Below are 43,231 nucleotides of genomic sequence, written 5' to 3'. Positions count from 1 at the left end.
AAGTATCCAATCTGGAAAAAGAAAAATGCCAGTCAGCTTAACTGACTGGCATTAGCACAGCAGTGCTCCTTTTTTGTATTTATCATCCAGTTGATAGGTGCTGCTGATAACTGTTCTTCACAAAATACTTTGTTTTTATCGATAAGTAATTTTTGTTGGAGATCGCTGCAGGCAGGGGTATGATGGCGGCGTTTGGGGAGTAGTTAGCGCAAGTTTATTTATCGTCATCTCGTTAAGCATCAGCTTATCCGGTAAATAAAGGTGATACTTGATTCATCAAGTCGTCACTTCAACGAGACCAACGCATTCATTGATTAGCAGACACATGGGTAATGTGACTGCTGGTTTGTATTGTTTGCGGAAGGTCAGCCCGAATAATGTCCTTCCGCACGGGAGGAAGCATGTCTCTTATCGAAAATACCACCCAATTATCCCAGTCTGTTCCACTGCAAGAATCACTGACAATGTACGGTGTATTCGGCCTATTTACTTTGGTTCTAGTCGCTCTCGATATCTATCAGACTCGTGGCGGCGTGATTACCATGAAAAAAGCGATTGGTTGGAGCGTATTCTGGTTCTTATTAGCGTTTGTCTTTGCAGGTTCTATCTATTTCTTTTGGGATTATTACGCGCCTCATAGCGTTTATACTCACGAAAAGGCGACCATATCATTCTTAACGGGTTATTTGCTTGAGAAATCGTTAAGTGTCGACAACTTGTTTGTTTTTGCGATTATCTTTGCGCAATACAAGGTGCCAGAACATTTACGTCCTCGTGCTTTACTGTGGGGTGTCATTGGTGCGTTAGTGCTACGTGCAATCATGATTGCTGTTGGTGCGCAGTTGTTGGCTCAATACCACTGGGTGCTTTACCTATTCGCGGCATTCCTAATTTGGACTGGTATCAAGTTAGCGCGAGATAAAGGCGAAGAAGAAGAGGTGAACCCTTATCCTGAGCAATTCATTCGCAAGTTCTTGCCAGTGACAGACGAGTATCAAGGCAACCACTTGATCTTAAAACAAGCAGGTAAGTGGGTTGCAACGCCAATGTTGATCGTTGTTGGTGTGATTGCGGTGATGGACGTTATGTTCGCTCTGGATTCTATCCCTGCGATCTTCGCTGTCACACGCGAACCGTTCCTAGTTTTAGCGGCAAACGTATTTGCTCTACTTGGCTTACGTTCATTGTACTTTGTACTTCAAGCGATGTTGGATAAGTTTGTTTACCTAAAACCAGCGTTGTCAGTCATCATGATCTTTATCGGTATCAAGATGCTGCTAGTTGGAACTCAATATGAAATCCCGACGGTTTGGTCATTAACGTTCTTGGTTACGGTCATGACGGCGGCGGTTATTGCGTCTATTTATAAGAACAAATCTAACGATAATTCTAGCGTTAATATTACTAATCAGAACTCTTGATGATTTTGTAAATTCAAAAACACTGGAAAACGATTTTAGTTAAAAAAATGTTGCATTTAAACTTGGATTTACCTACGTAAATCCAAGTTATTCAACTAAAGATTTCAATTTGTGAATAACTATTCATTTTGGTGGCTTTTGTATTCTGGGTGTTTGTAAATACCTTGTTTTATTAGAAAAACTAATTTGAATGAGCAAATTTTGTCATTTTTTGCTCAATGAAAAAATGACTAATATACAACCAACGAAAAAAATTACTGCTTTTAAAGAGAGGCAATCATGGCACAAGCAATGCAAATGACAAATGTAGCTTTACCAACCTCTATGGATAAGAAAACCTACTCGGTTAACTTCAAAGGATTGATTGCTCACCTACTAGACATTCTTTTTGTAGACAATTCTGCACCTCGCAGCTACTACGCAGAAGATTTGTCAGCACATATTCAGAAAGATATCGGTATGTATCGTTAATCTGAATATAAAGCGAATTCGAAATGCCGGCTTAATTTGCCGGCATTTTTGTATCTGAAATCTACACTTCTAAAACAGTATTGAAAGCTATCTTTAGGTAGCACGGTCATAGTCAGTAGTTACAAGAAGGAACTGTCTATGATTGCTATATCAACTTTGTCTATTCTAGCGAGCCTTTCTGCTTCTCAAATATGGTCTCATGAGGGGCGGCCTGCCCAAGTCATCGAACTGTTTACTTCAGAAGGTTGCTCTAGTTGTCCACCTGCAGACAAATACCTTTCCACGTTCGAATCCAACCCTGATTTGTGGGGAAAGTACATTCCCGTTGCCTACCACGTTGACTATTGGGACTATCTTGGCTGGAAAGACAAATTTGCAAAGCCTGAATTCTCTCAGCTGCAACGTTTGTATCGTGCTTATGGCGCGGTAGGGAGTGTTTATACTCCGGCATTTGTCGTTGATGGTAAAGAATGGCGCGGCTTCTTCAACTGGCGTGAGCGTGTGTTACCAAGCAACCACAACGATAAAGCTCAATCTTTGGTTCTAGAGCGATCTGGCAACCAATTCACCCTGCGATTTGAAGAGGTGGGTATGTATGATGCGACGATTGTGTTTCTCTCAAATAATGAAACCACACCAGTGAAAAGGGGTGAGAATAGAGGTAAAGTCCTTGAGCATAATTTTGTGGTATTAGAGAAACAACAAAGTCGTTCAGAGAATGGACATTGGACGTTTAAGCTCAGTCAACCGTTAGATAATATTGATGCCGTTGCGGCGTGGGTGACTGAGCCTGGTACCTTTAACCGTGTACAGACGGTTGCAGGAGAAATTGATTAGAATGTTTACACTGCGTTTTTCCAATCCACCAACGCTTTGATGTGTTCTGGGCCGATACCGCAGCATCCACCAATGACGGTTGCTCCTTTTGCATACCATTCTTTCGCAAATTCGACGTATTCTTTTGGAGTAAGTTCGCGCATGGATTGAAGTGCGCTATTTGCTTCATGATCAGATTTAATTGCAGTAAAGTTATTTGCATAAACGCCAATATCAATATTGCTCTTGTGTTTGTTTAAGATAGCGTTGGTGTCGCTGACCGCTTTTGCCATTACCTCTGGTACCGAACAGTTGAAGTATATACCACATGTATTAACCGAAGCATTGGCCACCACTTGTTCAATGGCTTGCGTTACGGTTTCCCCGGAACGAAGGAGTGCGGTGCTTGACACGTCGTCGTTGAGAGAAAAGGCATAAACGACCGGTTTATTGCTGCTATTAAAGACATTTTGCAAACAAGTGAGCTCCTCTAGGCTGCAGATCGTTTCCGCAATCCAGATCGCGACATAGTCATCTTGTGCTTTCAGTAACGTTTCGAAGATCTGCTCGCCTTGCTCTTTTTCAAATAGGTCAGGGCGATAGCTACCAAATGCGGGGGGAATACAGCCTGCGACGACAATGTCGTTTGGTGATTGATTTGCGCATTCTTGTGCAATCTGAGCCGCTTGACGAGCAAGCTCACTACCACGTTGTTCGTAGAGTGTTTCACCAAGATGAAACGGTACACAAGCATAACTGTTGGCGATAATGATCTCCGCCCCAGCATTGATAAAGCTTTGATGCGCCTGATAGACGTACTCGGGAGATTCAATCAGAGCTTGAGCGCTCCATTGTGGCTGCGAGAAAGGTGCCCCAATGCGTTTGAGTTCACGGCCCATACCACCATCAAGAATGGTTAACTTCTTCATACAACAATCCATCTTAATTTGTTCATTCTCGAACCATAATCGAAAATGCTTGAGAGCGAAAGCGAGGAATGACAGCGATAAAATAGATAAGTAGAAGAAAGCGGAAGTTAGAAACGAAAACGGGGTCCTAATTGGAACCCCGTTAAACTTCGAAAGTAATATCGAGATTACTTCTTACGGCAGTACTCAGCGATCACGTACATTGACTGACCGCCGTTTGCCTTACCTGAAACAAGTTTAGGATCATCACCAAGGCTGATACCACGAATAACAGTACCTTGTTTGATTACTTGGTTTGTACCTTTGACTGGTAGGTCTTTGATTACGGTTACGTCGTCACCTTTTTTAAGTTCAGTGCCGTTGCAGTCAACCGTTTTGTCGTCAGCAGACATACCTTTCATTGCCCAGTTCATTTGCTCTTCTTCCATGTACATCATGTCAAGAGCATCTTGAGCCCAGCTTTCAGAGTTTAGGCGAGTAAGTTGGCGCCATGCAGTGACTTGTACCGCAGGTACTTGGCTCCACATGCTGTCGTTTAGGCAGCGCCAGTGGTTAATGTCTTTAGGATCTTCGATCTCACCATGACACTTATCACAAACCATGATAGCAGTATCAACAGTCACGTTACCGTGTGGTGGAACAGCAAATGCTGTTAGTTGAGATTCAGAAGAACACAGTTCACATTTTGACTCGCAGCGAGCAAGCAAAGTAGCTTCGATAGACATAAGGACTCACCTTAGTAATGTTTTTTTGGTGGCGGTATTATCCACTTTATCCTGAGAAATAAAAGGGTGTTAGAGAATTAAAGGCGAGATTTTACAATATTCCAACCTGAAAGGAGTGAAGATGTAAAATATTCGCTAACCAAATAATAGTGAGAATATAAATAAGGGTGTTGATTGTTTTGAATGATGAATTAGTTGCATTGATAAAGGCTATTAGTTTCAAGTTGAGTTATTCAGAGTGAATGAGAAGTGCCCTCTGTTTTCCAGAGGGCACGGTGTTTTATCGTTCAATGATCTGTACAACTTGGTCTTTAGAAATGCTCATTTCTTTTCCATCTACGTCCTCATATTCGTACATACCAGTATCTTCATTGAGATCAGGCTTGCCGTAAGAGGTAATGATTTTCCCTTCATTCGTTGACATAAGATATTGGCTGCTACCGCAAGCGGCAAGAAGTAGTGCAGTGGCAATCACGGTCAATACGCGCATAGAGTTTTCCTTTTTAAACAAGTGAGTTAGACAAAGACATCGACTTAACTATAGCAGAGGAAATATGAGTGGGTTTGAATAGCACTGAAACGAAAAAGCCCAGTCGAAACTGGGCTTTGGTATTGCTAAAGATACTTACTTAAGTACAGAGGTATTGGTGATACCAGTTAACATATCATCCATTAGGAAGTCAGCATTTTCCATCTGCATTTCTACATGATGGTCTAAGTCAGCCAGTGTTCCCCCTGGGGATGCAAACGTACTGTGTGTTGCTGTCGCATTAAATTGAACAAAGCTAGCAGAAGGAGATACCGCAGTATTTGCACTGTTCACGGTTGTTAGCCCAAGTTTAGCCGCAAGAGGTTCAGTACCCGCGAATGGTGCGTTTGCAACATTGTTTGGTACGGTATCGTCACCATCTACCTCTGTCATGAAGAATGGTGTTGATAGTGAGCCACTTGAGACAAGATCACTTGCATTGGTAAATGGATCAACTGTATCCAGCGTAGTTTGTGCCGCATAGATAAAGCTAGAGAAACCAGCATTAAGTGCCGCTAGTTGTGCGTCGCTTGCTACTTGTTCAAATGCCTCGTAACACGCTTTGTCAGACAAGTCTGCACATGATGCATCTGCATAGCTCGCGTAATCTGTTGAAGCTGCGTACGCTAGGTTATGCTTGATCTGTGGACCAAAGTTAGACGAACCAAGCAGTAGGTTACCAATTTGGCCACCTGCGTTTTGAATTGATGCGCCGCTGAATGTGTACAACGCGTCTGCCGTTGGGCTACCCAATGTGTTGTTCGCCGCTGCTACTGCAGAAGTACCGACGATACCACCCAATGAGTGACCAAGCATCTTCACTTTTGAACCTGTCATCGGGTTAAAGCCTTGAAGCGGGCTGCTTGCCAGAAGGCCAGCTTGCGCTGAAACAACTAAGCTTGCACGTAAACCCAGCACATCGAGCACGCTTTGGCGAAGGTTATCACGCGCCACTGCTAGGTTAGAAAGGTTCAGGTAAGCCAGTACATCTACGTTGGCAGAGCGTTGGTCATCTAAACTACGAGTACCATGGATTGGTAGATCGATTGCAATAACAGCAACACCTGCTTTAACCATATTAAAAGCAAAAGAGTACGCATTTTCTTTAGCTGATGTAATACCGTGTTGGTAAATCACGACATCTGTAGGTGTGCCAGTTTGCGGTGTAAACAACAAGAACTCTACGTCTTCGAGTGATTTAACCACTGGTACAGGTGAATAACGAGTGATAATACGGTCGCTATCCAATTGTGTTCCGTCCGTTAGATACAGAGTCGAACCAACAAGCTTTAACTGCTCTGTCGGGTCCGTAGCTAACTTAGTGACATCTACAGGATCATCGGCAAATACACCTGTAGAAAGCTGTTGAACCATGTTCGCTTGTTCGCCTTCACCCGCTAGTGCAGCACTGACTTTAGCAAGGCTAGGCATTGCAGAAACCATTGGTTGCATGTTCCAGTCAGCGCCTTTCTCTAGATAATGAGGCAGTTTTGCAACACCTTGTGTCACATTGACCGCCACGTTAGCGCCAGCATATAAACCTTTGATTGCTGTTTTAGCTGCATCCAGGTCACTAACGTACTTGTTAAAGTCTTCATCAGCGTCAAGTGCTGTAATAAAGTCTTGTGTCGTCCCCATTGTCAGCGTGTATGCGGTAGAAAGGTCAATGGCACCTTCATTTGCGTCGTTTTTGTACACAGTATTTAACGTATTAGCACCAGTAGCAAAACCGGTTGCCGTGACGCCTTTCACTGCAGCAAGCGTATCGCCGACAGATTGTGTGCTAAACCATGATGAGTAAACAATATCAGCAGGGTTGACACTTGCGAGTCCGAAAATACCCTCTACTGCTGTCGTTGCTGCCTGTACTGAAGCTAAGTCACCAGTCTCATAAACGATCTCTTTCGTTTTACCTGTCGCATAGCTTCCTGACGTACCAATTGGATTTCCGTTTACGTCTTGAATCGCTTGAGTTACCGCGAAGATGTATTCGCCAGATTCGTCCAAAGAGTTCATAAACTGAATGTACAGAGAATTGCCGCTCGCTTGTACAACGTAGTCAGTACCCAGCGTAAGTACTTTTTCGATTGGGTTTGAAGCGCCATCCCAATCGGTAAGACGTTGGTTTATCTTAATAACGCTGATACCAGAAGTAACAAGGCCGTCAGCAAACCCATCGCCATTGAAGTTAAGAACGATTGGCATAGACGTTGACCAACCATCCATTGTGTTCATGGCAGCTAGGGGATTGGTTAATGCATCGTCCCCGCCTGTTGGAAGGCCAAGCGTTCCGTCTGTGCTATCCATCAATAAGTAAGATGGCGCAGGAACGTCTGCATCTGCACCTTGCAATGTAAAGCTAATCGATGTGTTGCGGTCAAGTAGCGCTTGTACTTCGGGCTCAAACGTCGGCGTATCTGATGTACCAGAGCTCGATGTATTGTCACCACAACCTGCAAGTAGGATTGCAGAACAAAGCAGTGATAGTTTAAACGTATGTTTCATTGGTTTACTCCGTTAATCCTAATTACTTGAACGTGTAGTTCATTTGTACAGCACTGATGTAGGCCGTACCTTCTGAATCAAAAGTGATCTCTTGATCCGCGGCGTTGGTTTCAGTAAACGAGCCAGACTTACTCTTGACGAAAGCAAAACCTGCATCGAAGGTTAGGTTTTCTTTCATTGCATAAGTCACGCCTGCGCTGTACCAAAAACGGTCGCTATCAGGGATACTCAATGTGGCTTCACCGGCTTGCTCGTCATAGGCGATACCCGCGCGAAGTGTCCATTGGTTGTTCAGAGTGTATGTACCACCGAAGGAGTAACGGTTGTTGTCTTCGTATTTTTCAGGTTTGAAGAAGCACACACCACCAGCACAATCTTTACTGGTTGCTTTTAATTCTTTAAATGTGCTCCAGTCCGTTTGTTGCCATCCGTAGTGGATCGCCCACGTTTCGTTTAACTGATGGAATGCAGAAAGTTCGATAATAGACGGAAGAGAAATTTGCAGACGGCCATCTACTTTTGCAGCGTTGGCGACACCAGAGTCATAGCTGCTGAATTCACCTTCATCAAAGTCAAGGTCCACTTTAGAGCGGTAACCAAAGCCAAAGCGGTTGTTTTCATCCAGCTCGTATAAAGCGCCAATGTTCCAACCCCAAGCAAACGTGTCGCCTTCCATACCAATGAGGTTGTCTGATTTCTTGCTGTCAGGACCAAATAGCGGAGCAAGTGCACCTTTGTGGCGAGTTAACTCTGCGTGTGCGTATACCAAGTTAATACCACCACCAACGCTGAATTGCTCGTTAATGCGATAAGCGATATTAGGGTTTAGGTTGACGGAAAGTAGGGAGGTATCACCCGCCATATCACCGGCAGAGATATCATCTGGGTAATCAGTCGCAACACCATAGGTAGTGAACATACCAATACCCCAAGCCCATTGATCATTGATTGGGCTGATGTAGTAACCCGCTGGAACGATTTGTAGCGGAGCCACGTCGTCAGCGTGCTCTTTATGGTAAGTGTCGTAGACGTTAACTTCAGGGTCGACAATAGACAGTGCACCTGAAAATTGAGCTTCTTTAAAAAGTGTCATCGCAGCTGGGTTACGTGCTAATACGCTTGCATTATCCGCAACCGCGCCTTCACCTGAAAATGCTCTACCAAGACCAGATGCCGAGTGCTCAGCAACCTGAAAGCCCGCCGATTGGGCATTACACGCAAACAATATTGAAATTGTAAGCAGAGAGCAGTGCTTCTTGTTCATCCTTGACCCTCCTAGGGTGTCATTATGTTAGACCGAAGTCTTTGTAATTGTTGTGTAGCGATTACACCAGCTGTTGTCGGTTCGAATTACAACTGCGATGTAACGATAATGTTAATTGTATGTTTATTAACTTGTCAAAGATCATACCTATATTACGTTTTAAATTTGATGCATAGCTCAAATGGCATTTAGTAAGGCCATGTATTATGGTGATATTTTTATAACAAATGGTACGACCAGAGTTTTTTTGTAAATCTGATGGTTAAATGATAGTCAAACACTAGTTGTTAACATGCTTTTCGTTCGATTCCTTTACAGGCATAATCCGCACTTTGTGTTTATCGCATTGGGAATAGCGTGGAATTACTACACATTGAATTTCTTGGGAGACCATTGAGATTAGAAGGGTCAATGGCTGGATGGCAGCAGTTGTTTTGGGATAACACTTTGGTATCGCAAATTGATGCCAGTGAGGATGATTCAGGCAAAACCTCACATCAATTTAAGCTTTCTTCAGCGGAAGAGATCTTATCTTGCCAACTCGACTGTGAGCTAAATTGGCAACCGTTTGATTTCAAATATCAAGCGTTTGTCGACGATGTTTTGGTTACCGAAGGGACAAGAAACGAAAAAGACATTGAGCGTCAGATACCGGTTGAAGCGCCGCCAACCGAAAAGCGTTTTAGTTTAATCGGTATGGTGTCACTGGGGATGAAAGCGCTGAAGAGTGCGAAAGTCATCAAGGTTGCGCTTGCGTCGGCAAGTTTAGCAGCGTACTCCTGGTTATTTTCCATTGAGTTTGCTTTGGCATTGTTGGCGTGTCTTGTTTTTCACGAATACGGGCACATTAAGGCGATGAAGTACTTCGGCATGAAGACCAAAGGAATTTATCTCATCCCGTTTCTTGGTGGTTTAGCGCTGAGTGATGAAAAGATAAATACTCGATGGCAAGACGTGGTTATTTCTATAATGGGGCCGTTCTTTGGCTTGGTGCTTAGTATCATTTTCACCGTTCTTTACTGGATGACTGGAGAAATGATCTTCGCAGGGTTGGCAGTGTTTAATGCACTGTTAAACCTTTTCAACCTATTGCCGATTCTACCTTTAGATGGTGGTCACGTCTTAAAAAGTATTACCTTTTCAATGAACACTTGGGTCGGGCTTGTCGGTAGTATTCTTGCAGCATTGTTTGGAATCTATATCAGTTACACGTTTGGTTTAACGTTATTAGGATTTCTATTAATGATGGGCATGCTGGAAGTGGTAATGGAATGGCGAACGCGACATCATAGCCACTTATTGCCGTTAACTCGTTATGGCCAACTGTTCTCGTTTGCATGGTACTTAGTATCCGTCGGTGGTTTTGTGGCGATCATTTGGTACTTTGCTGGGTTAGGGGATAGCTTACTCAGTTTGCCATTGCAAATTCTGGGTACCTAATTTTTGCTCTCGAGCTGACCAATCTCATCTGAAGCAGGGACCATAAAGACAAGAACTAAAAAGAAAGCTCCGGTAGGTTTTAGCCTAACGGAGCTTTCGTGTTTTTGGTGTTAGATTAATTATGTATTTTTACGTAATACAACCTAAAACATTAAATTACCCGCACTTCGGAGCTTTCACGGTAGAAGCTGGCAAGGTTTTAATGGTGGCCTGCAAATCTCTGATACGAGTGTTATGCGATGGGTGAGTTGAGAAGAATTCAGGTGGTTGCGCACCACCGGCTTTGCCCATATTTTGCCAAAGATCGACGCTCTGATTCGGGTCGAATCCCGCCTTTGCCATAAAGCCAAGGCCAACAATATCCGCTTCCGACTCTTGAGTTCTACCATAAGGAAGAATCACACCATACTGAACACCAACACCTAATGCCGCCATGGTCATTTGCTGGTATTGCTTGTATTCAGAGGCGCCGATTGCAACATTAGCAAGGGACAACCCTGCGTTGGTGAGTTGGCTTTGAGAGAGGCGTTCGTTACTGTGATCCGCTAGGACGTGAGCAACCTCGTGGCCAATAACGGTTGCGAGTTGGTCTTGGTTTTTAGCGACTTTCAACAGTCCTGTGTATACGCCAATTTTGCCACCGGGTAACGCAAAGGCGTTCACTTGGTCACTATCAAAGACAACCACTTCCCAATCTTTAAACCCAGCTTGTGGTGGAATGGTATCAGTGATTTGTTTTGCAACACATTGAACGTATGCATTGGTTTTCTTGTCTTTGCTGATCGGGATCTCTTTCTTCATTTGATCAAACGATTTTGCACCAAGTGAAGACATTTCTTGATCAGAAAACATTAAAATCTGATTGCGGCCAGTAGGGGAAGAACTGCACGCTGTTAAGCCAGCTATAGTGAAAAGCACTGATGCTTTAATCCATGTTCTCATAGTGGGGTCCATATAAATATTTTCTGTTTTGTACCAATAGTATAACGCTTAGTAAAGAAACTTTAAGCCATTATGTTGATCACGTTGAGCGATGTGTTTCGTCTTGAAGTGATGTTACGATCGGGACTATCCTAGAGGCACTTCAAATCGAGATTACCAGTGGTTGTAACTGGTTAGAATAAGAGCGAAAACATGAGTATTTGGAAAAAGCCAATGAGCTTGGAGGTTCTTAACGCTACGTCTAAGAACACCATGATGGAACATCTGCAAATCGTCTATACCGACTTCACTGACGACTCGCTTACCGCGACCATGCCTGTGTGCAGCTTTACTCATCAGCCATTAGGGATGCTTCATGGTGGTGCATCGGTTGTGTTAGCAGAAACGTTAGGCTCACTTGCCGCTAATTTCTGTGTGGGCGAAGGCAGTTACTGCGTTGGCTTAGACATTAATGCCAACCATGTGCGTGCGATGAGAAGCGGTTACGTTATTGGGACGGCTACAGCAGTGCATTTAGGCGTATCTACACAAGTTTGGCAGATCAATATTACCGACGAACGAGAACGTTTGGTTTGCACCAGTCGTTTGACCATTGCAGTCAAACATCAAAAAGAAAAGACAGCGTAATTCAACGAAGGTAAGGCATGGTTATCGAATTTTCTCTGGGTAAGATCATCGCAACCCAACGTGAAATTGTCATCAAGTTAGCCGGTTCGGGTATGGTTACGATGCAAGCCCAAACTGATGCAATTCAATTGCTTGGTCGTGGTGCGAATGTGGTGTTAGCACATGGCGCAGAAACAAAATGGTCGATCAAACTCGACGATGAAGATCAATTACGCCAAGTAGCGCAAGAAATTGGTATCGACATTCAATAATTTCACTTCCGAGGTTTGCACTTTTTGCAAAAAATGAGGAAACTTAGTTTATCGCAATGAAAACTAAAATTTCCTCTTTATGAGCAGTCCTCGTTTACGTGTTCAATTCGAAACACTGTTTGAAAAATTTTCTGGTAATGACACGGAAGTTCAACTCGAAGACATTACCGAAGCGCTCTTTTGTACTCGACGTAATGCCCGAATCGTTCTCAATAAATTAGAGGAAGAAGGGTGGATTGAGTGGCATCCTGCCGCTGGTCGAGGAAAACTCTCTAAACTTGTCTTTAAACGCAATCGTAGTGACGTGAGTGAAAACTTGGCTCGTCGTTATCTTGATGAAGGAAAAATTGGGCAAGCTTTAGAAGCGTTAGACAATGATGCCGCCAAACTGACTCAGGTAATCCAAGGCTACCTTGGTTTGCAGCACCGTCAGGGTGAGCAAGTCGTCCGTTTGCCTTACTATCGGCCATTAGCCATGTTGAATCCTCAGAAACCGATGCGTCGGTCTGAGCAACATATTGCCCGACAAGTATTCAGCGGTTTGACTAAGCTAGACGACAACGAACAACTGCAGCCGGATTTGGCGCACTATTGGGAAGCGCTATCCGATACCCATTGGCGTTTTTATTTGCGCCGAGGTGTTCGTTTCCATAATGGAGAGTTGCTCACGACGGACTGTGTTATTGAAAGCATTTCTGCATTGAGTGGCTTGAATCTGTTTTCTCATATAGAAAAAGTGATTTCACCAGAACCGTGGACGGTGGACATCCATCTTGTACGTCCTGATAAGTATTTGCCCCTCGCGTTGAGTGAGTCTCAGGCGAAAGTCCTGCTTCCCAAGACGCTTCGCTCAGAAGAGTTTGATCGAAAACCCGTCGGTACAGGGCCATTTCAAGTCAAAGTAAACGATGACAAACGACTAATATTAACAGCGTTTGACGGTTATTTTGGACTACGTCCGCTACTTGACCAAGTCGAAGTCTGGGTGATTGATGAAGCGTACTCTTCGATGGTTTACCCAAGCTTGTCAAAACCACAAATGGACAAACAAGCCTCCACCGACGAAGTCGAACTGGACCCAGGCTGTACCTTTTTACTACTCAATAAAAACAAAGGGATAGCGAAAGATCCACGTTGGGCAGAGTTCCTAAGTCAGGTATTGAACAGCTATCAAATTTACTCTCTTGTGCCACAAGATAAGGTCATCGAACTCGGAGTGCTTCAAGCGTTTGGATTGAAACCTGGTTGGATAGATCTTAAGCCGACAATGGGAGGTGATGCGCCTCAAAAAGAGAAAACGATTTGTGTTGCTTATCAGAAAAAACACCCAATGTTTCCGGTCATCGGGAAGGCCATTAAAACACTGTTAAAGCCGCATGGTATCGATGTAGATTTCATTCGCTATGATACTCAGCCGCCTTCCCCAGAAGAAGTGGATATTTGGATTAAAGCCATGGGCATTGCCACAAATCGCAATGATGCACTAGCAGGTTGGCTACTAGACTACAGTGATATCGATAAATTTAGCGCAGGGTACGACTTTTCTGGATGGGCAACGCTGGTGGATCAGTGGCGAGCAGGGCAACACAATGATTTTCCTGCACGAGAGCTTGGTCGACAATTAGTGAAAAGTTGCCAAGTCATCCCGATGTTCCACTGCTGGCTTGGCGTAAACAAAGACCACAGTGGCGCATTACAAAACGCCAAATGCAACGCACTAGGCTGGTTCGACTTTAGCAATGTATGGGTAAAACCAGAAATAGAGAAAAATGGCGAAACCGAATAAAAAACAACCGACAAAAACCGTCGAAATATACTGCGCAAAATGCAAAGCTCAGCTGTTTAAATACCGTAAAGGAGGAAAGGGTGCTTTGGTCAAATGTTTTAAAGAACGTATTGTCGAAGACTTCACTAAAGTGCCTTGTGTTTGTCCAGGTTGCGAGCAAGAGTTTGCACGAGATACGTTGGTAAGAGGAACGCCCGCCTTCAAGATGATTGGCGGTAAGGTCACGATGAAATAAGAGTCAGTTATGAGCGAACAACACGATTACTGCATGGTACTGAGTACAGCGGGTACACAACAAAACCGAGATGAAATTATCAAAGGTCTACTAGAGGCTAAACTCGCTGCGTGCATTCAAACTATGCCAATAGAAAGTCATTATGTGTGGAAAGGGGAAATTTGCAGCGATAACGAATGGCTCATGGTGATTAAGACGCGGCGTGATTTGTATGCATTAGTGGAAGACAAAATAAAAGACCTGCACGAATATGAAGTTGCTCAAATCGTACAGGTCCCAATTGTCGAAGGGTTTAATCCGTATTTAGAATGGCTTCGCCAATCGACGTTGAGTTGTCAGTAATAACAAAGAAACTATCGCACCCATGGTGTCGCACAACATGTCTTTCTGGGCATCCCAAATATCGCCCTGTGATCCCAGAAAGGCAATGCCTTCATCTCCACCCGCAATCGCGGCGTACCACCATTCAATGATCTCGTAGCCAGCCGCTAACGACATGATTGCAAACAAAGCAAACCAAGAAGCGAAGCTTGCGCTGATTTTCTTTTTATTAATCAGATATTCAGCGATTGGGTATGCGTATAAGCCAATAGAAAAGTGCGCGACTCGGTCGAAGTTGTTGCGCTCAGATCCAATCAAATTGTTAAACCAGTCAAAGGGGACTTCTGCGAACGTGTATTTTGCGCCAATGGTATGTAAGCAAAGCCAAATGAACATCAATACGTAAGCGGTGTTACTGAATTGGTAACGAATAGACAGTGCCCAAATCGCGATGAGAATACCAATGGCTGGTACGATTTCGGCAAACCACACCGCTCGAGAGCTCGGCTCTAACGCTGAAAACAGAAATACGACGGCATAGAAAATGGTTAAACCCAATAAGGTAGAAGTATTCTTCATAGAGAAATTGATCCTTCAATTAAATACTGACGTTATGATTACACTTAATTGAACGCTGTGCAATTGTTTGTTTTATCAAAATAATGATTACTGTTTTTGTTGATATATTGGCAAACTGCTCAACAATAAAACGTTTGCGCGGAAACATTTCATTAAAGTTTGATTTACAACATGCCCATCCATAGAATTCACGATTCAGTCTAATAAAAAAGAAGTAAAGTCATGAAACTGGAAACTGTCGATTATCTTGCTGACGATGCTGCTCAACAGTTCGTCACCTCACTACGTGAAACTGGGTTCGGTGTATTAAAAAACCACCCAATCCCACAAGAGCTGGTCGAGTCAATTTACAAAAACTGGTACGAGTTTTTCAGCTCAGCGCAAAAAAACGATTTCCAATTTAATGTTGAAACACAAGACGGTTATTTTCCACCTTCTGTTTCTGAAGTTGCGAAAGGCCACAGCGTAAAAGACATCAAAGAGTACTTCCATGTATACCCATGGGGTCAGATCCCTGTGCAGCTAGAAAAAGAAATCTTAGAGTATTACGAACGTGCGAACGCATTTGCTCAAGAATTACTTGGCTGGGTAGAAGAGTACGCACCGAAAGAGGTTCAAGAGAAGTTTTCTATTGCGCTGTCTGAAATGATCAACAATAGCGACAAAACATTGCTACGCGTTTTGCATTACCCACCAATGACGGGTGAAGAAGAACCGGGAGCAATTCGCGCTGCGGCTCATGAAGACATCAACTTACTCACGGTGCTGCCTGCGGCAAATGAGCCGGGCTTGCAAGTTAAGAGCAAAGAAGGTGATTGGTTAGATGTGCCTTGTGACTTTGGTAATATGATCATCAACATTGGTGACATGCTACAAGAAGCGTCAGGGGGTTACTTCCCATCAACGACACACCGAGTCATCAACCCAACGGGTGGTCGTCAAGAGAACTCCCGCATTTCTTTGCCGTTATTCCTCCATCCAAAGCCTGATACAGTGCTTTCGGAACGTTACACAGCACATAGTTACCTGATGGAACGACTACGAGAACTCGGCGTTATTTAAATCAATGAGATCTTCGTTCAAAAGGCCGACCGTTTCTTGCTGTCGGCCTTTTTGTGTTTATGGTACAAATTGACTAGCTTTAGAGAATAAACCGAGAAAACAAAGAGGATACATGGACGAACAACATGACGTTTGCCAACGTGGTCATCATGATATGGAAAATCCATTGTTATGGCCGATCCTCGAAATCCTCAAAAAGAAACCTTCAGGCTGGAAAGTGCATACTCTAGCTCATGAATTGAGTGAGCATGGTTACATTGCCCAATTAGACTCATCTCCAGATAAAGATCTCTTCAAACGTAACTTCTTGTTGATGAATGCGCTCTTTCAATTACAAGAAACGTTATATCCAGAAGGTTGGCTGCAAGTTGAAGCCATGGACATCGTGTTAATGTCCTCATTAGAAGCTACGCGCCATACTATCGATACGACGAATCCGTTACGAGAATACTACCTCGACTGGAGTAATTATGAAGCCAACGAAGGAGAGGTACGCCGATTGCTGAATGACTTTTGGAATCGCTATCAACACTTCATTGGTGGCTCATCCAGTTCTTGTATTGATAGGTCCAAAGCGTTGAGTCTGTTTGAGTTAGGGCGCGACGCGACAAGAGTGGAGATCCGTAAGCAATGGCGAAAATTAGCGTTGCGTTGGCATCCAGATAGAGAAAACGGCAGCGCAGAACGCTTTCGTGTGCTGTGTGATGCGTGGAACGTATTAAGAAACGGATAGTTAACTAGAAAACAGTTGAACATAAAAAGGCAGCGGTGAAACGCTGCCTTATTTAATTCTTCTTTAGGTTCTTGAACGATAGAATCAGTTGGTTGGCTTAAACTGAGATTTACGCATGCGGTTTAACGCTGCCATTACGTCAAGTGTACGTGGCTTAGCTAGATCGCCTTGCTTAGGTAAGTTTGCGTGCCATTCGCCAACTAGCATGTCATCAATCTCTTTCGCAGGGTTGTTACACCAACCTGGAAGTTGCGCTAACTGGAACCACAGCCAGCCAATGGTGTTCACTTCATCCGCGGATTCTAGTTGCTCCAAAGCACTTAAATCAGCGAACTCTTTACCGAAGCGAAGTGAATCTTTGCCTTTTGCATTTACGCGGAATTTGCCATCCATCAAAATGTTCATTAACGCGACACGATTAAGTGCACGCGGACGGAACGTTTGCAGAGGCTCTTCAGATTCGTTATGACGCTGAGTAGGGTGCTGAGCTATCACTTGTTTGGCTTTTTCTGTCACGTTAACCGCTTGGTAATCGTGCATTTGAATGACGGTGTCTGCAACGTCTAAGTAATCACCAGATCCCCCCATAACAATAATGGTTGATATCTGCAGCTCATTACGTAATTGGCCAATGCGATCTACAAGGGGAGTAATTGGCTCATCACCTTTTGCAACCAATGCCTGCATACGCTCATCACGGATCATAAAGTTAGTCGCTGACGTATCTTCATCAATAAGCAGTGAGCTTGCACCGGCTTCAATTGACTCTTGTAACCAAGCGGCTTGAGAGGTTGAGCCAGATGCATCTTGAGTAGAAAAGTCGGCGGTATCTTTGCTCATTGGTAAGTGGTTGATGTAGTTCGACAAGTTCAAGTGATGAACACAACGGCCGTCTTCTGCACGAATCTTCATCGCGTTTGCATCGGTAACAATGTACTCACGGCCATCACCTGGAATGTGGTCGTAAATAGAACGCTCAATTGCATTCAATAACGTTGATTTACCATGGAAGCCACCACCAACGATCAATGTAATTCCTTTTGGAATACCTAGGCCTGTTACGTAGCCTTTGTTAGGGGCGTGGAGTGTAACTTGAAGGTCTTCAGGGGCTTTGAATTCGACCGCTTCTTTCATTGGTAGATCGCAGTTACCTGCGATACGAGGAAGAATGCTTCCATTCGCAACGAAAGCTACGAGATTGTTCACTTCCAATTGTTCACGCAGCGCCGCTTGATCTTCCACCACTTGGCAGTGCTCTAACAAGGCTTCTTTGTCTAGCTCACGTTCCAGCGTTGCACGGCGGATGAATTTTGGTAGATGGAAAGTCAGAATGTTATTGGCTTTTTTACCAAGCACTTGACGTCCTTCCGCAGGAAGGTTCACGCGGAAACGTAATTCAATACCTTCTTCAGTAAAAAGGACTGCCGTGTTGTCTAGCACGGTCTGGCCGCTTAGCGAGATAGTTACCGTATTCTCTTGTTTCGCAAATTGCTCAAAGCTGCGTGCAATGAAATCACGCGCTGCACGTTGGAAAGCTGGAGATTCATCTTTTAGCCATTCAAGGCCAGTGAGTGACCAAGCACGAGTTGCACGCAAGCGAGAAGCAGAAGCGTATGGGTCGCCTTGTACATGATCAATGTACAGATTGAAATCATCGAAGTCGTATTGACCCTTGATTTGCTGGTAAGCGCGGTAGTTCTGCTTTTCGATTTTTTTTAGCGTGGCAGTCAACTGATCCATGAAGATATTGGCCTTTTTATTGGAAGCGGGCGGCGATTATAGAAACCACCGCAAGCAGAGTAAAGCAAATGCTTAGGAAGAATAGGTGTATTGACCACCCAAGAGGTTTTGATTAAACAAACTTTGCTCAAATTCGTTACAAGGCATAGGCTTGCCATAAAGAAAACCTTGCCCAATGTCGCAGCCTTCGCCAATTAAAAATTGTTCTTGCTGGGCGGATTCAATGCCTTCTATGACGACTTGTAACTCCAACTTTTTAGCGATGTGTATGATAGAACAAATAATGGCACGGTCATCATCGGACTTATCCATTTGCTGAACAAAGCTTTTATCGATTTTAATCGCATCAAACGGGTATTTCTTTAGGTAACTGAACGACGCGTATCCTGTTCCAAAATCGTCGAGTGACAGCGTCACGCCTAAGTTGTGGAGTTTATTCAATGTATTACGAGCAACAACCTCATCAGCAATGAGAGCGCTTTCGGTGACTTCAAGTTCTAGAAAGTGAGCGGGCAGATGGAAGGTTTCAAGAAGGTGTTCAATTTGTTCCGCAAAATTGACGTTCTGCAACTGGATGGGTGATACGTTAACGGCAATCTTAAAGTTATCCACTAACTCAGACCATTGCTTAGCTTTGTCGATGGCGGTGCGTAGTACAAACGAACCGACTTCAAATATCAAACCATTTTGTTCTGCCATATGAATGAGAGCCTCATTCGAAACATCGCCTAATACTGGATGACGCCAGCGCAGTAGGGCTTCTGCACCGATCCACTTGTGAGTATGGGGCAGTACTTTGGGTTGAAAATAAAGCATTAAGTCGTCGTTTCTAACTGCTTGGAGTAGGTAGCTTTCTAGTTGGTTATGGTTATTGAGTTCTTGTGTATGGCTTTCGCAGAAGTAACTGTAGGGTTCACCTGACTCTTTACAGAGCAGCATCGCGTAGCAAGCGTTTTGTAGCAGTTGTTTGGAATGGCTGTTTCTGTGCGCTTGAACAACCCCAATGTAAGAGTGTAAATGGACCTCGGTATCTTCGATGTAGAAATTACCAACACTTACATGTGTGATATCTTCTAGCAGTTTCTGGACTTTGTTTTCGACATCTTCTCCCGATACGACAATCACAAGGTCATTGGAGCTTGGTCGACCCGTGACAAAATAACTGGTTTCGTTATGGCCCAAGCGAAAGCGAAATTCTTTGAGTACCTCATCAAAACCTTCAAAGCCAAATTTTGTCTGTATGCTTCGTGCGTTGCTGAATCCTACGTTAATCACTGCAAGCGCTTCGTGTTCATGATTCAATGTTTCTAACGTGCTATCGAGGACTTTCTCTAAGGCGGAACGGTTTAAAAAGCCTGTACCTTGGTCGTGTGTTTTTTGGTAACTCACTTGCTTTTCTGCGGCTTTACGGCGGTCGATTTCTTTGGTTAAGGAATAGCTGAGTTGTGCTAGGTCAGTGGTCCGAGTTTCGACTCGGCTTTTAAGTTCACTGTTTAGTCTCATCAGCTTGTGTTGTTGAAAAACCACCGCAAGCTGCGCTTCGATGGACTCTTTGAAAGTATTTAAAAGCTGCCGATAAGTTGCGTTGTATTGATTTTCTTTGGAGTCGAGCATGCAGATCGTTCCAAATGTTTCCCCATTTGGCCAGTAAAGGGGCAAGCCGCAGTAAGAAATCATACCAAGCTTAATATCAGGATTATTTTTCCATTCGTCATCGAGCAAAGCGTTGGGTACCATGAGCTCCCTTTTGTGTTCAATGACATGTTCGCAATAGAGGCCGTGTCCAAGTCCTTCTTTATCACCGACTTTGTAAGGGTTATTTTGTGTCTCGCTGGTGGTGTTGACTTCGATATGGTTAGGGTGGATGCGCATGATGAGCGTGGTCGGAACATTAGCAATTTGTGCGAGAAGGTTGACGATGTTTTGCCAACTTTTCTGCATGGACTCCGGGATCTTATAATCTAAAGTTTGCAATGTTCCCATAAGGTATCCTTCCCGAACGTTCACTTCCTGTGAATGGAGGTTTGTTTTTATTCTTGTGTTGAGGCTGCTATTTAACCACTCGTTAAGATTAAGTATAGGGGTGGGAGATTTCGAAACAAAAAAAAGTCCTGAAAACCGTTCAGGACTTTGAATTACTTGGCGCTATCTCACCTATGAGACAAGCTGTTGGCTACGGCTTGAGTGCTTTTAATGTTTTTAAAGAGATGTCTTGTGAGTAATCCACGCCTTCAAAGTTAAACCCGTTCAGCTTCATGAACTCATCTTTGAAGCCTCCATAATCGCCAAGCTCTTTAAAATTGTCTGCGTTCATTTGTTCAAGGATGGCAGAGACCTCTTGTTGAACTTGTGGATCTAACTCAAGATCATCAATACGGATCAAGCGTTCACCATCGACGGGTACTTTTTCTTGGTCATACAGCTTAGTTGTGAATAAACGTTGCATTTGCTCAATACATCGTTCGTGTGTGCCTTTCTCTTTCATCACGCGATAAAGCGCTAGTAGATAAGGGCTCAACGCCGGTATGAATACACTCGCTTTGGTGACTAAAGCTTTACACACCGTCGCGTGTGCGCTACCGCCGAAGTTAGCCATTTTCAAATTCAACGAATGGCTGGTTTGGTGTAAGTCTACCTTTGCTCGGCCCAACGTACCGTCAAGGTAGATAGGGTGAGTTACTTCTGGGCCCATGTAAGAGAAAGCAATGGTTTTACAGCCGTCAGCAACCGATTCTGAGTTGATTAAAGCATCAATCCAACTTTCCCAGTCATCACCGCCCATGACTTTGATGGTCGCTGCCGCTTCTTCTTCGGTTGCTGGTTCAAGCGACGATTCAACCCATTGATCGTTCTCTAGCATAATTGAAGCGCCAGTGACTGACTCGCCGATAGGTTTGATGACACTGCGCCAAAACTCTTCTGAATTCGGCATAGGGCGAACACCCGTAGCCAAGCTGTAAATAACTAAGTCAACTTCACCTTCAAAGTAGGTTTCAATCGCTTCAATCACTTGATTACGGACTGTATCCGAAAAGGCATCACCAACGATGTTGATGGCTGTACGGCCATGATGTATTGCTTCTTCTTTAAAAAAGATATTGTTGTACCAACCTGCGCTACCAACCCCTTTGTCTGACGGGCCGCGTTCAAAAGATACGCCAATTGTGTCAGCTTCTGCGCCACCAAAGGTTAGGGCGATACGAGCGGCCAATCCAAAGCCGGAGGAAGCACCAATGATCAAAACCCGCTTTGGGCCTTTTTTGATTTGTGGCGCTTGTTTTACGAAATCAATTTGCTCTTTGATGGAAGCACGGCAACCATATGGATGCGACGAACGAGCTACAACACCTTGAATTAACGGTTCTATTTGCATTTTTATTATGTGACCTTGGTGAATAAGATTCAGATAAGAGTAACGTAAAGTTAGGTAAAACTTATTGAGCTAGACCAGTAAAATTAGAGATGTTTAACCAATTCTTCCGCGACAAAGTCGGCAATAAAAGGCTGAGCCTCTGGTTTAGGGTGTAGGCCGTCGGACATCATCCATTCTGGTTTGATGATTACGTGCTCTAGGAAGAAAGGCATCAACTCAACTTGTTGATGTTCTGCGAGCTTAGGGTAGATATCGTAGAACATGTCACTGTAGCGTTTACCGTAATTAGGCGGTACACGGATTTGCATCATGATCACATTCGCACCAGAATCTTTGATCATGGTAATCATTTTCGATAGGTTCGACGTAATAAGCTTAGGTGGGAAGCCTCGAAGTCCGTCATTAGCGCCTAGCTCGATGAGTACAACGTCAGGAGAGTGTTGCTTCAATAACTGGGGTAAGCGGGCCAAGCCGTTTCCCGTGGTGTCACCAGAGATACTGCCGTTAACAACTTTTACATCTTGGCCATGTTCTAATAACGCGTCTGGGAGTAAGCTAGGCCAACTCTCCTCGATCGGCATTTGATAGCCAGCGCTCAGACTGTCGCCCAATACAAGAAGCTTTTCGCTCGCCATAGCGGTCGCGGAAAGACTAAGAAAGAGAACTAAGGAAAGTATACGAATCATGCAAACACCTGTACTTAAAGCACCTATTGTTCAAGCGAATTTGGTTTCTAAACAAGTTTCTACTAATCAAGAACAATTAACAATCCTTAAAAATGTAAACGTCGACATTAGAAAGGGAGAAAAAATCGCCATCGTGGGTACGTCGGGAGCGGGTAAATCGACGCTGATGACACTGCTTGCTGGCCTAGATACTCCAACATCGGGTGAAATTACATTATTAGGGCATGAGCTTTCCAAATTGGACGATGAAGCTCGCGCTAAAATCCGAGCAGATTCGTTGGGATTCGTATTTCAAAGCTTTCTTCTTATCCCAAGTCTCAGTGCGTTACGTAATGTCACTCTTCCTTGTCTCTTACGTGGTGAGGCTGAGAATGATGCAAGAGCGACTGAATTGTTAACCGCGGTTGGTTTGGAAAAGCGACTTGACCACTTACCGAGCCAACTATCAGGGGGTGAGCAACAACGCGTCGCACTTGCAAGAGCGTTTATGACCCAGCCGGAGTTGTTATTTGCTGACGAACCAACTGGTAACCTAGACCATCAAACCGCAGAGAAAGTCATCGAGCTGTTATTCGACCTCAACGAGCAACATGGAACGACCTTGATTCTTGTCACCCACGACAGTCATTTAGCAAGCCGTTGTGACCGTGTTTATCGAATGGAAGCAGGTGAAATGATAGAGGAGGTGGCATGTCCGTAATTTCTTCAAGCGAACAAGGTTCCGACCAAGGGCACGTTAACCCTAAACAATCACCAAATAAGAGTCTTATCCGCTGGAGTTTAGGTGAAATACGCCAAGGTAACTTATGGCCCATCAGTGTGGCATTGGTATTGGTGATCGCTAGCATTTTCGCATTATCGGCACTGGCGGAGCGAATGGAGCAGGTGATCATTAAACAAGGTAAGGATGCGTTAACTGCTGACGCTGTTTTTGTCTCTGCCAATCCGATCCCAGAACCGCTTCTAGCGAGCACACAAGCGCTAGAACGTTCAACTATGACGCGGTTTGCGACCATGGCTTTTAGTGAGAATGGGATGCAGTTGATTACCGTAAGGGCGGTTGATGAAAACTACCCACTTATGGGTGACCTAGTACTGGATAGTAATGAGTCAGGTCATGTAACGCAGAACCAACTGTGGCTTGATGAACGTATTATGGCCCAGCTAGAAGTGAGTAAAGGTGACGTTGTCACGATAGGCGATGCTGATTTTACGGTTTCAGGCGCTGTATTAATGGAACCGGGGCTGAGTTTTAATCCTTTCCAACAAATGCCTTCCGCCTACATAAGTTCGTCAGACGTGGTCAAAACGGGCGCAATACAAGTTGGTAGTCGAGTACAATACCGATTGTTTCTGAAAGGTGACGACGCGACTCTTACTAAATTGCAAGACAGCACCCAGCTTTCACCCAGTGACCGTTGGCGAACACAAGACACCGCAAGTCGCAGTAATGAAGTATTCGACCGCACGACTCAATACTTATCTCTTACCGTTGCTATTGTCATCATAATGGCGGCAACTACATTAGTATTAACGTGTCAAAGTTACGTGAACAGCCGCACGCAGACTATTGCGATGTTAAAGAGCTTAGGGGCAAGTCGTCGCTGGATTGAAAAATGGCTTTTAATACAAGCTACGATTCTGTTGGTGAGTGCAAGTGTCGTCGGCATCTTGCTTGGCAGTGGGTTAGAGTACCTATTGCGAATCCCACTGAGAGACTTGCTGCCAAATCCATTACCTAGTTACGGCGTCACACCAATACTTGTGTCTGTCGCTTCTGCCATATTGATCACGGTGCCTGCACTTGGGATTCCACTACTTGGCCTTATCAAAACTCCCGCCTTAGAAGTGCTCCAGCAAGGGACTGCAAAACGTTCATGGAAGCGTATGTTGTTAGTTTTGGTCCCAGTGGTTCCTCTATTGGTTATTTATGCCAATAACACGTTGGTGTGGATAGTCTTAGCTGGTATTGCGGCATTATTTATTGTGTTAGCGGCGGTGAGCGTTGGACTAACCAAATTATTTGCACGGATATCAACACGCCCTGCAATGAAACTGGCTTTAAGTCGTATCAACAGAACGCCGCTTACGAGTGGACTTCAGTTTGGTGCGTTATCGTTATCTCTAATGTTGCTTTCTATTATCTGGTTGGTGCGCAGCGATATTCTGGCTGACTGGGCGAGGACTCTTCCAGCTGATGCCCCGAATGTATTTGCTTTAAATATTGCAGACTATGAGTTAGATAGCTATCTGGAAACGTTAGATAAAAACCAAGTGACACGGTCACAAGCGTTCCCAATTATTCGTGGTAGATTGACCGAAATTAATGGCGAGAACGTTAAGGAAATCGAGTATCAAGGCGAAGGGTCTGATGCGATTCGTCGTGAACTCAACCTGACATGGGGCGATGTGTTACCTGAATACAACGAAGTGCTTTCTGGTGAGTGGACGAATAAGGACAGCGTCTCAGTCGAAGCTAAAGTTGCAGAGGACTTAGGGATAGAGCTGGGTGATACACTTCGCTTTGTGATTAACAGCCAGAATTTCGATGCAACGGTTGATAGTATCCGACATGTAGAATGGCGAGATATGAAGCCCAATTTCTACTTCATTTTTTCTTCGGATGTCATGGCTAGCTTACCTGGCTCCTATTTGATCAGTTATCGTATTAGCGAAGATGATGATGCGTTACTAACTTCAATGTCTCGCGCTCATCCAACGGTTTCGGTTCTTGATATTCGTACGATGGGAGACAAGATACAAGAACTCGTACAACAAATCGTCTCTGCTATTACTATTCTCGCTCTATTGGGTGTTGTTGCTGGTTTATTACTGATCTTTACGCTGTTAAGGCTGAGCCTCTCTCAACGACAGCAAGAAATTCGCTTGTATCGTACCTTGGGAACAAGTAAAAAACGGATCAATACCACGTTGTGGGCGGAGTATGGGATCATGGCCGTTGTTGCGAGTGGTGTAGCCGTCATAGCTGCAGAGCTTTGTGTCGCCGCTGTGATGAAATATGGCTTTGATCTGAACCCACAGATCCACCCAGAATTGTGGATAGCTTTGCCTCTGGGTACGTTTGCTGTTCTAGCCTTAGTGGTGATGAGTTTATTGAAAAGATTGTTAACCCCTGTAAACACTTAATGCAACGTGAGTTAGTCACAGCGGAAGCGCTCTATGACAGTTTTATTTTAGTTATCCACAAAAACAGTGGATAACTTTTTGGATAACTGAAGTGGTCGAAAAGTAGGGTGTTTCCGCAGGCTTTACACCATGGGTGTTGGAGCAAAATTATTATGCACATGCCCCTAAAAATTCGCTTTCTCAACAACCTCGTCAAGCATTTTTTTTCGAAATTTTTTGCTCTTAAAAGTAACTTTTGACGTATACCGTTAACAAATGCAAACCCATGAACTTTTTGTGATTTTAATCATGCTCAAAGGCGAGTAGAATCAACATTAAGTAAAGATTTCTCCTTATAAAAATTTCAGTGAAGCAATGAAGTCTGAGTTTCCAAATCGTAAAGATAAACATATCGCAGTAATCGGTGGTGGCGTTGCAGGGGCAACCGCTGCTATCCATTTTGCAGAGCTAGGTTTTCAGGTATCGGTGATCGAGAAGGGTGTTTCGCTCGTTAATGGCCCACCCATCTGTCATTTACATGCTGGTGGTAACCTATATCGGGAAATTTCTGAGCAACATTGCCTAGATCTTTTAACGCAGTCTGTTGATACAATTCGTTTGTATCCTCACTCATTGAATATTCGACCAACCGTCATTGCAGTGCCTCACTCCGATGGTGGAGAACCTACTACGCTCATCCCTCGTTTAGAGACCATCAAAAGCGCCTATCAGTCTCTTGTTAAGCAAGACGCCCGAAATCAAGTTTTGGGAGATCCAGAAGCGTATTACAAGCTGTATTCAAAAGAAGCGTTATTAGCTTTAGCTGACGGTATTCAACCAGAGAACCCTCAAACGATCGATGAGTGGTGTATTCCATTTGCACAACATGCCGATCTAGACACGTTGAAGTACCCAGTCGTCGCAGTACAAGAGTATGGTTGGAGTGTTTTCCGATTAGCTGCTGTTGCCAACATGACGCTGGCACAGCTTCCGAATGTTCAGGTATATACTCAAGCTGAGCTGAAAGATGCGTCATGGAATGGTGATACATGGTCGTTATGCTTCCAACAAGACGGAATAGATAAGCAATTGTATTGCGACTATCTCATCAATGCTTGCGGCTTCGAAACCGGTGAAGTTGATGACTCCATCGGCGTAAAACGAGATCGGCTTGTTGAATTTAAAGCGGCTTATGTGACTCGTTGGGAAGCGTGTAATCAGCAGTGGCCAGAAGTTATCTTCCATGGCCCTCGGGGAACAGACAAGGGTATGGCGCAACTGACGCCTTACGGTAACGGCTACTTTCAATTGCATGGTATGACGAAAGGCATCACATTGTTTGATGATGGTTTGGTCGAGAGTAGTGCTGAGTCTGCGCAACCGGTGTTACCAACACGCTTACTTTCTAAGATACGCAACGGTTGGCGGCAAGAGGTTCTTGAAGAGCGCACTGACAATGCGATTCAGCATATGGCGCAATTTATTCCAGATTACAATACCGCGATAAAAGGTGGTAAAGCTTTATTTGGTGCTCAGCAGATACCGGGCACTGATCCTGTGCTTCGTGCTGCTGATGTTACGTTTGAAGATAACCATTATGCACGTGTTGAGGTGGTTAAAGCTTCATCGACCTTACTAGCAGCGCAAAAAATGGCGCAATACTGGTTTGATATCGAGCCAAGTAGCCATGTTGAGAGTCAACATCCTGATGCGGTCAAGTGGACCGCAGAAGAAGTCGAACAGTTTGCTATCAAGCTCACTCAACAACGTGGTTACCCACAAGCATTAGCTGAGCGCTACGGCATGTAAATTTGACTTTACTGCAAATATCCTCATGGATAATGTTTAACGAAGTTAGGGCTCAGTACCCGAAAAACTGAGCCCACTGACACCAAACATCCTGCAAGCCTTTTCTATCTCCCTTAACAAAACTCACCGCTTGACCTGGCTTTGCTTGTGCTAAGCGCGGTAAATCAATTCTCGCAACGCAGCCAAATTTTGGATACCCCCCAATTGTTTGGTGATCATTCAGCAACACGATGGGATTACCATCATTTGGGATTTGAATTGAGCCTAGTGCAATGCCCTCAGATAAAATACCGTCATATGGCGGCATGATCGTTTTGCCTTCCAATCTATAGCCCATACGGTTTGAATTCGTTGAAATCGAAAAACGACTGGAATAGAAATCGTTGAGAGATTGTTGGGAGAAATCTTCGTGTTGATAGCTTTCGATCACTCTTAGCTTAATCGGTAGGTTGTAATCAGGTTTGAATCGGAACGTCATCTGCTTAGGTTTAGTATTCGGCAGTGAATGAGGGTGACATTCAACGATATCACCAACTTGAAGCGCTTCACCGTTTCCTTGCAAGCCTCCGAGCGCCTCACGAACGACCGTTGAACTGCTACCAAGATGCGTACTGACGCTAAAACCACCTTTGACTGCTAGATAAGCGCGCAGTCCATTTTTTGCCATACCAAATCGAAGTGTTTGACCTTTTTTTAAGGTGAAATCAGACCAATTGGCGATAGGTGAACCTTCAACAGAAGCATTTAAATCCCCACCACAAATTGCTAGGTGACAATCCGACAATGCTTTAAAGCTCGCATTACCGAGAGTAACTTCGATGACTGAGCAATTGACAGGGTTATTGAGTAGATGATTAGACCAACTGTATGCGTAATCATCCACTGGCCCACCTTGAGTAATTCCGATATGAGCTAAGCCAAAGCGTCCAAAATCTTGAATCAGAGAGAGCGCCCCTGGTTTTTCTACATATAATCCTATTCGACTCATAGAATACCTCCTAAGTTGAGGAATTCTTGTTTTGATATTGCACCAAATGTGACCTTGTCTCCTACTTCGAAAGGGATAAAGGGAGGGGTATCCACAAAGAGGGAAATAGGGGTTCTGCCGATGACGTTCCAACCTCCAGGGCTATCAGAAGGATACACCGCTGTTTTAGAGTCAGCGATTGCGACACTTCCAGCTGGAACGTGCGTTCTTGGGGTTTGATGCCTTGGTATTTGAATGCGTTCTGCTACGTCAGAAAGGAATGCAAAGCCAGGGGCAAACCCAATTGCAGAGACAGTATAAACCACTTGCGTGTGCTGTTCGATAAGCTCTGTCAGCGTTAACCCTTTGAGTTCAAACCGTTTAAGATCAAGAGCGGTTTCTTCAGAATAGTAGACTGGGATAGAAATGTAATTTGGCTGTTTGTTGTCCATGGACTGAACGTCGAAACGAGAGATGAGATGTTGAAGCTCATTTAAAATCGACGCTTCTTGAATTCGAAAGGGCAAATAATCTATCAAGATGGTGCGGTAAGATGGGACCACGTTCATGACGATCATATTTAACTTGTCAACAATCTGATGTGCGAGTTCGCCAATGTGCTCAACGGTAATAGGTTCTTCGAAGCGAATAAGAATACTGCACTCTGATATCGGTGAGATAGAAAACTGCCCTTGATTCATTAATTTCCTCCGGTGTAGAGACTCTGACGTATTTTTTGTATCAACGTGATCGATTCTTCATTGTCTCCATGTACGCAAATGGTATCGGCCTCTAAGAGAATGTATTGGCCTGAAGCCGTTTTTACTCTGCCTGATTCTGCCAGCATTTTAACTTGCTCAAGAATGGTGTGTTCTGTGTTTAATACCGCGTTAGGGTGGGTTCTAGGAGTGAGTAAACCGTCGTCTTGATAACGTCGATCTGCAAACGCTTCAAAGAGCAAAGGAACATCGAAATCATCAGCAATCTCAAGGTATTTTTCATTCTCTTGTGAAGCAAGGATCATTAAAGGGACTTTGAACAATGCGGCCGCTTTGACTAAGGCCAAGAAAACACCGTCATTTGCCATCATATCGTTGTATAACGCACCATGAGGTTTGATGTAACCAATGTCCGTGTATTGCGCTTTGCACAGTGCCTGCAGCGCGCCAACTTGATAAATCACCATGTTGGTAATGTCATCGTTGTTCATAGCCAAACTACGACGGCCAAAGCCCTGAATGTCGGGATAGCCAGGGTGAGCTCCAATTTCTACGTCGTGCTGGTTGGCTAGGGTAATCGTATCATGCATGACATTTGGGTCGGAGGCGTGGAATCCGCACGCGATGTTCGCCATATCAATATGTGGCATAACCGTTTCATCGGCGCCCATTTTCCACGATCCAAAGCTTTCGCCCATGTCGCAGTTAAGTGTCAGTTGCTGTTTATTCAATGTCATACGTTTCTATAAATCCGAACTATGCATGTAAAATGCAGGAAAATACGTTTAAGTTCAGTGACTAACTTCATTTTTCAGGTAGAAGACTAGCAGATGATAATCGATAAAGATCGTTTAGTAATTTGAAATGATCCGAAGTTTCAAGAAAATCATGTTTTATCAGTCTAATATCTGAGAATTACAGGTTCATTTCATCGATTGTCGTGTTAGTCTTGACTCTTCTTTTTGTGTGATAGCTTGCATAGCAACCATTGTGTCTTTTGGGTTGTCTTTTGCGACAGGAATATATATGTCAATACGAGCAAAGCTAATATGGCCGATACTCGCTTTCATCACGGTCATCTTTGTTACATCTCAGAGTTACACGTCATACATCACGTATCAGTCCGCCAAACATGAGCTCGTTGAGCAGACGAAAGTTCTTATTAATGATGTCTCTCATTCCATTAAAGATGCGCTCGCCACAAAGAACAAGCAAAAAGCACAAACCATTTTGGCTGATTTTTTGATGGAGCCAAACGTATCACTCGTCAAGTTGTATGACAAAAACAATCAGCCGTTTGCCGTTTTTGCGCTTGATGGCTTTTCTGCACCGAGCCCATCAGTTAAAGAGCGCAGCCGCTTGCATTCGTTAGGGTATGCGTTATCGGCTCATTTCCTTTATGTATTAGAGCCAATTATTCATGAAGGGCAAGTTATCGGTAGTATTCGTGTAACGTTATCTCAATTGCCGATGATGCAAGTAAGAGATGCGCTGTTACAAGATGGCTTATTGTTCTTGGTTATTCTCTTCGCTGGTGGTGTGACTTTTTACTTTGGTGTCGAACGACGAGTTCTTCGTCCACTGATTGAAGTGAACAGAGCATTACAGGATTTTGCTAACGGTCACCATTTGAGCGGACGTATTAATCATCGAGCAAAAGATGAAGTGGGGGATCTCGTTGCTTCATTTAACCTCATGGTCGATAAGCTACAAAAACGTGAGAAACAGCGTAAACACACATTAGATATACTTGAGCGCCGTAAGTCGTTTTCAGAAGAAGTGATTGACTCGATTCAATACGCGCTCATTGTGACGGATAACTTAGGAAGGGTCATCCATTGCAACAAGATGACTCACCATATATTTAAAGAAACGTTCCATAATTTGGAAACGGCGAACATCTGCGACTTGATTAAAACCAAAACACCCAACGAACTTAGTCAGATTCTGAGCCGCGGGTTAGAGTGTGATGATATACATCTACAAAGTGATTTGAACGAGCAACAATTGAGTCTTACGAGTCGACGCCTATCTAAACACGGATATTTGTTGTTTGCGATTCAAGATATAACCGCCATCGAAGAGGCGATGAATCGCCAAAAAGTTGCAGGACGTGTGTTTGAGAGCAGTCAGGATGGTTTGGTGGTTCTTAATCACTTAGGCATTATTACGATGGTAAACCCCGCCGTTACGAAACTGACCGGCCTTGAGATGGAACAGTTGATTGGAAAGCCGTTTATCAAATCGATTCGTTGGCGCAAGTTACAAGCGATGATGCCAAGCATTTTAGAGTCGATCGAAAATTACGGCATGTGGCAGGGGGAAGTCATTGAGAAAAACCACAACGGGCAACTCATTCCTCTGTTTGCAAAAGTAAATCGCATTGTGAAAAGTGAAGATAATAATGCGTATGATATGGTGATCATCTTGACTGATCTTTCGAGCGCAAAGGAAATGGAAAGGCTTGAATACCTTGCTCATCATGACGCACTTACCGGCCTTGCTAATCGTTCCAAATTTCATTTGGAGCTGGAAGAATTGGTACAAAGATCAGGCTACTTACGAGATGAATTTGCGGTACTTTATCTCGACTTGGACGGTTTTAAAGCCATCAACGATACTTACGGGCATGATGCTGGGGATGAAGTGCTTAAGCAAGTTGCTGAGCGTATGACGTCCACCACGCGACACAGCGATCTCATTGCGCGATTGTCTGGTGATGAATTTGTGATGTTAGTGAATCCTGCAAATCAAAAAGCAGTGACACGCATCGCTGAACACTTACTCGAGAGTATTTGTGCGCCGATTGAATACAGAGGCTCCTTACTGAAAGTCGGTGTCAGTATCGGTGTTAAGTTGGTCGGTGTGAATGAACGCGATGCCACAAGAATATTGAAAAGCGCCGATACGGCCATGTACCAAGCAAAGAAAGCGGGTAAAGGCCAAGCGATTTTAATGGGTTGCGAATCCCCAGAGACTGTTTAAAAACGGGCTAGAAACCTTTAAACTAGCCCGATTCGCGTCAGAAGGAATGATAAAATGAAAGTACTTGTTACGGGTGGTATGGGCTACATTGGCAGCCACACTTGTATTCAAATGATCGAAGCTGGTATGACACCAGTTATTCTCGATAACCTTTACAACAGCAAACCGACAGTACTAGAACGTATAAAGAAAGTTTGCGGTGTGACACCTGTATTTATTGAAGCGGATATTCGCGACAAAGCCTCATTAGTCGATGCGATGAAGACGCATAACATTGAAGCAGTCATTCACTTTGCCGGTCTCAAAGCGGTGGGTGAATCTGTAGAGAAACCACTAGAATACTACGACAACAATGTTAACGGTACGCTCGTATTGGTCGATGCTATGCGTGACGCTGGTGTGAAATCTATCGTGTTTAGTTCATCTGCAACGGTATATGGCGATCCTGCAACAGTGCCAATTACAGAAGATTTCCCAACTAGTGCAACTAACCCTTATGGTCGCAGTAAGCTGATGGTCGAGGAATGTCTAACTGACTTCCAAAAAGCGAACCCTGACTGGAGTATCACGTTGCTGCGTTACTTCAACCCAGTAGGTTCGCACCCAACAGGTGAGCTTGGTGAAGACCCACAAGGCATTCCAAATAACTTGATGCCTTTCGTCTCTCAAGTTGCTGTAGGTCGTCGTGAATTTTTGTCGGTATTTGGTAGCGATTACCCAACAAAAGATGGTACGGGCGTTCGTGACTACATCCATGTTATGGACTTGTCTGACGGTCACGTTGCGGCATTAGACAAAGTAGGTAACAAAGCAGGCCTTCATATCTACAACCTAGGTACAGGTAATGGTTATAGCGTACTGGAAATGGTGAAAGCGTTTGAAGCTGCTTCTGGTAAACCGGTTCCATTTAAGCTGGTAGATCGTCGTCCTGGTGATATTGCTGAGTGTTGGGCTGACCCTTCAAAAGCAGCGAATGAGCTGGGTTGGAAGGCAGGGCGAACACTTGAAGAAATGACAGGTGATACGTGGCGTTGGCAGTCAAATAACCCACAAGGTTACCCAGACGCCTAAAAGTGACCATTTTACAAAATAGTAACAAAAAGGTGCGTTATCGCACCTTTTTTGATCTAAATCGGAAAAAATCGTAAATTTGTGGTTAAAAGGTAGCACGTAATTATAGAAGTGCTAAACTATGCCCGACTCTTAATTTAGGTCGTAAATTTTCTTTAAACTATTCGGGGTAGTTCATGGAACTTGGTTTAATCATCGCATTCATCGTTGCTGCAGCAGTTATGGTGAAGAAAGAGATGGCAAAACAATAATCTTTCATTTTTCATTCTTTTCTTAACATTTTAGAAATGAAAGTACTGGTAAAAAGTCAGCATAATGCTGGCTTTTTTGTTTTTGTAGTGCGGAAGAAATGTTTTACTTAGAAAAGTCTGTAAAGCATCAAAAATGCGTTAAACCTACAGCTTTTAAGAGTTTACATAGAATAAAAAAGCGCCTGACACTGTCAGGCGCTTTTCATTATATCGCTAAAAAGTAAATTAGAATTGGTAGTCTACAGATACACCCCAGTTACGGCCAGGTTGGCTGTAAAAATCGGTGTTGTCGGTGTTATCAAGCCCGCGAACGTCTTGGTATGTCCAATATTTCTTGTCGAACGCATTGAACAAACCAGCCGATACTGTCAGGTCTTTCACTGGCATGTAGTAAGCGGTAATGTCCATTACACCGTAACCTGATGAATCAATTTGGTCTTCATCAGACCAGTCGTCTTTCTTCGCCGCAAGTTTTAGTGAGGCTAGTGCACCAAAGTTGTGCTCAACATTGTCGTAGCCTAAGCCAATGACTGATGAAAGCGGTGCTACAGAATCAAGAGGTTTACCTGTCGACTTGTCTTCGCTGTCTAGGTAAGTCACAGACAGTTTAGTGTACATACCTTTAGGTGCTGAGAAGCTTTCATCTAGCAGTAGAGTTGAACTAAATTCCACACCAGAAATATCCACCTCGTCACGGTTTACGATAGTGATACGATCTTTGTTTGGATCGATGCTTGGCAGGTCTTCAGCGTCAATAAAGTCTTTGTATTGCGTGATAAAGCCGGTCAATTCAAACTGAGCAAAGTCGTTTTGACCTCGGAAACCGATCTCGTATGAAAGGCTCTTTTCCGCTTCTAGATCTGGGTTTGGAACGAATTCAGCACCCGTGTCGTATTCGTAGTAAAGCTGCTCGACCGTTGGCGCTTTAAAGCCTTGGCTGATTTGAGCAAATGTACTTAGCTTATCGTTAATGTGATATACCGCACCAAGTTTACCCGTCCAAGCATCGTTGCTGTTTTTCTTACGTTCAGTTGTGAAGCCTTCATCTGAAGAAGGGTCAGCTTCAAATGAGTCATAACGAATACCAGCGTTAAGAACAAGCGTATCTTCTAGTAAGAATGCGTTGTTTTGAAGGAAAACGCCCCATTCAGTTACTGTTGCGTCTGGGATAGTGGTTGAACCAGGTTTTGTTGTGCCATTGTCATGGAAGATATCAACGTTAGTCAGCTGAAAATCAGTGTGTACAGAGTTCAAACCGTAGGTTAGCTCATGAATAGCATTGTCCGTGGTAATCACTTTATCGAACTGTGCATCAAACTGGAGCGATTTATCTTCAGCTTGGCGCAGGCGAGTTCGGTCACCTTCGTAACCAATGTAGCCTAAATGATCAGTCACGTTAGAGAAGTTAGAGTTTTCGCTTTCTGTAACCTGATAGTTCAAGTCTAGCTTCATTCCGTCGAAGGCTGGGTTAGCTTTCGTTAACTCGTAGTTAATGCCGTAGCGCGTACGTGTCGTCTCATCACTGCTTTTTGCATCAGCATAAGTGACACCAGGCATAGGGCCAAAGTTTAGTGTGTAGTTACCACTGCGATTGTTTTCATCGTACTGGTAATTGTAACGCTCAAAGACGACACCAATTTTGTTCGTATCATTTAGTGTGTAGTAGGCTTTAGCAAGAATGTTGTTTAGGTCTTTGTCTGCAGGGTTTTCTAATCCGCGATCACTACCATCAATATCAGAACCGTCACCGTAAGTTTGTCGCTCGCTACCGGTAGCGTATGTACCCATTAATAGCGTTTCAAGGTTACCTTGGCGCATTGCCCAAGTTAATGTGTTCTTGAATTGCTCATCAACAGAGTAGTAGCTTGATTTAATACCAAAACGGTTTTCATCACCGTCTGTTTTCAAAACGTCTGATGGATCTTTCGTCTTTAGAACAACCACGCCACCCATTGCATCTGAACCGTAAAGGGTTGAAGATGGGCCTTTGTTGATCTCGATACTTGTGAGTGTATCAAGCTCAATCGCGTTTGGATAAATAGCTTGTACAGCGCCACCACCTGGGTTGAATGGAGTGGCTTGCTGAACACCATCAACAACGATTTTAACTCGATCGCCTTCCATGCCTCGAATGTTAAAGCCAGAGATGCCAAAGCGACCTGAAGTGGTAGCTTCAACGCCCGGAGTGTATTGAACTGCATCATACAGATCTTTAGAAAGAGAGCGCTCGATATCTTGAGAAGATACCGATTCAACAGAAGCTGAAACATCATTGATGTTTTGCTTTGTACGGGTAGCGGATACAACCACTTCATTAAATGTTGAAGTATCATCTGCGTAAGCACCTTGAGAAAGGGCAACTAGAATAGAGGCTGACAAAATTGATTTTTTATACATTGGCTTCAATACCTTAAATCCATAATAGGCAATAACAACGTGCGGTATCTTAGTTTATCTAAATAGTAATTACTATCATTACCATTGCTATTTAATATTGTTTTTGTCAAAAGTAATTTGTGCTACGCCAAAGGTAGTCTTTAATTATCAATCTGTTATATTGTTTAAAGTCATTTTTTAACATGGTATTTCAAATGCCACTACTGTGATTAAAATCACATAAAAGGAAGTTCATGTGCAAAGCCCGATCACTTTAGAAGCACTTCATATCCTCGATGCGATTGATAGAAGGGGGAGTTTTGCTGCCGCTGCGAACGAGCTGGAACGAGCTCCTTCTTCTCTCAGTTACCAGATCCAAAAGCTTGAACAAGACCTTGATATCATCATCTTCGATCGTTCAGGGCACAAAGCACATTTTACAGAAGCCGGGAAACTGATCCTTGAAAGTGGTAGAGCAATTCTTCAAGCAAGTGAAAAGTTAGTAAATGATGCGACCTTGCTGGCTAACGGGTGGGAGTTGGACATTACTGTCGCTTTTGATGGCATCATTCCCATTTCCAATTTTTTCCCGATGGTGGATGCTTTGGCCAATGTGAGTAGTACGAGAGTGCGCTTGCAAGAAGAGATACTTGCGGGTAGTTGGGAATCATTAAATACAGGCAGAGCTGATCTATTAGTGTGCCCAGCACTTGATACACTTCCTCATGATGTGAAAGCGGAAAAGATCGGCAAAATGAGCATGGTTTGGGTTGCCGCGGCTGATCATTACCTACATAAGCGCAATGGCGATTTCGATGATGCGGCGAGAGAAAAGTACCGAGTGATAGCAATCGCCGATACGGCAAGAGAGCAACCAGCGCTGTCTATCAATGTTATGCAAAAGCAGCCCAGGCTGACAGTGACCAACTTTCCTGCAAAAGTAGAAGCACTGGCTTCTGGACTGGGTATAGGGACGCTTCCCAGTCAAGTCGCACAGAGTATGATTGAGAGTGGGCTACTAAAACGTATCGAAGGTACTGAAGAGCAACCCATCGAGATAATCCTTGCTTGGCGCAGAAACGCCATGGGAGAAGCGAAGTCATGGTGCGTTCAGTATTTGAAGAAAAACTGGAAATTAAAGTGACCTTGTCACGCTTATGACTAATAACGCAGACGCATAGAAATCAATAGGGACGCGCACAACGTCCCTTGTTTTTTCTGTCGGGTTCGAGGGTTGCTGTGCACATACTCTATCCGCTGTGACAACTTTGAGCTCTTAAACCACATTGGCATAGCAAGGCTAATTTAACGGCAAAACCATATCTGCAGTGCCATCAGCAAACTGAACATCAAGTTCGAAGCCTAAACTTTGTGCTAGAGAAAGCATGCCTCGGTTAGTCGGCATTGTCATTCCTGACATCTGTTTGGTCCCTTTGACTTGACAATAACTAATGATTTTCTGCATCAGAACTTTACCGAGCCCTTTACCTTTCAAGTTAGAACGAACCAATATTGCAAACTCAGCATCGCTATTGTCAGGTGTAATCACCGCTCTTGCTACACCGATGATAGAAGGTCCATTCTCATCAAAAGCAACAGCAACAAACGCCATTTCACGGTCGTAATCAATCTGAGTTAAATTCGCAAGCGCTTCATGATTAAACTCGCCAACGTCCGAGAAGAAGCGATTGTACAAGTCTTCCTTTGACACACTATTAATAAACTGTGCATGGATGGGTTCATCTTCTGGCAAGATTGGGCGAAGTAAGATTGGTTGCCCATCTCTTAACGTGACGGTTTCCACAAACTCAGCAGGGAAAGGGCGGATAGCCAAACGTTCTTGAGCATCCCCTTGGTACTTCCTGAGCGTTAAGTCGGCATCAATGATGGTAAAATCACTACCTGATGCAAGTACTGGGTGAATATCCAGTCTTTCTATTTCAGGTAGCTCAATCGCCATTTGTGAGATTCGAACTAGGAATTTAGACAACTCGGTAATGTCGATGGCATCTTTGTGTTTTTGTAATCGTATTTTGCCAGATTTGAGTGCTATCACGATTAAGTAGCGTGCCAAATTCATATTTAGAGGAGGCAAAGCGGCAACAGCATCTTGGGTGATGTTCCAATCTGAACCGCCTTGACCAAGCAGAATTACGGGCCCAAATACGCTGTCTACTACAATACTTACCCGCAGTTCTTCCGCACTACCAAGCTTAGCCATGCCTTGTACGAGAAGACCCTGAAGGTTTGCAGATGGATAACTCAGTTTCGCTGTATCAAGGATTGCTTGTGCTGCACTTGATACTTCTTGGCTGTTCCTTAGGTTCAACGCAACGCCATGAACATCAGATTTATGAGGAATGTCGGGAGAACGCAGTTTTACTGCTACTGGATACCCAATATTTTCTGCCATATGAAGCGCTTCTGTTACATCAGAGGCAATCCAAGTCGGTAGCATCTTAAAGCCAAACTGTTCGAATAATGGACTTGTCTGGTGCGTATCGAGAACTACTGATGTTTTATCCAGTAGTTGGTCATTAACCCAATCACGGGCAAGGTTGACGCTGCCTGAGTGCAGTGGTTCTGCCGTCGTTGGTGTTTCCATCAGCTGTTTTTGGTTGCGTCTGTACTCGACTAAGTGCATGTATGCGACGACCGCACTCTCAGGTGTACGGTAGGTGGGAATACCGGCCTGAGTAAACGCCAAACGTGCTTCTCTAGAGGTTTGTTCGCCAGACCAATTTGTCAGGATATTGAAATGCTTGTGCCTTGGGTGTGCTTGAATCGCTTCAATAACGGCATTCGCGGTATCCAATGAATCTGATACCGCTGAAGGGCTGTGCATGATCAAGATTGCATCAGTACAATCATTATTCATGATGGCATTGATCGTATCGACATAACGCTTTTTCGTCGCGTCTCCAGCCAAGTCGATAGGGTTGATTCCTCGCCAATTGCTGGGCAAAGCGGCTTGTAATTGGTTGATTGACTCTTCATCAAGAGAGGCGAGTTTTCCCCCTAGTTCTAGTAACGTGTCAACGGCCATCACTGCGGGCCCGCCACCATTCGTCACAATGGCGAGGCGCTCTCCGCGAAGTGGCACCGAATGAGTGAGCGTCTCTACAGCTGCAAACAATTCGTGTGTATTGCCAACGCGCAACATACCAGTTCTACGTATCGCAGAATCATAAATGATATCTAACGCATCGATGCTTTCTTCATCTAAAGAGCGAGCTTGTTTAGAGCGGCCAGCTTTTAAGACCAAAATTCTTCGGTTACGTGAGGCAGCTCGAGCAGCGGACATGAAACGTCGAGCATCTTTAATTGAATCAACGTAGAGCAAGATTGCCTCGGTTTTTCCATCCATACTTAAATAGTCGAGAAGTTCCGCAAAATCGATGTCTTGACCTTGTCCAATAGAAATGAAGGAAGAAAAACCGATGTTCTTGTCGTTGGCCCAATCAAGAACGGTCGTACATACTGCTGCCGACTGTGAAATAAAAGCTATCTTTCCTGGTCGTGCAGCAACAGGAGAAAAAGAGCAATTGAAGTTATGCCAAGGCAGAATAATGCCAAGACTATTTGGACCTAAAACACGAATATTCAGCTCTGAAATATCGATGCTTTCAGCGTCGTCAGAAATAACAATAGCGAATGCAGTACCACGAGCATCAAGATCTTTTAAAAGCTGTTTATTACGAGAAACGTTTGTACAGAGGATCGCGATATCAGGTGTATAGGGTAGGGAAGCTACGTTCGGATAAGCAATGACACCAGATACCGACTTGTATTTTGGTGTGACTGGCATTATTGCACCGCCAAAACCACTTTGGAGTAAATTACGCATCACAATTTGCCCAGCTCGCAGCTCTTTTTGTGATGCGCCGACCACTGCAACAGAATTCGGTTTGAAGAGTTTTTGTAGTTTGTTCATTGTTACTCCTTGGCCATAGACGTCGAAAGCGAGTGGTTAGTCCTTATACAATCATAAACGAATAACTTTCTGTTTAAATATGAATAAGCCAGACATTGGTGCAAATCTAAACCATGCTTGTAGAGTTTGTGTCACTCATCACATCAAATTCAAAGATTATTGTGTTTGGTGCTTGATAAAATAGCCTGCTATCGGCATGATTTATCGTAATATTTGTTCAGAGCGTTTGTTACTTCATGAAAAAAATCGCAATCATCGGCTTGTCAGTACTACTTTCTGCTTGTGCCTCGGAAACTTACATCACTGACGTGACATCAGAAAGTTACCAAGAAGACTACCAATCTCAGGCTGTCTCTAAGCCAATTATGTCTTCTGAAAACGCAGTGGTAGAAAAAGACGTAGAGCCTACCGTTGTCAAAATGACTGCGAAGCCAGAAGAGAAGAAGGTGGTTAAATTAACCCCTAAAAATCAAGCGAAGCCAGTTAAGATCATTCCACCAAATAAAAAGCAAGCGAGCATTCAACGTTTTGGTTACACCATCCAAGTTGTTGCCGTCGGCAGCCAAGCGAAAGTAGACCAATTCGCGAGCAAGCTTCCACAAAACAGCCAACCTATTTGGGAAAACTACAAAGTGGTCAATGGCACTAAGTGGTTCTCAGTGCTTTACGGCGATTACGCAACTAGCGCTGAAGCACAACAAGCAATATCGACGCTTCCTGGGCATTTTCAGCAGTTGAAGCCATTTGTTAAGAGTATCGATGCCATTAAAAACTCGGCATACCCAACACTTAATAAACTCAACTAATAACACAAAAAGAAGGGAGCAAATTGCTCCCTTCTTTCTTTGGTTAAATCCTATTCGAACAGCATTCTTCACAGTAAAATTACTGTACGTTGCTAACCAAAAGTTTATCATACTGAATAGTATCTTTTTAAAATCACGGAAAGATTGATTCATGATTAAAAATATTCTTCTTCTATGCGGTGGTTGTTCATCGGAACACGAGATCTCATTATTGTCTGCAAACTTCGTCGAGCAGCAATTAAATTTGATTGAAAACGTTAAAGTAACGCGCGTAGAAATCAAAAATGAAGGTTGGGTAACAAACCAAAATAAGTTGGTTTACCTAGACTTGAACACAAAACAACTTTGTTCAGATACCTCGAGTTTAGCCGTCGATTTTATCGTTCCTTGTATTCATGGTTTCCCTGGTGAAACTGGCGATATTCAGTCCATGTTTGAAATCGCAGGCATTCCATACCTTGGTTGCGGTCCTGAGGCGAGCAGCAACAGCTTCAATAAGATCACATCTAAGCTTTGGTACGATGCAATTGGTATCCCAAACACTCCATACTTATTTCTGACTCGTAATGATGAATACGCCCACGAGCAAGCGCAACAAGCATTTGATAAATGGGGAAAAGTGTTTGTCAAAGCTGCTCGTCAAGGTTCTTCTGTTGGGTGTTACAGCGTCACTGAAAAGTCAGAATTACGACAAGCAGTCAATGATGCCTTCGGTTTTTCTGAGCAGGTGTTGATTGAAAAGTCAGTGAAACCACGTGAGCTTGAAGTCGCAGCTTATGAGATGGATGGCCAACTGTACATTACCAAACCAGGTGAGGTAATCGCGCCTGATGGTGCCTTCTATTCTTACGATGAGAAGTACAGCAGTGCGAGTCATTCGCTGACAGAAGTTGAAGCAAAGAACTTAACAGAAGAGCAGGTGGATGCGATTCTTGAAGCTTCACAGACAGTCTTTAAGCAAATGAATCTTCGTCATTTATCGCGTATCGATTTCTTCTTAACGGAAGACAACGAAATCTATTTGAATGAGGTAAATACTTTCCCAGGTATGACGCCGATCTCGATGTTCCCTAAAATGCTGCAAAATAATGGTCATCAGTTCCACGACTTTTTAGCTGATTGTATTAATACTGCAAGCTAACTAACGTTACCGTCATTCGTTTTGTGGTAGAAATAAGAATAACCGAACTTTTGTAAGCCATTAGTGTTTGAATATTGTTCGGTTATAATTATGCTTTGTATCAAAGCATTAGATAGATGGCTCAGTGGTATGGCAATTTCAAATTATAGAGGTTTTAACCTGCAATCAGGCGGATCCGATGGTAGCGTTTGGAAGGTTAAAATCAAAAACCACGTTTTACAAGGCAGTTTAACGGCGGTAAAAAAGAGCATTGATTGGTGGTGTGATACCGCGTCTATTATCGATCCCAAAGAGTTTTCTTCTTTAGGTCAACGAACGCAAAGCACCGGCAACCCTCAATCTGAAGTATTTAATGGCTACACGATAAAGAACGATACAGGAGAGCCAAATGCTTGGTACTGTATGTTCAATGGCAAGTTGATAAAAGGTGCGAAAGCCGCAATTCAACGTCATATCGAAGCGTATTTAGTTGCAAAGCAAAAAGCGATGCAAGCACAACAGCAAAAGAAATAAGAGTATGTCTCTCGTATATTCAACAGAAACCGGTCGAATCAAACCTGAAGAAGAAAAAGTCGAACGTCCTAAAGGCGACGGTGTTGTTCGTATTCAACGACAAACTAAAGGTCGTAAAGGAAAAGGCGTTTGTATCATCACAGGTTTGGATTTAAATGACGCTCCGCTAAAGTTGTTAGCCGCAGAACTGAAAAAAGTGTGTGGCTGTGGTGGTTCAGTAAAAGATGGAACCATTGAAATTCAAGGTGATGCTCGTGATAAAATCAAAGCTCATCTTGAAAAGAAAGGCATGACAGTTAAGTTGGCCGGCGGTTAATTTAAACTAAGCAAAAGATTTTAAAGAGCGTCTCAAACAGACGCTCTTTTTGTATCTGTGGTTTCAGTTCTTGTAATGCGTATAGAAACATAGAACAAGCAACGATTATAAGCTAAAAGAAAAACGAGCTAATAGCAGAGCGAGCAATCGTAGATTGATAGATCCATATTAGCTATTTTATGGTAAATCACCATTATGTTTAATGAACCTAACAAACGATGTCTGAATTTGAAATCTGAGAGGGATAGAGACCAATGTAGAGAAGATTTGGCGTACGCTCACATTGCATTTAACATAACACATATAATGCGCACTTAGCGTGTTAGAGCAATTTAGTAATGTCCGGTTTTAGCCACTTTAAAATGTCCTCCTAAGATTAACAACATTGTTTGCTTTTGAGGCTTTAACCGATGTTGATTAACAAATCTATTAAGCAAGCTGTTACGCAACTAAGTCAACTGTTGTCCGTTGGCTTGATGGCACCATGCCTGTACCCGATGGCAGAAAAACTTCTACTCATCAAATCACTTGGTTACTTGCCCAATGATATTCGTTGGTCTGGTTTTCGTGTTTTTGAGCAACGAGCTATCATCATCACACCGTCTGGTCGTGAGTTCAGCCCTAAAGAATTGGAAAGTTTTGTGTTCTGGCGTGACGAACATCGTCAGCTAGTCGAAAAATTTGGGCATATAGACCAACCAAAAGTGGCTTTGTTGCTTAAATCGATGGAACTAAATCTAGAAGCTACGATCTGATCGGCTACACCCATCAATCGTCGTAGC

The 43,231-nt window shown here is 43.7% G+C and carries 37 protein-coding genes and 1 pseudogene; 22 read left to right on the top strand and 16 right to left on the bottom strand.

The window, feature by feature from the left end; all coding sequences use genetic code 11:
* The first annotated feature begins 401 nt into the window (after window positions 1-401).
* From OQJ86_RS21000 to OQJ86_RS20990, 3 genes are all read left to right on the top strand, one after another.
* A complete protein-coding gene (locus OQJ86_RS21000) occupies window positions 402-1,421 on the top strand; it encodes a TerC family protein (protein ID WP_042604192.1) in 1,020 nt (339 codons plus the stop codon).
* 279 nt (window positions 1,422-1,700) lie between these two features.
* Entirely contained in the window at window positions 1,701-1,892 is a 192-nt protein-coding gene (locus OQJ86_RS20995; protein WP_005424996.1) for a hypothetical protein, read from the top strand.
* A gap of 138 nt (window positions 1,893-2,030) precedes the next feature.
* Window positions 2,031-2,729, top strand: coding sequence for a DUF1223 domain-containing protein (locus OQJ86_RS20990; protein ID WP_038870771.1), 699 nt, complete (start codon window positions 2,031-2,033; stop codon window positions 2,727-2,729).
* A gap of 5 nt (window positions 2,730-2,734) precedes the next feature.
* On the opposite strand, the gene OQJ86_RS20985 is transcribed toward OQJ86_RS20990, so the two are convergent.
* The 5 genes from OQJ86_RS20985 to OQJ86_RS20965 form a co-directional block, all read right to left on the bottom strand.
* Entirely contained in the window at window positions 2,735-3,637 is a 903-nt protein-coding gene (locus OQJ86_RS20985) for a homocysteine S-methyltransferase family protein (RefSeq protein WP_265989987.1), read from the bottom strand.
* Between the two features lie 167 nt (window positions 3,638-3,804).
* The gene (locus tag OQJ86_RS20980; protein WP_038870769.1) at window positions 3,805-4,362 is read right to left on the bottom strand and encodes a PhnA domain-containing protein; all 558 of its coding nucleotides are present in this window, start codon (window positions 4,360-4,362) and stop codon (window positions 3,805-3,807) included.
* 280 nt (window positions 4,363-4,642) lie between these two features.
* On the bottom strand, window positions 4,643-4,852 hold the full coding sequence (locus OQJ86_RS20975; RefSeq protein ID WP_005435119.1) for a YgdI/YgdR family lipoprotein: 210 nt from the start codon (window positions 4,850-4,852) through the stop codon (window positions 4,643-4,645).
* A gap of 135 nt (window positions 4,853-4,987) precedes the next feature.
* Window positions 4,988-7,396, bottom strand: coding sequence for a VolA/Pla-1 family phospholipase (locus OQJ86_RS20970; RefSeq protein ID WP_265989984.1), 2,409 nt, complete (start codon window positions 7,394-7,396; stop codon window positions 4,988-4,990).
* 22 nt (window positions 7,397-7,418) lie between these two features.
* Window positions 7,419-8,660 carry a porin gene (locus OQJ86_RS20965; RefSeq protein WP_038877918.1) on the bottom strand — a complete coding sequence of 414 codons (1,242 nt, stop codon included), beginning with the start codon at window positions 8,658-8,660 and terminating at the stop codon, window positions 7,419-7,421.
* A 411-nt stretch (window positions 8,661-9,071) separates the two neighbouring features.
* Here OQJ86_RS20965 and OQJ86_RS20960 point away from each other — a divergent pair, with 411 nt between their 5' ends.
* Window positions 9,072-10,100 carry a site-2 protease family protein gene (locus OQJ86_RS20960; RefSeq protein ID WP_042604196.1) on the top strand — a complete coding sequence of 343 codons (1,029 nt, stop codon included), beginning with the start codon at window positions 9,072-9,074 and terminating at the stop codon, window positions 10,098-10,100.
* Window positions 10,101-10,256: 156 nt separating this feature from the next.
* Here the strand turns inward: OQJ86_RS20960 and OQJ86_RS20955 are convergent, their stop codons facing one another.
* A complete protein-coding gene (locus tag OQJ86_RS20955; RefSeq protein WP_038870761.1) occupies window positions 10,257-11,042 on the bottom strand; it encodes a M48 family metallopeptidase in 786 nt (261 codons plus the stop codon).
* A gap of 192 nt (window positions 11,043-11,234) precedes the next feature.
* On the opposite strand from OQJ86_RS20955, the gene OQJ86_RS20950 reads away from it, so the two are divergent.
* The 5 genes from OQJ86_RS20950 to cutA all read left to right on the top strand — a co-directional run bounded on the left by OQJ86_RS20950 (window position 11,235) and on the right by cutA (window position 14,283).
* Window positions 11,235-11,669 carry a hotdog fold thioesterase gene (locus OQJ86_RS20950; protein ID WP_265989980.1) on the top strand — a complete coding sequence of 145 codons (435 nt, stop codon included), beginning with the start codon at window positions 11,235-11,237 and terminating at the stop codon, window positions 11,667-11,669.
* Window positions 11,670-11,686: 17 nt separating this feature from the next.
* Window positions 11,687-11,920, top strand: coding sequence for a DUF3389 domain-containing protein (locus OQJ86_RS20945; RefSeq protein ID WP_104036496.1), 234 nt, complete (start codon window positions 11,687-11,689; stop codon window positions 11,918-11,920).
* 79 nt (window positions 11,921-11,999) lie between these two features.
* On the top strand, window positions 12,000-13,706 hold the full coding sequence (locus tag OQJ86_RS20940; RefSeq protein WP_038870755.1) for an SgrR family transcriptional regulator: 1,707 nt from the start codon (window positions 12,000-12,002) through the stop codon (window positions 13,704-13,706).
* Window positions 13,690-13,941, top strand: coding sequence for a hypothetical protein (locus OQJ86_RS20935; RefSeq protein ID WP_038870753.1), 252 nt, complete (start codon window positions 13,690-13,692; stop codon window positions 13,939-13,941). The genes OQJ86_RS20940 and OQJ86_RS20935 overlap by 17 nt, the downstream gene beginning before the upstream one ends.
* Before the next feature lie 9 nt (window positions 13,942-13,950).
* Complete coding sequence (cutA, locus tag OQJ86_RS20930; RefSeq protein WP_038877912.1) at window positions 13,951-14,283, top strand: divalent-cation tolerance protein CutA; 333 nt, start codon at window positions 13,951-13,953, stop codon at window positions 14,281-14,283.
* Here cutA and OQJ86_RS20925 read toward each other — a convergent pair.
* On the bottom strand, window positions 14,245-14,841 hold the full coding sequence (locus tag OQJ86_RS20925) for a DUF2238 domain-containing protein (RefSeq protein WP_038870750.1): 597 nt from the start codon (window positions 14,839-14,841) through the stop codon (window positions 14,245-14,247). The genes cutA and OQJ86_RS20925 overlap by 39 nt on opposite strands.
* 222 nt (window positions 14,842-15,063) lie before the next feature.
* Between OQJ86_RS20925 and OQJ86_RS20920 the strand changes: the two genes are divergently transcribed.
* Together OQJ86_RS20920 and OQJ86_RS20915 are read left to right on the top strand one after the other, a co-directional pair.
* On the top strand, window positions 15,064-15,903 hold the full coding sequence (locus tag OQJ86_RS20920) for an isopenicillin N synthase family dioxygenase (RefSeq protein ID WP_038870749.1): 840 nt from the start codon (window positions 15,064-15,066) through the stop codon (window positions 15,901-15,903).
* Between the two features lie 112 nt (window positions 15,904-16,015).
* A complete protein-coding gene (locus OQJ86_RS20915; protein ID WP_045405328.1) occupies window positions 16,016-16,636 on the top strand; it encodes a DNA-J related domain-containing protein in 621 nt (206 codons plus the stop codon).
* A gap of 84 nt (window positions 16,637-16,720) precedes the next feature.
* On the opposite strand, the gene OQJ86_RS20910 is transcribed toward OQJ86_RS20915, so the two are convergent.
* From OQJ86_RS20910 to tesA, 4 genes are all read right to left on the bottom strand, one after another.
* The gene (locus tag OQJ86_RS20910) at window positions 16,721-18,376 is read right to left on the bottom strand and encodes an ABC-ATPase domain-containing protein (protein WP_061034690.1); all 1,656 of its coding nucleotides are present in this window, start codon (window positions 18,374-18,376) and stop codon (window positions 16,721-16,723) included.
* Window positions 18,377-18,448: 72 nt separating this feature from the next.
* Complete coding sequence (locus tag OQJ86_RS20905) at window positions 18,449-20,359, bottom strand: EAL domain-containing protein (RefSeq protein WP_265989968.1); 1,911 nt, start codon at window positions 20,357-20,359, stop codon at window positions 18,449-18,451.
* A 190-nt stretch (window positions 20,360-20,549) separates the two neighbouring features.
* Entirely contained in the window at window positions 20,550-21,749 is a 1,200-nt protein-coding gene (fabV, locus tag OQJ86_RS20900; RefSeq protein ID WP_265989966.1) for an enoyl-ACP reductase FabV, read from the bottom strand.
* 83 nt (window positions 21,750-21,832) lie between these two features.
* Window positions 21,833-22,435: a multifunctional acyl-CoA thioesterase I/protease I/lysophospholipase L1 gene (tesA, locus tag OQJ86_RS20895; RefSeq protein ID WP_038877902.1), complete on the bottom strand. Its 603-nt coding sequence runs from the start codon at window positions 22,433-22,435 to the stop codon at window positions 21,833-21,835.
* Here tesA and OQJ86_RS20890 point away from each other — a divergent pair.
* The 3 genes from OQJ86_RS20890 (at window position 22,434) to OQJ86_RS20880 (ending at window position 27,370) form a co-directional block, all read left to right on the top strand.
* Window positions 22,434-23,135 (top strand): ABC transporter ATP-binding protein, encoded by a 702-nt coding sequence (locus OQJ86_RS20890; RefSeq protein ID WP_038870743.1) that lies wholly within the window; start codon window positions 22,434-22,436, stop codon window positions 23,133-23,135. The two genes, tesA and OQJ86_RS20890, sit on opposite strands and share 2 nt — an antisense overlap.
* On the top strand, window positions 23,126-25,582 hold the full coding sequence (locus OQJ86_RS20885) for an ABC transporter permease (protein ID WP_265989962.1): 2,457 nt from the start codon (window positions 23,126-23,128) through the stop codon (window positions 25,580-25,582). The genes OQJ86_RS20890 and OQJ86_RS20885 overlap by 10 nt, the downstream gene beginning before the upstream one ends.
* A 354-nt stretch (window positions 25,583-25,936) precedes the next feature.
* Window positions 25,937-27,370 carry an FAD-dependent oxidoreductase gene (locus OQJ86_RS20880; protein WP_265989960.1) on the top strand — a complete coding sequence of 478 codons (1,434 nt, stop codon included), beginning with the start codon at window positions 25,937-25,939 and terminating at the stop codon, window positions 27,368-27,370.
* A gap of 52 nt (window positions 27,371-27,422) precedes the next feature.
* On the opposite strand, the gene OQJ86_RS20875 is transcribed toward OQJ86_RS20880, so the two are convergent.
* From OQJ86_RS20875 to OQJ86_RS20865, 3 genes are read right to left on the bottom strand one after another with little or no spacing between them, the layout of a single operon-like run.
* A complete protein-coding gene (locus tag OQJ86_RS20875; protein WP_265989958.1) occupies window positions 27,423-28,358 on the bottom strand; it encodes a biotin-dependent carboxyltransferase family protein in 936 nt (311 codons plus the stop codon).
* Entirely contained in the window at window positions 28,355-29,038 is a 684-nt protein-coding gene (locus tag OQJ86_RS20870) for a 5-oxoprolinase subunit B family protein (RefSeq protein WP_038877894.1), read from the bottom strand. Before OQJ86_RS20870 ends, OQJ86_RS20875 begins: the two co-directional genes overlap by 4 nt.
* A complete protein-coding gene (locus tag OQJ86_RS20865; RefSeq protein WP_265989956.1) occupies window positions 29,038-29,793 on the bottom strand; it encodes a 5-oxoprolinase subunit PxpA in 756 nt (251 codons plus the stop codon). Before OQJ86_RS20865 ends, OQJ86_RS20870 begins: the two co-directional genes overlap by 1 nt.
* 289 nt (window positions 29,794-30,082) lie before the next feature.
* On the opposite strand from OQJ86_RS20865, the gene OQJ86_RS20860 reads away from it, so the two are divergent.
* Together OQJ86_RS20860 and galE are read left to right on the top strand one after the other, a co-directional pair.
* Window positions 30,083-32,041 (top strand): diguanylate cyclase domain-containing protein, encoded by a 1,959-nt coding sequence (locus OQJ86_RS20860; RefSeq protein WP_039977823.1) that lies wholly within the window; start codon window positions 30,083-30,085, stop codon window positions 32,039-32,041.
* 54 nt (window positions 32,042-32,095) lie between these two features.
* Window positions 32,096-33,112 (top strand): UDP-glucose 4-epimerase GalE, encoded by a 1,017-nt coding sequence (galE, locus tag OQJ86_RS20855; RefSeq protein ID WP_038870736.1) that lies wholly within the window; start codon window positions 32,096-32,098, stop codon window positions 33,110-33,112.
* A gap of 476 nt (window positions 33,113-33,588) precedes the next feature.
* On the opposite strand, the gene OQJ86_RS20850 is transcribed toward galE, so the two are convergent.
* Window positions 33,589-35,760: a TonB-dependent hemoglobin/transferrin/lactoferrin family receptor gene (locus OQJ86_RS20850; RefSeq protein WP_265989952.1), complete on the bottom strand. Its 2,172-nt coding sequence runs from the start codon at window positions 35,758-35,760 to the stop codon at window positions 33,589-33,591.
* A 235-nt stretch (window positions 35,761-35,995) separates the two neighbouring features.
* Between OQJ86_RS20850 and OQJ86_RS20845 the strand changes: the two genes are divergently transcribed.
* Window positions 35,996-36,883 (top strand): LysR substrate-binding domain-containing protein, encoded by an 888-nt coding sequence (locus tag OQJ86_RS20845; RefSeq protein ID WP_265989950.1) that lies wholly within the window; start codon window positions 35,996-35,998, stop codon window positions 36,881-36,883.
* A gap of 156 nt (window positions 36,884-37,039) precedes the next feature.
* Here OQJ86_RS20845 and OQJ86_RS20840 read toward each other — a convergent pair whose 3' ends face one another.
* Complete coding sequence (locus OQJ86_RS20840) at window positions 37,040-39,673, bottom strand: bifunctional acetate--CoA ligase family protein/GNAT family N-acetyltransferase (RefSeq protein WP_265989948.1); 2,634 nt, start codon at window positions 39,671-39,673, stop codon at window positions 37,040-37,042.
* A 236-nt stretch (window positions 39,674-39,909) separates the two neighbouring features.
* Between OQJ86_RS20840 and OQJ86_RS20835 the strand changes: the two genes are divergently transcribed.
* The 5 genes and pseudogenes from OQJ86_RS20835 to OQJ86_RS20815 all read left to right on the top strand — a co-directional run.
* Window positions 39,910-40,479 carry an SPOR domain-containing protein gene (locus OQJ86_RS20835; protein WP_265989946.1) on the top strand — a complete coding sequence of 190 codons (570 nt, stop codon included), beginning with the start codon at window positions 39,910-39,912 and terminating at the stop codon, window positions 40,477-40,479.
* 151 nt (window positions 40,480-40,630) lie between these two features.
* A complete protein-coding gene (locus OQJ86_RS20830; RefSeq protein WP_265989944.1) occupies window positions 40,631-41,620 on the top strand; it encodes a D-alanine--D-alanine ligase in 990 nt (329 codons plus the stop codon).
* Window positions 41,621-41,749: 129 nt separating this feature from the next.
* Entirely contained in the window at window positions 41,750-42,133 is a 384-nt protein-coding gene (locus OQJ86_RS20825; RefSeq protein WP_038870724.1) for a DUF3319 domain-containing protein, read from the top strand.
* A 4-nt stretch (window positions 42,134-42,137) separates the two neighbouring features.
* Window positions 42,138-42,449 carry a stress response translation initiation inhibitor YciH gene (yciH, locus tag OQJ86_RS20820; protein WP_265989942.1) on the top strand — a complete coding sequence of 104 codons (312 nt, stop codon included), beginning with the start codon at window positions 42,138-42,140 and terminating at the stop codon, window positions 42,447-42,449.
* 442 nt (window positions 42,450-42,891) lie between these two features.
* Window positions 42,892-43,156 (top strand): annotated as a pseudogene (locus OQJ86_RS20815) (phage protein); the annotation flags it as partial.
* Window positions 43,157-43,231 lie beyond the last annotated feature (75 nt).

The sequence above is a fragment of the Vibrio sp. Sgm 5 genome (genome assembly GCF_026241575.1).
Classification (GTDB): Bacteria; Pseudomonadota; Gammaproteobacteria; order Enterobacterales; family Vibrionaceae; genus Vibrio; species Vibrio jasicida.
This window is presented reverse-complemented; position numbering and strand designations above follow the sequence as displayed.

Excerpts from the sequence above, each read along its gene's own strand:
- OQJ86_RS20910 (WP_061034690.1), bottom strand. The coding sequence starts at position 18,376 with ATGGATCAGTTGACTGCCACGCTAAAAAAAATCGAAAAGCAGAACTAC.
- OQJ86_RS20865 (WP_265989956.1), bottom strand. The coding sequence starts at position 29,793 with ATGACATTGAATAAACAGCAACTGACACTTAACTGCGACATGGGCGAA.
- yciH (WP_265989942.1), top strand. The coding sequence starts at position 42,138 with ATGTCTCTCGTATATTCAACAGAAACCGGTCGAATCAAACCTGAAGAA.
- OQJ86_RS20880 (WP_265989960.1), top strand. The coding sequence starts at position 25,937 with ATGAAGTCTGAGTTTCCAAATCGTAAAGATAAACATATCGCAGTAATC.
- OQJ86_RS21000 (WP_042604192.1), top strand. The coding sequence starts at position 402 with ATGTCTCTTATCGAAAATACCACCCAATTATCCCAGTCTGTTCCACTG.
- OQJ86_RS20945 (WP_104036496.1), top strand. The coding sequence starts at position 11,687 with ATGGTTATCGAATTTTCTCTGGGTAAGATCATCGCAACCCAACGTGAA.
- OQJ86_RS20965 (WP_038877918.1), bottom strand. The coding sequence starts at position 8,660 with ATGAACAAGAAGCACTGCTCTCTGCTTACAATTTCAATATTGTTTGCG.
- OQJ86_RS20830 (WP_265989944.1), top strand. The coding sequence starts at position 40,631 with ATGATTAAAAATATTCTTCTTCTATGCGGTGGTTGTTCATCGGAACAC.
- OQJ86_RS20990 (WP_038870771.1), top strand. The coding sequence starts at position 2,031 with ATGATTGCTATATCAACTTTGTCTATTCTAGCGAGCCTTTCTGCTTCT.
- galE (WP_038870736.1), top strand. The coding sequence starts at position 32,096 with ATGAAAGTACTTGTTACGGGTGGTATGGGCTACATTGGCAGCCACACT.
- cutA (WP_038877912.1), top strand. The coding sequence starts at position 13,951 with ATGAGCGAACAACACGATTACTGCATGGTACTGAGTACAGCGGGTACA.
- OQJ86_RS20950 (WP_265989980.1), top strand. The coding sequence starts at position 11,235 with ATGAGTATTTGGAAAAAGCCAATGAGCTTGGAGGTTCTTAACGCTACG.
- OQJ86_RS20960 (WP_042604196.1), top strand. The coding sequence starts at position 9,072 with ATGGCTGGATGGCAGCAGTTGTTTTGGGATAACACTTTGGTATCGCAA.
- OQJ86_RS20875 (WP_265989958.1), bottom strand. The coding sequence starts at position 28,358 with ATGAGTCGAATAGGATTATATGTAGAAAAACCAGGGGCGCTCTCTCTG.
- OQJ86_RS20925 (WP_038870750.1), bottom strand. The coding sequence starts at position 14,841 with ATGAAGAATACTTCTACCTTATTGGGTTTAACCATTTTCTATGCCGTC.
- OQJ86_RS20995 (WP_005424996.1), top strand. The coding sequence starts at position 1,701 with ATGGCACAAGCAATGCAAATGACAAATGTAGCTTTACCAACCTCTATG.
- OQJ86_RS20890 (WP_038870743.1), top strand. The coding sequence starts at position 22,434 with ATGCAAACACCTGTACTTAAAGCACCTATTGTTCAAGCGAATTTGGTT.
- OQJ86_RS20835 (WP_265989946.1), top strand. The coding sequence starts at position 39,910 with ATGAAAAAAATCGCAATCATCGGCTTGTCAGTACTACTTTCTGCTTGT.
- OQJ86_RS20940 (WP_038870755.1), top strand. The coding sequence starts at position 12,000 with ATGAGCAGTCCTCGTTTACGTGTTCAATTCGAAACACTGTTTGAAAAA.
- OQJ86_RS20980 (WP_038870769.1), bottom strand. The coding sequence starts at position 4,362 with ATGTCTATCGAAGCTACTTTGCTTGCTCGCTGCGAGTCAAAATGTGAA.
- OQJ86_RS20920 (WP_038870749.1), top strand. The coding sequence starts at position 15,064 with ATGAAACTGGAAACTGTCGATTATCTTGCTGACGATGCTGCTCAACAG.
- OQJ86_RS20870 (WP_038877894.1), bottom strand. The coding sequence starts at position 29,038 with ATGAATCAAGGGCAGTTTTCTATCTCACCGATATCAGAGTGCAGTATT.
- OQJ86_RS20825 (WP_038870724.1), top strand. The coding sequence starts at position 41,750 with ATGGCAATTTCAAATTATAGAGGTTTTAACCTGCAATCAGGCGGATCC.
- OQJ86_RS20840 (WP_265989948.1), bottom strand. The coding sequence starts at position 39,673 with ATGAACAAACTACAAAAACTCTTCAAACCGAATTCTGTTGCAGTGGTC.
- OQJ86_RS20985 (WP_265989987.1), bottom strand. The coding sequence starts at position 3,637 with ATGAAGAAGTTAACCATTCTTGATGGTGGTATGGGCCGTGAACTCAAA.
- OQJ86_RS20915 (WP_045405328.1), top strand. The coding sequence starts at position 16,016 with ATGGACGAACAACATGACGTTTGCCAACGTGGTCATCATGATATGGAA.
- OQJ86_RS20850 (WP_265989952.1), bottom strand. The coding sequence starts at position 35,760 with ATGTATAAAAAATCAATTTTGTCAGCCTCTATTCTAGTTGCCCTTTCT.
- OQJ86_RS20975 (WP_005435119.1), bottom strand. The coding sequence starts at position 4,852 with ATGCGCGTATTGACCGTGATTGCCACTGCACTACTTCTTGCCGCTTGC.
- OQJ86_RS20935 (WP_038870753.1), top strand. The coding sequence starts at position 13,690 with ATGGCGAAACCGAATAAAAAACAACCGACAAAAACCGTCGAAATATAC.
- tesA (WP_038877902.1), bottom strand. The coding sequence starts at position 22,435 with ATGATTCGTATACTTTCCTTAGTTCTCTTTCTTAGTCTTTCCGCGACC.
- OQJ86_RS20905 (WP_265989968.1), bottom strand. The coding sequence starts at position 20,359 with ATGGGAACATTGCAAACTTTAGATTATAAGATCCCGGAGTCCATGCAG.
- OQJ86_RS20885 (WP_265989962.1), top strand. The coding sequence starts at position 23,126 with ATGTCCGTAATTTCTTCAAGCGAACAAGGTTCCGACCAAGGGCACGTT.
- OQJ86_RS20860 (WP_039977823.1), top strand. The coding sequence starts at position 30,083 with ATGTCAATACGAGCAAAGCTAATATGGCCGATACTCGCTTTCATCACG.
- OQJ86_RS20955 (WP_038870761.1), bottom strand. The coding sequence starts at position 11,042 with ATGAGAACATGGATTAAAGCATCAGTGCTTTTCACTATAGCTGGCTTA.
- fabV (WP_265989966.1), bottom strand. The coding sequence starts at position 21,749 with ATGCAAATAGAACCGTTAATTCAAGGTGTTGTAGCTCGTTCGTCGCAT.
- OQJ86_RS20970 (WP_265989984.1), bottom strand. The coding sequence starts at position 7,396 with ATGAAACATACGTTTAAACTATCACTGCTTTGTTCTGCAATCCTACTT.